The sequence below is a fragment of the Streptomyces sp. NPDC056600 genome, from assembly GCF_042792855.1.
In the GTDB taxonomy this organism is placed as follows: domain Bacteria; phylum Actinomycetota; class Actinomycetes; order Streptomycetales; family Streptomycetaceae; genus Streptomyces.
Genome location: NZ_JBHTVQ010000024.1, coordinates 22980 through 79815, shown reverse-complemented (window position 1 = coordinate 79815; position 56836 = coordinate 22980). Strand labels below are relative to the sequence as shown.

The following is a 56836-nucleotide window of genomic DNA, read 5'->3' as shown; positions in this document are numbered from 1 at the left end:
GCTGCGGGAGCTGGCCGAGCGGGTCTTCGCCCGCCCGTCGCTCGACCTGCCGGTCTCGCACCCCTCCGACTGGGGCGTGCGGCCCGCCGGGGACGACCTGGACGGACAGGTCATCTGGGTCTGGCCGGAGATGAGCCACGGCTTCCTGCACGGCATCGAACGACTCGGCGCCGGGACGGGGCAGCAGTGGTCGAAGGATGCGCCTTCCAAGGACTGGAAGATCGTCCACTTCTTCGGGTACGACAACAGCTTCTACCACGCGATCCTCTACCCGGTCCTGTACGGGCTCGCCCACCCCGGGTGGAACCCGGACATCGACTACCACGTCAACGAGTTCTATCTGCTGGAGGGCCAGAAGTTCTCCACCAGCCGGCGGCACGCGATCTGGGGCAAGGAGATCCTCACGCCCGACACCGTGGACGCGGTGCGCTACTACCTCTCCCGCACCCGGCCCGAGGGCGAGCGCACCGACTTCCGTCGCGCCGAGTTCGACCGGACCTGCGCGGACACCCTCGTCGGCGAGTGGCAGGAGTGGCTCACCGGTCTCGGCGAGCGCGTCGAGCGGCACGCCGACGGCGTGGCCCCCGACGCGGGCACCTGGACGACCGAGCACACCGCGTTCCTGGCCCGCCTGTCGATACGGCTCGACGAGGTCACGGCCGCCCTCAACCCGGAGGGGTTCTCGCTGACGGCCGCCGCGTCCGCCCTCGAGGGCATCGTCACCGACGTCCGCGCCTTCTCCCGTCAGCAGGCGGCCCTGGCGCACGACGGCCGGTGGAGCTCCGAGGCCCGTACCGCCCTCGCGCTCGAACTGGCCGCGGCCCGCCTGCTCGCCACCACGTCGGCGCCGCTGATGCCGCGCTTCTCGGCCAAGCTCACCGCCGCCCTCGGCCTCCCGGCCGTCGCCACCTGGTCCGAGACGGTCGTCCTGGTCGAGCCCGGCAGCCGCTGCACCCTCGCGGACACCCGCTTCTTCGGGACCGGCGAGCAGCGATGACCGAATCGATCATCAACCGCGTCATCACCGACCGGCCCGCGCACGACGGCTCCCTCACCGTCACCGGACTCGGCCACCGCACCACCCTGCCGCTGTCCGCGTTCCACGACCGGGCCAGGGCCGTCGCCGCGGCGCTGGGCCGTCGGGGCATCGGCGCCGGCGACCGTATCGGCATCCTGTCGGCCAACCGGCTCGAATGGGTGCTGCTCGACGTCGCCGCGCTCATGCTCGGAGCGCAGACCGCCGGGTTCGAGCCCGGCAAGTTCAGCCCCGACGCCGACCTGGTCGAGCGCTACGGCCTCGACGCCCTCTACACCGACGTCCCGCTGCCCGACGACGCTCCGTCCGGGGTCCTGCCGATCTCGGCCGTCGCCGGCTACGCCGAGGAGGACTGCGACGGATTCGTGCCGGAGCGGTGGGCCGCGACGCAGTGCACGACCGTCAAGTTCACCTCCGGATCGACCGGCGCGCCCAAGGGACTCGAGGCCACCGTCGGCAGCATCGACTCCTCGCTGCGCGCCGTGCAGAGCCTGTTCGCGCACCGGCCGGGCGACAACATCCTGACGTTCCTGCCGCTCTCGCTGCTCCAGCAGCGTTACTGGCTGTACTCGGCGCTGTACTGGGGCCACGACATCACGATCACGACGTACCAGTCCGTCTTCGCCGTGCTGCCGTCCGTCCGTCCCACCGTCGTCATGGGCGTCCCCGCCTTCTTCGACACGGCCAGGCGGCACATCGAAGGCGTCATCGACGGGGGCGTCGAACCGGACAAGGCCGCCGCCGAACTCTTCGGCGACCGCATCCGCTACCTGTGGACGGGTTCGGCGCCCGCCGACCCGGCGACGCTCGGGTTCTACGGTGAGGCCGGCCTCGCGATCTTCGAGGGCTACGGCCTCAACGAGACCTGCATCGCCACCAAGAACCACCCCGGGGCCCACCGCGAGGGCAGTGTCGGCCGGGCACTGCCCGGCAAGGAGATCGTCATCGACGACGAGGGCATCGTCTGCGTCCGCAGCGACCATCCGGTCAACACCGCGTACACGTACGCCGCGCCGGGCGACAGCGAGCGCATGTTCCGGCCGGGCGGCTTGGTGCGCACCGGGGATCTCGGCCGCCTCGACGAGGACGGCTTCCTCTACATCCTCGGTCGCAGCGACGACGTCATCGTCCTCGACAACGCCAAGAAGATCATCGTCAGGCCGATCGAGACCCGGTTCCGCGACACCGGCGCGGTGGCCGAATGCGTCGTGTACTGCCCCACCCAGGCCGGACTGGTCGCCGTCGTGTCGCCCCACCCGGGACCGGTCGACACGGCCGCGATCGGCGAGGCGCTGGCCGCGGTCAACGCCGCGTCGGAGCGCGACGAGCGGATCATCCGCGTGATCGTGGCCGACGAGCCGTTCACCGTCGAGGGCGGGCTCCTCACCTCACAGTTCAAACCGATCCGCAAGCGCATCGCGGACCGCTACAGAGACCGGATCGACAACCCGAAGGCAGGCATCCTTGTCCAGTGACCTCGACACCCTGGCCCGCGAGACGCTCTCCCGGGTGCTGCGCGACCACCCGGACCCCGCGAGCCTCGACCCCGGCGAGAACCTCGTGGAGACGTACGGGATCACCTCGCTCAACAAGGTCCTGTTCCTGACCTCCCTGTGCAGGGCGGCGGACGTCGGACTCGACAACTTCACCGAGGACGACCTCGCCGGGATGCGCACGCTCGGCAACGTCGTCGAGGCCCTCCGCCCCCACGCCCCCCTGAAGGGATGAGTTCCTTGACCCACCACGCCTGGAGCCGGCACGCCTCCGTCCTCCTCGGCAACGAGCACGTCGAACTTCACCCGATCTCGGAGGAAGACCGTGGACCACTGCGCAAGATCGCGTTCGACGACCGGATCTGGACCTATTTCGTATCCCGTGTCGAGAGCGACGCTGATTTTGACCAGTTTTTCGACGCCATGCTTGCTGACCAGGCCGCCGGCAAGCGCGCGGTCCACGTCATCGTGGACAGGAGCACCGGACAGGTCGCCGGCAGCTCCAGCTACGGCAACATGAGCGAAGCCGACGGGCGACTGGAGATCGGCTGGTCCTGGCTCGGAGTCGACTTCCAGGGCAGGGGCATCAACCGCTGGGCCAAGTACCTGCTGCTCCAGCACGCGTTCGACGTCCTGGGCGCCGAGCGCGTCGAGTTCAAGACCGACGTCCTCAACGTCCAGGCGCGTGCCGGACTGCGCAAGATCGGTGCGTACGAGGAAGGCGTCATGCGCAGCTTCAACCCGATGCCCGGGGGCCGCAGGCGTGACGCGATCTACTACTCGGTGCTCCGCGACGAATGGCCCTCGGTCGAGGAGCAGCTCCGCCGCGTCGGCAGGGCGGTCAACCCGTGCGCGTGACCGAAGCGCCGCTCCTGGAGCTGTCCGGCTCGCCGCATGCCCGTGGTGTCCTCCACGGGCGCGCGCTGGCCGGGCGGCTCCGCGGCTTCCTCGACGACTCGCTCGCCCGCCTCGGCCACCTCACCGACCGGCCGGCCGACCTCGACGCGCTGCGGCCCGACATCGCGGCGCACCGCGCGGTGGTCGGCGAGGCGCTGCCGGACCTCGCCGCCGAGATCGACGGCCTCGCCGCCGGCGCGGGGATCGACCGCGACGCGGCCTGGCTGCTGCAACTGCGCCGCGAGTTGATCGGCTACAGCCGAGTCACCGCCGGGGACTGCACGACCTACGCCTCGGCCGGCGGCGCGCCGGTGCTCGCCCAGACGGTCGACCTGAACGGCGACCTCGACGACCAGATCGCCGTGCTGTCGGTCTCCGGGCCGCGCCACCGCTCCCTGGTGCTCAGCTTCGCCGGTCTCCTCGGCTACCTCGGTGTCAACGACGCCGGGGTCGCCGTGGGCATCAACCTCGTCCTCGGCGGCGACTGGCGGCCGGGCGTGCCGCCGTACCTGGCGATCCGGCACGTCCTCGACACCGCGGGAACGGTCGAGCAGGCCGTCGGGATCCTCCAGGAGCTGCCGCTGGCCAGTTCGCGGGCGTTCATGATCTGCGGCGTGGACCGGACCGTGTGCGTCGAGGCCACGGTCGCGCGGCGCCGCGTCCTCGAAGGGGACGAACTGGCGCACACGAACCACTTCCTGGACGCCGAGCTCGCCGAGCAGGACGAGATCAACGTCTTCGCCAAGAACTCCTCCAAGCGGCGCCTGCGGACGGTTCTCGACGCGGGCATCCCGAAGGCCGACGACACGGAGGGCCATCACCGGCTGCTCTCCACGCCCCCGGTCCTGGTGCCGGACAACGGAGACATCCGGCGGGAGCGCACGGTCGCGGCGGTGCTCCTGCGCCCGGACCTGGGAGAGATGCGGCTGTGGCCCGGCGACCCGTCCGTCGTGCCGGAGCAGGTGCACGTCCTCCGGTAGGCGGTGGGACCCCACACACGCATCCGGCCCCGGGACCATGGGCATGGTCCCGGGGCCGCATGCTCGGTGCGTCTCAGCGCCCGATGAGATGCTGCTGGTCCTGCGGCCGCAGGCGCAGGCTGTGCTGGCCGCCGTCCACGGCGAGCATCATGCCGACGGAGGCGCTCGACAGCGGGCTCGCCAGATAGGCGATGGCGCCGGCCACCTCGTCAGCCGTCACCAGGCGGCCCGGTGCGAGGAACTTGAGCAGCGACTCCCGGGCGGCCTCCGGGTCCTGCGTCCCCTGCAGCTGGTTCTCCACCCACGGGGTGTCCGCCGTGCCGGGCGCGACACAGTTGACGCGGATTCCCTCGCGGGCGTGGTCGGCCGCCATGGCCAGGGTCAGCGAGTACACGGCGCCCTTGCTGGCCGAGTACAGCGTGCGCGTCTGGTGTCCGGCCCAGGCCACGATCGAGCACGTGTTGACGATCGACGCGGCGGGCGAGCGGCGCAGATGGGGCAGGGCGTACCGGGCGACCCGCACCATGCCGACCACGTTGACGTTCAGGACGTTCAGCCACTCCTCGGAGCTGTTCGTGGCGACGTCGCCGACCGCCGGTATGCCGGCGTTGTTCACGACGATGTCGAGGCGGCCGAACCGCTCGACCACGGCCTCCACCGCCGCCTCGACCTGCGCGTCGTCGCCCACGTCGGCCTGGACGCCGAAGACGTCGTCCGGCAGGCCCTCGGTCTTGAGATCGAGGACGGCGACCTTCGCGCCCCTGCTGGTCAGCAGCTTCGCCGTGGCCAGACCGATTCCCTGGGCGCCACCCGTAACGATCGCCACGAGTCCTTCGAAGTCACTCAATGGTTCTCTCCTGTCATATGCCGAGCTATCAGGAACGAACGGTGGCCGCCACGTCGTCCGGGAGGCGCGGCCGCGGACGGAAACCGTGCACAGGCGGCCCGAGGAGGCCGGCCGGGGTCCACGGCGCTCCGGGACCTCGGTGCCGGTCCTCGTGCGGGCGCGTCCCGCGGCAGCACCGGAGAAGGACGTTACGACCCCACCCGTCCGGCCGCGTCCGCGGCAAGTGCAGGGAGGGGACACGTCGCGCTGACCCTTCCCCAAGCGGCTCATCACCTCGGTTACCCGGTGCCGTCCGGGGCTGTGCCACTCTCGATTCCGGTTCGGATTTTCTTGATGCAGTCCTGGGAGCTGAGGGATTTTTCATGCCGCTTGATCCGCTCTACGCGGGAATCAGGGACTACCGGGTCACCACCGGATTCACGCCGCTTTACACCATGTCGGTGGACCGGGCCCGGGTAGCGGATCGGGAGACCGAAGCCGAGATCTGGGACTGGGTGAAAGAACCCGAAGAGGTATTCGACTTCGACATCGACGGTCCGGCGGGTCCGCTGACGCTGCGGGCGTACCGCCCTTCGCGGGAGAGTGACGATCCGCTTCCCGTGGTGGTGTATTTCTTCGGTGGCGGCTGGGTCGTCGGCTCCCTGGACACGTGCGAGGCGATCTGCCGCGCGGTGGCCAGCCTGACCCCCTGTCTGGTCGTCTCCGTCGGCTACCGGCTCGCCCCCGAGCACCCGTTCCCGGCCGCCATCGACGACTGCTACGCCGCCGTGCGGTGGGTGGGGGAGCACGCGTCCGAACTCGGCGCCGACCCCGCCCGCATAGCCGTCGCCGGAGACAGCTCGGGCGGCAACCTCGCCGCGGTCATGGCCCTGATGGCCCGGGACAAGGGAGGGCCGACGCTCTCCGCCCAGGTGCTCGTCTATCCGCCCACGCGCAACGACGCCACGACGCGGTCCATGAACGACCACGTCGATCCGATGTTCTTCAACGCGAAATCGTCGGCCTGGTTCTGGGAGCACTATCTCGCCGATCCCGCCGACGGTGAATCGCCCTATGCCTCCCCGGCCAAGGCGGCCGACCACAGCGGACTTCCGCCGGCTCTGCTGCTGACGGCCGAGTACTGCCCGCTGTACGACGAGGGCGAGGAATACGCGGAATTGCTCTCACGCGCGGACGTCCCGGTGGAGTTCCACCCGCACAAGGATCTTCCGCACGGCTTCCTCCAGCTTTCGGCCGTGCTGGAGACGTCCAGGAACGCGATGCGTCTGATGGCCGACTTCCTGCGCAGGCGGCTGGGCTGACATGGAAATGACCGAAGTCCGCCGCGTGGTGCTGCGCTCGCCCAGGTACGTGCTCGGCGAGATCGAGACAGATCATTCCGAGATCGAGGGATTCGCCGCATTCGCCGAGGAGCGGGGGATGGTTCCCGATCCCGCGATGTGGGGCTGGGGCACCGTGCGCCGTACGGAACTCGACACGGCCACGCTCGCCGTACGGGCCGGCCGGCAGACCCTCGACGCGGCGGGTGTCGCACCGGACGAGATCGACGCGCTCGTGCTGTGTTCCAACACGTTCCCCAGCGAGGTCGGGGAGCACGGCGACCTGATCGCGACGGTCCTGCGCGGCCTCGGACTCAGCGACGTCCCGGTCACCGGGATCACCCTGAACCGGTGCGCGTCCCTGCTCACCGGTCTGCAGACGGCCGCCACGATGGTCGCCGCGGGCAGGCACCGGACCGTGCTGGTGATCACCACCGACGCGGTGCCCGACGAGTCGGCGCGGCTGGCCGACTTCGCCCTGTTCAGCGACGGCGCCGCCGCCTGCCTGATCTCGCAACGGGTGGACGGCGCTCCCGAGTCCTACGAGTGGGTCGCCGACGCGCACGCCCAGGACCCGCCCTCCATGGTCCAGGGCACCCAGATCAGCGCCGACCTGGCCGAGGCGGCCAACCAGCGGCTGTTCGACGGGACCGGCGTCCGCGTCGAGGACATCGACGGCCTGCTGCACAACAACACCTTTCTGCCGGTCGTGATGATGAAGGAGGTCCAGGCCGGGTTCGGCCTGTCGCAGCTGGAGACCTCGAACATCACCAGGGTCGGGCACTGCTTCGCCGCGGATCCGCTGATCAACCTCGTCGACCGGCAGTCGGCCGGCGGCGTCCGCCCGGACGGGCTCTACCTGCTGGCGTCGAGTGTGTCGGGGCTGCGGATGTGCGTCCTGCTGAGGGCCCTGTGAACGGCCCCGGCCTCCAGTCACCCAACGAAGGAGTCACCCAAGTGCAGAAGAACGCCGGCGCCGAGGCCACCACCGCGTCATGGCTGCAGGCCACCGTCCGGGAGGTGCTGCAGCTGGCCGAGTCCGAGGAGGTCGCCTCGCGGACACTGCGCGAGCTCGCCGCGACCTCGCTGCAGACGGTCGGCGTGCAGTACCGCATCCTGCGGGAGCGCTCGATCCAGGTGGAGATGAACGAGCTGATCGGCGACGCCACCGTCGCGGAGCTCGCCGCGCTGATCGACGGACGACGGCAGCGCGTCGCGTAACCCACCGGGCCCGTGGTGTGCGCCGTACCGCTCGTCCACGAGACGCGCCGTCCACGCGCATGCCACTGATCCCATCCCGACCGAGGCGTAGGAACGGAATATGACGAGTTCACTGGCCGTGGCAATCATTGGTGCCGGTCCACGTGGCACCTCTCTTCTGGAACGTCTCGTCGCCAACGCCGCCGAGTGTGCGCCGGACCGGACGCTCGACGTCCACGTCATTGACCCTCACCCACCAGGGGGCGGCCGCATCTGGCGGTCCCGGCAGTCACCGCTTCTGTGGATGAACACCACCGCCGGCAGTTGCACCATGTTCACGGACGAGACCGTCGCATGCGAAGGCCCGGTCGTCCCCGGCCCCACGCTCAGCGAATGGGCCCGGGAACTGGCCGCAGGCCGCCTGTCGTCGCCCGCGGGATTCCGGCACGACCCCTCCACGGTGGCCGAGGCGGGGAGGATGCACGACGGCTGGTTCACCACGCGCCGGACGCAGAGCGACTACCTGTCGTGGGTGTTCCGGAAGCTGACGGAGAACGGCTCGCCCCAGGTGCGGGTCCGTTCACACGTGGGCCGGGCCGTCGACGTGCACGACCTCCCCCTCGGCCGGCAACGCGTCGTCATGGCGGACGGCCTTCCCCCGCTGGACGTCGACGTCGTGCTGTTCGCCCAGGGCAACGTCGATGTCCGGCCGGACGCGGAGGAGGTGCGCCTGGCGGAGTACGCGGCCGCCCACGACCTGTGCCATCTGCCCTCGGGATCGACCGCCGACCATGGGCTCGACCGGATACCCGCCGGCGAACCGGTGATCGTGCGAGGGCTCGGACTGTGTTTCATCGACACGGTTGTCCTGCTGACCTCGGAACGCGGCGGCACATTCCACCGTGACGACTCCGGGGAGCTGCGTTACCGGCCGTCCGGTGAGGAACCCGTCATCTTCGCCGGGTCGCGGCGCGGCGTCCCGTACTGGTCGAAGACGCACTACAGCCTGGCCGAATCACCCCCGGAGTCGTTCGGTCACCTCGACGCCGCGGCCGTGGCCGCCCTCGGCGACCGCCCGCTCGACTTCGCCGCGGACATCTGGCCGCTGATCGTCCGCGAAGTCACCCACGCCGGTTATCGCGAGCTTGCCGTATCGCACCAGGAGCTCCTCGGGACGGACGCCCGTGAGTTCCTTCACCGCCTCGACACCCTTGACTGGGACGGACCGGAACTCCAGGAGCTGGTCGATCAGGCAGTGCGGTTCGACGGGGACCGGATCGACCTGGAGGAAACAGCCCGTCCGCTGGCCGGACGCCGCTTCTCCGACCTGGACGCCCTGCAGAACTGGATGGCCGATTACCTCGACGCAGGGGTGCGACGCGGACGGGATCCCCGGCACAGTGCGGACCTGGCGATGGTGCACGGCCTGTTCTCCGTCTTCTCCAGGCTGGTCGAGCTCGTCGACGAGAAGAGGATCGCTCCCACCTCGTGGGAGCGGGACCTGCCGGCCTTCCTCGATCTGTGTCGATTCCTCACCAGCGGACCGCCCGGACCGCGGCTGGAGGAACTGCTCGCCCTGACCCGTGCGGGCGTCGTCCGATTCCTTGGTTCGGAGATGACGGTGACCACCCAGGACGGGCTCTTCCACGCGCGGTCGCGCAATGTCGACGGATCGGTCACCGCCCGGTCCCTCATCGAGGCCCGGCTCCCTGAGCGCACCATGCTCCGCGTGAGTGACCCCTTGCTGAGCAAGCTCATCCGGCGCGGGGAGATCGGAGAAGAGACCCCGTCCGGCCCCGACGGCGGTGACCGGTATCCCACGGGTGTCATCGATACCGTGGGTCTCATCGCCACCGATGCCCTCAATCGCCTGAAGCGTGCCGACGGGACCACCCACGAAGGCCGGTTCGGGGTCGGAGCGCTGTTTTCGGGAAGTGTGGCATCCGGCCGGTTCCCGTCCCCGAAGAGCAATGACGAATTCTTCCGGCAGAACGACATGATCGCTCGTGCCGCGCTCCATGAACTGTGCCGACGTGAAACCGGTCGGCGTAAGCGAAGCGTCCAGGCGCAGCGCGAAGAGGTAAGCGTCGCGCTTCCTCGCACATGAATCTGCCGCGGATACGCGGGGTGCCGGAGCGGACGTACCGTCTTGATGCTCGATACGTCCGTGCGAAGCGCTGTCGCGAGCCGACCAGGATATCCCGGATGCGAGAAAGCCGGATTCGGCTGCCGAACGCCACGGCTCTTGATCGTCGATTTCCCGAGGCCGATCGCTGTTGTGAAGGAGTCACACGTGGTGGTGCAGTCCGAGATTCATGTGCCCGGCGGCGATACCGCGATCATGTCGGCCTCGCCCTTCTCCCTCCTTGAGGACCGTTCCTCCTACGCCGCCGCTGTCGACGCGTTCCTCGCGGACACGGCCCGGTCGAAGGTTCCGGTCTGGACCGATGGGCGAGTCGATCTCGCGGCCTCCGCCGCGTGCGCGGCGAGCGTGTACGAAGAGGCCCGCCGACCGGCCGCCTGCTCGTACGGCGTCATGCTGGAGCCCGAAGCCCTGCCTGCCGGTCTGGTCACGCTCATCGGTCCGCTCGCCGGCCAGTGGCTCGACAAGCAGGAGGTCGGAGCCGGTCTGCTCGACTCGCTCTTCCCGCAGGAGCCACGGAATGAGGACGGGCGGCGGGAGGCAGGTGAGGACGCCGGCCGCCGCGAGCTGCACTCCCTGCTGATCGCCGGTCTGTACGAACACCTCACGGTGGACACCATCTGGCCCCTGCTGCGCGCCGCCGAACGCCGGCCCGATGTGCGTCTGCGGATCCTGACCGGCCGGGATGCGGCTTCCCTGGCCTGGTTCACGGCCAAGCAGTACGTCCGCAGGGCCCCGGACGTACAGGAACTCGGCATGTTCACCGCCGTCGACCGCGGGCTGTCGCGCAGCGGCATCCACCTGCTCGACGCACGGGGCATGGAGACGGCGGACGTCAGGTCCGAGATCCTCGGCACCCGCTGGAGCCGCCTCCTTCTCCAGGGGCACGGCAAGGACGACTCCCTCAATCTCGCCGACTACACCATCTGCGGCCTGAATGCGCTCGTTCCCCGCAAGGAGGACGTCATCGGCCCGATCTGCGCCTACTCGGACGAGCCCACCTGCTACCGCCCCCTGGACAAGCTGATCCAGCTGCGCGACATCCGCGCGGCCGAAGTCGTGCTGAGTTCCTGCAACAACGGCCCTTTCACCGACGCGGCCGTCTACGACCCCAAGTACCAGCTGATGCTCAATGCGATCGACGGTACCGCCAGGGACGTCGTGGCCGCGATCACGGCACACGACGCCGGGCGGGCGGAGAACCTTTCCTGGATGGAGACGGTGCTCGCGCACGGTTCGTCCGCCGCGGCCTTCAACTCGAGCATCGGCACCGCGGGCCCCTCTCCCGCGTACGTCCACTTCGGCATGGGGGACGACGAAGAGGCCGCCGTGCCGGAGCTGCCCTCACTGACGCCCGAACCACTGCTGCTGACCACCTCCGCCCGCGTCACCGCCTATCTGGCGGGCGGGCTCCTGCGGCTCAACAACCCCCTGCGACCCGGCCTCGAGAACCTGGCCACCAGGATCGACAGCCAGGTCGCCAGGGAGTCCCAGGCGATGCACGACCGGGCCGGCACGACCCGCGACCTCCTCGACGACCTGGAGTCGCTGGACCTCGCCGTCATCGAGCAGTTCGTGAGCAACCCGGAGAACGAACTCAGCAGCTCCTTCACCCACTTCGGGGAGCGCAGCCGCCTGGACCCTTCGTCGCTCGCGAGCGTGCGCTGTCAGTGCGGGCGCCCTGCCGAGCGCTTCGTCCGGCGCGCCCTGGTACCCACCGCGCTCGACACCGAAGGCGTCATCTGCACGCGGTGCAGCGACGTCGCCTTCCGGCTGCCCGGTGGACCCTCGCTGCTGATCCACGCCGAGGAGGATCTGGTCCAGGGCAGCGACCAGCAGGTGCGGGTGGAGGTGCGCGACGCCCGTCCGGGCACCGTCCACCTCGGCCTCTTCGTCGCCAAGTACGGGCGTGAGTACTGCACGGTCACGCCGGCCATGCAGAAGGTCGACATCGGGCCGCGGGGAACCGGGGAGGCCGAGTTCACCCTGACCGTGGTCCCCTACGCGGCCCCCATGGCCTATTACCTGACGGCATACGCCGTCCAGGACCTCGCCGTGACGATGGCTCGCCACCCCTACGGCGTCTTCCCCGCGCCCGAAGGAAGCGGGTGACCCCTGGTTCCTCCTGAGCACGACGGCCGCGTCGCATCTGCGGCACTCACCGTAGGCAATCCTCCTGAAGTGTGGGAAACCATGGCTCACTACCCTTCCTCCGACACCACGATCCCCGGCGAACCCGACACCACGGTCCAGGACGAACCCGACAACGCGCTCTCTGTCGAACCCGCGACCACGATCTCCGACTCCGGCGAACCCGGGACCTCCTCGGCAGCCCCATCCGTGGAGAACCGACTCCTCGCCGCCGCGCGGAGCAGAACCATGCGCGCCCCGCTGATCTGGAGCATCGTCGGGCGATTTCCCTTCTACCTGGTCGGCCTCGCCCTGGTGGTCTTCACCACCTCGAAGGATGCCGGTTACCTCTCGGCCGGTCTGTTCCTGGGCGCGTACAGCCTGGGCACCGCGCTGTTCGCGCCGCTCGTCGCCCGCCGTGTCGACAGGTACGGGCAGACCAGTGTGCTGCTCGTCACCGGTGTCGTGTACCCGCTGTCGCTGATCGGCTTCGTCGCCCTCGAGTCCGGTTCGCTGGTCCCGCAGTTGCTGTGCGTGGCCCTCGCGGGCGCCACGGTTCCGCCGATCACCGGCTGCATCCGCACCCTGTGGCGCTCCACGGGCCCGCTGGAGCCGGCGGGCATCTCCCTGGAGACGGTGCTGTTCAACGTCTTCCTGATCGGCGGGCCGCTGCTGCTCAGCGTCATGCTGCTCCTGGGCAGCCCGGGAGCGGCCGTCGTCGTGGGCGGCCTGCTCGCCGCCGCGGGTTCCATCGGGTTCGCGACGACCCGGGCTTCGCGAACCCAGCCCGCCACCCCGAGCGAGCGCGACCCTCTCGGCGCTCTCCGCTCGGGGGGCCTGCTCCTGGTGCTGGCCCTGATCGCCTGCACCGCCATCAGGACGGGGATCTACAACGTCGCGCTGCCCGCCTTCGCCGACGATCACGGCTCGGCCGGAAGCGTCGGCCTGTTCTACGCGGCGTGGGGCGTCGGCGGGATTCTCGGCGGACTCTGGTACGGGAGCCGCAACCGGCGCTGGTCCCTCAAGCTCGCCGTCAGGGTGGGCCTGCTGGTCGTCAGTGCGGGCGCCGCCCTGCCCGTGCTCGTCTGGGGCAACTGGTCGATGGGTCTGGCCCTGGTCGTCCTCGGCTCGTTCGAGGCGCCCATGACGGTGATCCTGTACGAGATCATTTCCCGGACCGCACGCGAGAGCCACATCACCGAGGCGTTCACCTGGTCCTCCACGATCAGTCTCGGCGGCTCCGCGCTCGGCGCGCAGATCGGCGGGCTGCTCATCACCTCAGCCGGCCCCCGGACGGCCTTCCTCTGCGCGTGCGCCGTCCTGATGGGCGCCGTCGTCATCGCCCATACGACCCGCCACCGGCTCGCGAAGGCCTTCTGACCCCGGGCCCGTCCAACGGCTCCTGCCGGGCCCGCCTCCTCACTTGGCGTCCGCGTAGCACTCCACCACCGCCGTGGTGAACGGGAAACGGACCGGGGTGTCGCCGAAGGTGAGGCGGGCGGCCTCGTCTGAGCTCTCGCGGACGGCCGCCGTGACCTGCTCCGCCTCCTCGGCGGGGCAGTGCACGATCACCTCGTCGTGCTGGAAGAACACCAGTTCGGCGGCCAGCCCCCGCAGGCGACGGCGCAGGGCGGCCAGCAGCAGGAACGTCCAGTCGGCGGCACTGCCCTGGACCACGAAGTTGCGGGCGAACCGGCCGCGGGCGCGGGTCGTCGCCGTGGAGCGGCCGGGCTCGTCGTCGTCCTCCGTCGCGAGCGGGATGCCGGCCTCCTCCGCGTCCTCCTGCCCGCCCACGGGCGGGCAGGTCCGGCCGAGCCAGGTGCGCACCAGACGCCCTTCCTCGCCGGCGCGGGCGGCCTCGTCGACGTGGGCGACCGCGCGGGGGAACCGGCGCCGCAGGTCGGCCAGGTTCTTCAGGCCGTCGCCGGACGTCTGGCCGTAGATGGCGCCCAGGACGGCGATCTTGGCGCGGTCCCGGTCGCCGGCGAAGGCCCGCTCGGAGACCGCCTGGTAGAGGTCGCTCTCGCGCCCCGCGACCTTCATGAAGGCCGGGTCGCGGGAGATCGCGGCCAGGACCCGCGGCTCCATCTGGTCGGCGTCGGCGACCACCAGCCGCCAGCCGGGATCGGCGATCACGGCCCGCCGGATGACCTTGGGGATCTGCAGCGCGCCACCGCCGTGGGTGACCCAGCGGCCGGTCACCGTGCCCGCGGGCAGGAACTCCGGGCGGAACCTGCCGTCGTGCACCCAGTCCTGGAGCCAGGACCAGCCGTGGGCCACCCAGATCCGGTACAGCCGCTTGTACTCCAGCAGCGGCGGTACGGCGGGGTGGTCGAGTTCGGCGAGCTCCCAGCGGCGGGTGGAGCGAACCCGGACGCCGGCCTGGGCGAACGCCTTCACCACGTCGGCCGGAAGGTCGGGCCGCACCCGGCGGCCGAACGCCGAGGAGACCTCGTCGGCCAGTTCGGCCAGTCGCCGTGGCTCGCCGGCGCCCGGATAGCGCTCGCCGAGCAGGTCCCGGAGCACCTCCCGGTGCACGTCCGCCCGCCAGGGCAGGCCGGTGCGGTTCATCTCGGCGGCCACCAGGGTGCCGGCGGACTCCGCGGCCAGCAGCAGGGCCATCCGGTCCGGGTGGGCGGTGGCGGTCAGCCGGCGCCGCTGCTCCGCGTAGACGGCGAGCAGGTCGGCGAGCGGCACGTCCACGGCCGCGGCGGTCTCGAACAACGGGTCCTGGGCCGAGGGGTCCGCGCTCCGCGCGGGCGGGTCGGGCGGCACGGGGCCGCCGCGCAGCCGGCCCAGCGCGGCCGCCGCGTTCCGCGGCTCGCCGCTCCTGCCCTCGTGCCCGAGGAGGAGGGTCTCGGCGTCCTCCACGTCGTGGCAGCGCTCCACCCTCACCCCGGCGGACAGCAGGCGCGGGTAGACCTCGGCGGTCGAGCGCCACACCCAGCGGGTGACCTCCGGCCGCGACCGCACGGCCTCGGCGAGATCGGGTTCGCGGCGCACCGGGCCGCAGGGCAGGTCGTCGGGGCCGAGGGGGACGACATCGGCGCCGCCGCCCTCGACGGGTGCGAGAGCCCACCTGCCGGTCATGCGGTCGAGTCTGCCAGGCGGGTGCGACAACGCCGCGCGTTGTCCACAGCCTGTGGACAACTTTCCCGCACCCCCGGTTCCCGTGTCAGGATCACCGGGTGAGCACCACCGAGCCCGGCACCGTCGAGCGTGCCTTCGCCGCCGCCCTCTACGCCGACACCGACACGGCCCTCGACGCGGGCGCGTCCCTGCTGGCCGCCGACCCGCAGGCGGACGCCGAGCTGTCCCGCCGGGGGCGGGAGCTGACGGCCGCCCTCTGGAGGCGGGGCTGGCAGCCCGCGGACGTGGTCCGGATGGTCCGGCGCGATCTGGAGGAGGCCCACGTCCAGCTGGTCTCCGACCTGATTCTCGCCGAGGCCGGCTCCCGGGCGGGGGCGCAGGCGAGGGGGCGTCGCTGGGCGGCCCAGCTCGCCGAGCTGACGCCCGCGCCGCCCCACCGGGAAGACCGCTTCACCCGGGCCACGGTTGTACTCGAGCTCTATCGACTTCTGCTGGGGCTGCCCGCCCTGGAGCCGGTCGTGGAGCCCAGGCCGCGACCGGCCGTGGGGGAGGCGGGGCCGGTCGAGCCGGCCTCCCGGATGCTGGGCCGAATCCGGGCGCTGCTGGCCAAGGCCGAGGCGACCGGCTACCCGGAGGAGGCCGAGGCGCTGACCGCCAAGGCGCAGGAGCTCATGGCCCGGCACAGCATCGACGAGGCGCTGCTCGCCCCGGACGGCCCGCCGGGCGCCGACGGGCCGGCCCCCGGCGGGCCCGGGGCGTGCCGGATCGGGGTGGAGCCTCCGTACGAACAGGCCAAGGCGGTGCTGCTGGACGCCGTGGCGCGGGCCAACAACTGTCAGGCGGTGTGGAACGAGGCGTTCTGCTTCAGCACGGTGGTCGGCCACGAGGCGGACCTGGAGGTGGTCGAGCTGCTGTACACCTCCCTCCTGGTGCAGGCGACCGGCGCGATGACCAAGGCGGAGGCCGCGCTGCGCAAGGGGGGCGGCAAGGGCGGCGGCCGACGGCGGACCAAGACCTTCCGGCAGTCCTTCCTGGCCGCGTACGCCCATCGGATGGGGGCCCGGCTGACCGAGGCCGCGGAGCACGAGATCGCGGAGGCGAAGGCGGAGGCCGGGCAGGCGCTGCTGCCGGTGCTCGCCTCCCGAGAGGCGGCTGTGCGGGACGAGACCGACCGGCTCTTCCCGCACACGAGGACCACCCGGTTGCGCGGGGTCAGCGACGAGGAGGGGTGGATACAGGGCCGGGACGCGGCCGACCGGGCCCGGATGGGCGGTCGTCCCGGCCTCCCCGCCCGCGGCGACCGTGGATGAGTCCCGTACCGTGCGCGCGGAACCACCGCACCGTCGGAGGAAGTCCTCTGAATGCGGGGAGGGTTACCGGGCAGACGAGCAGAAAACGGGGAGAGACGGCAGGGGTGCTCGGCTCCGTCGCCCGCCCGCTGTAACCGCGGGAACACCCCGCGTGCACGTGCATCTGCACCATGCATTCGCCAGTGCATCCGCACCTGCGTATGCACATGAACGTGGCTATGATCCAAAGCAGTTGACCACGCACCGCGGCCCCACGGCCGGTGCATCACCGGGGAGCTACCTGTGGATCACGACGTGTACGACGGGTACGACCTTGACGAGGCGTCAGGATGTCCGTCGCGTCCGGCCGTTCCGGGCCTGACGCGGGTGCACAACGGCATGGCGGCCACCCGTCTCGAGGGTGTCGCGTGGCAGAAGAGCCGGCACAGCAACTCGCAGGGCTCGTGCGTGGAATTCGCGCGCCTGCCCGGTGGTGAGGTGGCCGTCCGCAACTCCCGCTTCCCGGACGGGCCCGCGCTCGTCTACACGCGCGCCGAGATCGAGGCGATGCTCCTCGGGATCAAGGACGGCGAGTTCGACCACCTGATAGTCGGCTGAGTCCACCGACGCGGCTCTGTCGTCGTCGGCTTCTCCGTCGACGGCCTTCTCGGCCGACGACCCCTCTCGGTCGACGGCCTTCTCAGCCGGCCGAGGGCAGCCGGAAGAGCGCCCAGACGACCTTGCCGTCCAGGGCGCCGGTGACCGGGTGCCACCCCCACCCGTCGCTGAAGGACTCGACGAGGAAGAGTCCGCGCCCGGACTCCGCGTCGCAGTCGTCGTCGACGTCCGGGTCGCGGGGGTCGGGGGACTCGCGGCTGGGGTCGCGTACCGCGCACACCAGTCGCTCGGACCAGCGCATCAGGTGCAGCCGTACCGGAGGGTCCTGCTCGGGGTCGCGCGCGGTGTCGGCGGGCAGGGCGTGACGGAGGGCGTTGGTGACGAGTTCGGACACGACCAGACAGACGTCGTCGAAGCGATCCCCTATGTCCCACTGGCCGAGAGTGCCGCGGGTGAACCGGCGGGCTTCGCGTACCGCGTCGTAGCGGGCGGGCAGGGCGCAGGTCGCGGCGTTGGAGACGGTCGCGGGGTCCATCGGCGGCAGGCCCTGCCGTAGCGGCTCGAGCATGGTCGATCCATTCGTCCCCATGCGAGGCACTCCCGGGATTCGCGGTCGCGGCGATATGGCGGTGGTGCGACGCCCATGGTTTCGGATGAGACCAGCAGATGCAAGGGCAGATGCACGTGCACGCGTCTGAAATACGCTGCGCCGTACCGTTTCTTGGTCATTTTTTCCGCCATCCGCCCGTCGGTTTCCGGTCGCGAGGAGCGTGCCGGAGGGTTCAGTTTCAGCCGCCGGACGGGCAGGATCCCGCCTGGAGGGGTTCCACACCGGCCACCGAGTTCGTCTTTCCGTAACCGGATGAGTACAGCTCGGAGTGATTTGGTGGCAGACTTTGCCAGGGGCACGGCCGGGGAGGGTGGCTGACATGAGCGCGGGAGAGTCGGGATCGGTGGTGCGGAGGATGCTGCTCGGAGCGCATCTGAGGCGGCTTCGGGAGGCTCGCGGGATCACGCGGGAGGCGGCCGGCTACTCGATCCGGGCGTCCGAATCGAAGATCAGCCGTATGGAGTTGGGGCGGGTGAGCTTCAAGGCCCGTGACGTGGAAGACCTGTTGACGCTGTACGGGGTCGACGACGAGGCGGAACGGGGGGCGCTGCTCTCGCTGGTCAAGGAGGCCAACACCGCCGGGTGGTGGCACAGCTACACCGACGTCCTGCCGCACTGGTTCCCCACCTATGTGGGGCTGGAGGGCGCCGCTTCGGTGATCCGCGGCTACGAGGTGCAGTTCGTCCACGGTCTGCTGCAGACCGAGGACTACGCCCACGCCGTCGTCTCGCGGGGCCTGGCCCATTCGCCGGCCGAGGTGGACCGCCGGGTGGCCCTGCGGCTGGAGCGCCAGAAGTACCTGGTGTCCGAGCACGCCCCGCAGTTCCACATAGTCCTGGACGAGGCGGCGCTGCGGAGGCCCTACGGTGGCCGGGACGTGATGCGCGGCCAGTTGCAGCACCTCATCGAGGTGTCCGAGTGGCCCAACGTGCGGCTCCAGGTCATGCCCTTCGGGTTCGGCGGGCACGCCGGCGAGAGCGGCGCCTTCACCATCCTGAGCTTCCCCGAGTCCGACCTCTCCGACGTGGTCTACCTGGAGCAGCTGACCAGCGCCCTCTACCTGGACAAGCGCGAGGACGTCGTCCAGTACGAGCGGGCGATGCGGGAACTCCTCGGGGACAGTCCCGGTCCGGAGGAGAGCCGGGACATCCTGCGGGGGCTCCTCCAGCTGTCCTGAGGGCGCGCGAGGGGCGGTGGCGACCGGAACCGTCCGAGGGGGCAGGGTGAGGGTGCAGGGCCGGGCGGATGAGCCCGGCCCTTGTGGGCCTTGGTGGAACCCGGGGTACCGGTAGGGCGTTGGTAGCTTTGTGCGGTAGTCCGAAAACCGCGCCGTCTTCCCTCCCCTCACCCCTCAGGAGCCCGGAACCGTGACGACTCTTGCCCTGGGACCGAGCTGGCTGGATCCCGACTACCTGCTGAACACTTTCGGCATCGCGGGTCTGCTGCTCATCGTCTTCGCCGAGTCCGGGCTCTTCTTCGGATTCTTCCTGCCGGGCGACTCACTGCTCTTCACGACCGGCATGCTGATCACCTCCGGCACGCTCGACTTCCCCCTCTGGGGCGCCATCGCGCTGATCTGTCTCGCCGCGATCCTGGGCGACCAGGTGGGCTACATGTTCGGCAAGAAGGTCGGTCCTTCGCTCTTCAGCCGGCCGGACTCCCGCTTCTTCAAGCAGGAGAACGTCGTCAAGGCCCACGAGTTCTTCGAGAAGTACGGTCCGAAGTCGCTGGTCCTGGCCCGCTTCGTGCCCATCGTGCGCACCTTCACGCCGATCATCGCCGGCGTCAGCGGCATGCGGTACCGCTCCTTCCTGACGTTCAACGTCATCGGCGGCATCCTGTGGGGCGCGGGCGTGACGCTGCTCGGCTCCTGGCTGGGCCGGATCGACTTCGTGGAGAAGAACATCGAGGCGATCCTGATCCTGATCGTCCTGATCTCCGTACTGCCGATCGCCTTCGAGCTGCTCAAGGCGCGCGGGAAGAAGGGCAAGGACGGGCAGGACGGCGACGGTGAGGGCACCGGCACCGACGGGGCGTCGCAGGACGGCCGCTACCCGATGATGGACGACGCGACCCGCCCGCTCCTCCTCCGCCCCGAGCAGAGTGGGCAGCAGCCGCAGCACCACCCGCAGCAGTCCCACCAGCCCCAGCAGCAGTCCCACCAGCAGCCGCACGGTCGGCAGCAGCAGGGCTACGGGCAGCAGGGCTACGGCCAGCAGGGGTACGACCAGCAGGGTTACGGGCAGCAGCAGGGGTACGACCAGCAGGGTTACGGGCAGCAGCAGGGCTACGGGCAGGGCGGCCAGTACGGCGGCCACCAGCAGCACGGCGCCCCGCAGCAGCCGCAGCAGCCGCAGCAGGGGTACGACGGGTTCGGCGGGCAGCAGCCGTACGGATCCCAGCCGCAGCAGCCCTACGACGGTGCGCCCCAGCAGCAGTACGGTCAGGGCGGCCACGGGCAGCAGCCCCAGCAGTCCCACCCGCAGCAGAACCGGCACCCCCACCAGCAGCAGTACGGCGGCGAGCAGCCGCCCCAGCAGCCCTACCCCCCGCAGGGCGGCAACGGCCACCCTCAGCGCCCCCGGCGCTGACCCGCGGCGGCACGACGGCGCCGCGGCGAGGCGGTCCAGGGTCAGAAGCCCCTGGTCCGCTTCGCCGCCTTCCTGCGTTCCGCGGCCTCGCCCGGGAGGCGGAGGAACAGCCGGGAGACCTCCGACCCGAGGTTCACCCCGATGGCGATCGCGATGGCCAGCGCCGCGGCCTGGCTCAGCGAGGCCGCCCCGCGGTCGATGTTGTTCTGCGCGAACCCCAGCAGACCGAAGTAGGTCGACGAACCCGGCAGCAGCGGACCGATCGCCGCCGTGGTGTACGGCAGCGCCGAGGCGAAGCGGTAGCGGGAGAGCAGCTGGCCGAAGAGGCCCACCAGGCCGGCCGCCACGGCCGTGGAGGCGACGGGGGAGAGGTCGCCCGCGTAGTGCATCGCGCCGTACACCACCCAGGCGACGCCGCCGTTCAGCGTCACCAGCAGCACCGTCGACCGCTCCTGCTGCAGCAGCACCGCGAAGGTCAGCGACAGCAGCATGGAGGCGAGGATCTGCACCACCGGGCGCTCCACGATCGCCACCGACGCGTCCGGGTTCAGCTGCGCGCCGAGCTGTACCCCGAAGTACAGGATGATCAGCACTCCGGTGACGATGCCGACGAAGAAGTACATGACCTCCAGCAGACGCGCGGAAGCCGTGATGTAGAAGCCGGTCAGTCCGTCCTGGACACCCGCCACCAGGGCCCGCCCCGGCAGCAGCGCGAACAGCCCACCGGTGATCACCGCGGAGGCCCGCACGTCGGCGTGGGCGAGCGTGAGGGCCACGCCCATCGCGGCCGGGGGCATCGCCGCGACCACGAACTGGTAGAACTCCGGCAGCCCGCGGTCCGCGCAGAGCCAGGCCAGCCGGTCGCCGAGCATGGCGCCGACCGCCGCCGCCAGGAACACCAGCACCCCGCCGCCCACCAGCACGGAGGCCGCGCCGGCCAGCAGTCCCGCGGAGACGGTGAGCACCCAGGTCGGGTAGGGGTGCCGGTTGCGCCGGATCTCGCCGAGCCGGTGGTAGGCCTCCTCCAGGGTGACCGGGCTGTCCTCGTCCGCGTCGCTCAGGTCGTCCACCAGGGCGAAGACCGCGGCCAGCCGGGTGTAGTCGGTGCCGCGGCGGCGCACCGTCCTGGAGGCGGTGACCGGCGGCTCGACCAGCGAAGGCTGGTAGGAGATGGAGACCAGGGTGAAGGTGACGTTGGGCTCCACGCGGTCCAGGCCGTAGGCCCGGCAGACCGCGAACATGGCGCCCTCGACGTCCTCCGAGCCCTCGCCGCCCGCCAGCAGCAGCTCGCCGATACGCAGGGCGAGGTCCATGACGCGCGGTACCGCGGGGCGGGTCTCGTCCTCCCCCCGGTGCACCACGTCGGGCGCCGGGCGGTCCATGACGGGCATCCGGAGCATGGTGCGCATCCGGTCCTGCCAGGGCACGTCCCGGGTCAGCCGGAGGGCGGGGATGCCGGCCGCCGGAGTGAAGGCGGGCGGCAGCGGGTGCTGGCCGGTGGTGGAGGACGGCGGCCGGAACGCGGAACCCTCGGTGCGCTCGGACGGCGGGGGCTCCGGCGGCAGCAGCCCCTGCGGGACGGCGAACTCCGAGGTGGTCGACGACTCGTTGTCGACCGGGGGCGGAGCCGCGACGACTCCCGGCGGAGGGGCGAACGCGCTCCTCGCCTCGTCGCTCTGGGGCTTGCGGTCCTCCGCCTCGGTCACCCTTGCTCCCGGCAGTTCATGATCGGTGTGCCGCGTACCCAGGGTAGGCGGCCCTGAACACGGCAGGGCCGCGCCACCCGTGCGGGATGACGCGGCCCGTGGCGCCCGCCCGGAATCAGGCGGGACGGCGGTCAGTGACCGCCCTGCTCCTTCAGTCGCGCGAAGGAGCGCTCGATCTCGGCCTCGGCCTCGGCGCGGCCGACCCAGTCGGCGCCCTCGACGGACTTGCCGGGCTCGAGGTCCTTGTAGACCTCGAAGAAGTGCTGGATCTCCAGGCGGTCGAACTCCGACACGTTCTGGATGTCGCTCAGGTGCTCCACGCGCGGGTCCGAGGCGGGGACGCACAGCAGCTTGTCGTCGCCGCCGGCCTCGTCCGTCATGCGGAACATGCCGATCGCGCGGCAGCGGATGAGGCAGCCGGGGAAGGTCGGCTCCTCGAGGATGACGAGGGCGTCCAGCGGGTCGCCGTCCTCGCCGAGGGTGTTCTCGACGAACCCGTAGTCGGCCGGGTACATCGTCGAGGTGAAGAGTCGCCGGTCCAGGCGAATACGACCGGTCTCGTGGTCCACCTCGTACTTGTTGCGCGAACCCTTCGGAATCTCGATCGTGACGTCGAACTCCACCGGTGGCTCCTCCATGATCAGCACATAGTTCTGGTGGTTAAGTGTCCCCTACGCAGGTGGGTGCTGGCGAAAGGGGTGGTCGTTGTGCCGGAGCCGGGGGAACAGCGGCGCGTGCGACCGTTGTTCGCGCGGGCTGCCCGAACGGTGGCGCGCTGGTCCGACCCGGTCGGGCGGTACACGGTCTGCGCCGCCGTCTCCGGGGCCCTGCTGGCCGCCGGGGTGGTGACGGCCGCCGGTCCCTGGGACTCCAGCGGTCAGCGTACGGCCGAGCGGGTCCACGCGGTGGCACTGGGGGGTGAACACCCCGCATCCGTTTCCGTGGACGCCGGCCGTACCCGGGGCGCGGCCGCGGAGGACGAATCCGCGGCGCGGCTCGACGCGGTGGCCGTGCTCGCCGGTCTGGGTGAGGCGCCGGACGGTGAGAAGGCCGGTCACGCGGGCGCCGCGGCGGGCGCCCTGCCCACCAGGGTGGGCCTCGAGCGCGTTCTCGGCCCCCTGCTGGACGACCCCGCGCTGGGCTCCCGGGGGTCCGCGGCGGTGGTGGACGTGGCGACCGGGCGGACGCTGTTCGAGCGCGGCGGGGACACCGCGCTGCTCCCGGCCTCCACCACCAAGATCGCCACCGGTGTGGCCGCGCTCTCCGCCATGGGCCCCGACCACCGGTTCACCACCCGGACCGTGCTGCAGCCCCTGGCCGCCGGGAAGGCGAAGAAGGGTGAGGGCGTCCGGGAGCTGGTCCTGGTCGGCGGCGGGGACCCGACGCTGACGGCCCGTGAGAAGCCGGGCAAGTGGGCGGGCCTGCGGGAACTGGCCTCCGCGACCGCGACCGCGCTGCGGCAGCGAGGGGTCGAGGAGGTCGCCCTCCGGTACGACGGCTCCCTCTTCACGGGCCCTCAGGTTCACCCGATCGGGGTCAACCCGAACGTCTCTCCGGTCACTGCGCTCACGGTCGACGAGGGCCGCGCCGACGACTCGGACCACGGCCCGGCCCCGCGGGTCGCCGACCCGGCGGCGCACGCGGCGGAGGTCTTCGCCGGTCTGCTGGAGAAGAAGGGGATCCGTGCCGGAGCGCCCGCTCCGGCGAAGGCCGCGCGGAAGGCGGAGGCGGTGGCCCGGGTGCGGTCCGCCCCGCTGGCCGCGCAGGTCGAGCGGATGATGACCAACAGCGACAACGACATCGCCGAGACGCTGGCCCGGCAGACAGCGCTGGCCACCGGCGGCGAGGGCAGCTTCGCGGGCGGCGGCTCCGCGATCCGCGGACAGCTGGAGCGGCTGGGCGTGCCGCTGAAGGACGTCCGGTTCGCCGACGGCAGCGGACTGGGCCGCGGGGACCGGCTCAGCGCCCGCGCCCTCACCCGGCTGCTGACGCTGGCCGCGGACCCCCGCCGTCCGGAGCTGCGCCCGGTCCTGACCGGGATGCCGGTCGCCGGGTTCAGCGGAACCCTCAGCGGCCGGGCGGGGGACGGGCCGGCGGCCGGGCTCGTGCGGGCCAAGACCGGCACCCTCACCGGTGTGAACACCCTGGCCGGAACCGCCGTGGACGCCGAGGGCCGCCTGCTCGCCTTCGCCTTCCTCGCCGAGGGCACCCCGGCGAAGGAACCGGCCGAGTCGGCCCTCGACCGCCTGGCAGCCACCGTCGCGTCCTGCGGCTGCCGGACCTGACGGGCCGCGGGGGACCGCCGGGGACGGAGCCGGAGACCCACCCGGGCGGACGCGGAACCGGTCTCCGGGACCGTACGTGTTTCCGTGGGCTCCCGTACCGTTGACGACATGACGAGCTTCCGTGGTACGGAAATGGTCGACTGGGATCTCGCGGTGGCGACCGCCGCCCGGCTGGTGCGGCCGGGCCCGGAGGTCGGACGCGACGAGGCGCGGGCCGTGGTGGCCGAACTGCGCCGGCACGCGAAGGCGTCGGAACAGCACGTCCGGGCCTTCACCCGGATGGGCGGGGACGAGGTGCACGACACCCCCGTGCTGGTCGTCGACCGGCCCGGCTGGGCCAAGGCGAACGTCGCCGGCTTCCGGGAGATCCTGCGCCCCCTGCTCGGCAAGATGCAGGAACGCCGGGCGGGCAAGCCGGGCAGCGTGGTGATGGGCGCGCTCGGCGGCAAGGTCACCGGGGTCGAACTCGGCGTGCTGCTCTCGGTCCTGTCCTCCCGGGTGCTCGGCCAGTACGAGACCTTCGCCCCGGCCACCGGCGACCTGCCCGGCGGGGAGAACGGCGGCGGCCGGCTGCTGCTGGTCGCGCCGAACATCGTCCAGGTGGAGCGCGAACTGGAGGTGGACCCCTCGGACTTCCGGCTCTGGGTCTGCCTGCACGAGGAGACCCACCGCACCCAGTTCTCCGCCGTGCCCTGGCTGCGCGACCACCTGCGGGGCGAGATCCAGTCGTTCCTCGCCGAGGCCGACGTCGATCCGGCCCAGCTGCTCGAGCGGATCCGCGACGCCGCCCAGGCCCTGGTGGGCGGCCGCGGCGAGGAGCGGGAGGACGAGGAGCGGTCCCTGGTCGACCTGGTGCAGACGCCCGCCCAGCGCGAGGTGCTCGGCCGGATCACCGCCGTGATGTCGCTGCTGGAGGGGCACGCCGACTACGTGATGGACGGCGTGGGCCCCGAGGTGGTCGGCTCGGTCGCGGAGATCCGGGAGAAGTTCCAGCAGCGCCGTGCCAAGGGGGCCTCGCGCCTGGACCTGGTGCTGCGCAAGGTGCTGGGCCTGGACGCCAAGCTGCGCCAGTACCGGGACGGCGAGCGGTTCGTGAGGGCCGTCGTCGAGCAGGTCGGCATGGACGGCTTCAACCGCGTCTGGACGTCGCCCAACACGCTGCCCACGCCGTCGGAGATCCACGCCCCGGCCGACTGGGTGACCCGGGTGCACGGCGCCCCGCGCGACGGGGGCTGACGGAAGAACAGGCCGTGACCGAATATGGAACACGGGCGTCCGGTTGGCGGCAGGGCAACGCCCGATCAATCACCCTTCCGAGGGAGCGTGTTCCCAAGGCGGGCGTGCGATGCTCGGATACCGACCTGTTTCTGTCACCATCAACGCACTCTGTGTGACCGTCCTCCGGGTCGGCTCTCCCGAACAACTTCATGAAGGGAACCGGACAATGGGTCCCCATCCTGCGGTCGCGGCGATACGCCTGGCGGTCCGCCGCGTCCTCCACGACCTCCTCGCCGAGCACGGCTCGACGTTCGTCCCCGCCCGTGCCGCCACCCGCGTCGGCGCCCGCGACACCGCCCGCTCCCCGGTGGCGGTGCCCGCGCCGTCCGCCGCCCCCGTGGCGGGCCCCGGGCCCCTGGTGCTGGTCGCCTGCTCCGGCGGCGCCGACTCCATGGCGCTCGCCTCCGCCCTCGCCTTCGAGGCGCCCAAGCTGGGCGTGCGCGCGGGAGGCGTGACGGTCGACCACGGCCTGCAGTCCGGCTCCGACGAGCGCGCCGCCGAGGTGGCGCAGCGCCTGGGCGAGCTCGGACTCGACCCCTGCGAGTCGGTCGCCGTGACCGTCGGGCGGGAGGGCGGCCCCGAGGCCGCCGCCCGCGACGCCCGCTACGCCGCGCTGGACGAGGCGGCCGACCGGCTCGGCGCCACCGCCGTGCTCCTCGGCCACACCCGCGACGACCAGGCCGAGACGGTGCTGCTCGGGCTCGCCCGCGGCTCCGGCATCCGCTCGCTGTCCGGCATGGCCGCCGTCTCCGGCACGGGCGGCCGCTACCGGCGGCCCTTCCTCGAGCTGGACCGGCAGACGGCCCGCACGGCCTGCATGGCGCAGTCCCTCCCCGTCTGGGACGACCCGCACAACACCGACCCCTCGTACACCCGCTCCCGGCTGCGCCACGAAGGGCTGCCCGCGCTGGAGAAGGCGCTCGGCAAGGGCGTCGTCGAGGCGCTGGCCCGCACCGCGCAGCTCTCCCGGGACGACGCCGACGCCCTGGACGCCTGGGCCGGCCAGGCCGCGTCCGCCGTCCGGGACGACTCCGGCTTCCTCGAGTGCGCCAAGCTGCACACGCTGCCGCCCGCCGTGCGCCGCCGCGTGCTGCGCCGGGCGGCCATCGACGCGGGCGCCCCGGCGGGCTCCCTGTTCGCCCGGCACATCGAGGAGATCGACCGGCTGATCACCGGTTGGAGGGGCCAGGGGGCCATCAACCTGCCCGGTCGCGTCGTCGCCCGTCGGCAGGGTGGCAGACTGGTGATCCGGCAAGGCTGACCGCCGGACCTCTGTCCGCTTCCCCTCCCGGGAACCGGGCCGGGGCGGTGAGGCCTGTGCGCGAGCCGCGCGCGGTTCGCGCGGCCATTCCAGCGGGACGACCGAAAGTGATGCGGGTGGACGCGAAAGACATGGGCGCCGATCTTCAGCAGGTGCTCATCACCAAGGAAGAGATCGACGCGAAGCTGGCCGAGCTGGCCGCGAAGATCGACGAGGAGTACGCGGGCAAGGACCTGCTGATCGTCGGTGTCCTCAAGGGCGCGGTGATGGTCATGGCGGACCTGGCCAGGGCGCTGTCCACCCCCGTCACCATGGACTGGATGGCGGTGTCGTCCTACGGCGCCGGCACCAAGTCCTCGGGCGTCGTGCGGATCCTCAAGGACCTGGACACGGACATCAAGGGCCGTCACGTCCTGATCGTCGAGGACATCATCGACTCGGGCCTCACGCTCTCCTGGCTGATCTCCAACCTCGGCGGCCGCGAGCCTGCCTCCCTCAAGGTGTGCACGCTGCTGCGCAAGCCGGAGGCGGCCAAGGTCGCCATCGACGTCGAGTGGGTCGGCTTCGACATCCCCAACGAGTTCGTCGTCGGCTACGGCCTGGACTACGCGGAGAAGTACCGCAACCTGCCGTTCGTCGGGACGCTCGCCCCGCACGTCTACGGCGGCTGACCCGCCGGCCGGGGCGGCCCCGGCCGCGGCGGCCACCTGGAGCAACCACCGGGCACGGCCGCCCGCGGCCGGGAACCCTTGGCGCGCGCGGGCCGTTGGAGTACCCGTAGGCGGATCGTCGGCCGTCCCATGCGGCTTCGGTGGGCGAAGCTGGGGTACCGTCCGAAGAACAGCCTTTATCAAATCTCACGATGGCAGGAGGGACGGGGCGGCATCGCTCCGTATGGATGGACGTGAAGCGATACTTCCGTGGGCCGGTTATGTGGATCGGGCTGGCCGTCCTTGCCGTGATCGTGTTGATGACGGTCGTCGGCCGGTCCGGCGGCTACGAGACGGTGGACACCGGCAAGGTCGTTCAGGCGATCAACGACGACAGGGTGCAGTCGGCGCAGCTGACCACCGGTGACGAGCAGACCATCAAGGTCGAGCTCAAGAAGGGGCAGGAGGTCGAGAAGGCCTCCAAGATCCAGGCAAGCTACATCGGCAACCAGGGCGTCGACCTGGCCAAGACGCTGCAGCAGAAGTTCGAGGACAAGAAGATCCCCGAGGGCTACACGGTGTCGCCCTCGAAGACCAACCCGTTCGTGGGCTTCCTGCTGTCACTGCTGCCGTTCCTCCTGCTGGTGCTGCTCTTCCTGTTCCTGATGAACCAGATGCAGGGCGGCGGCTCCCGGGTCATGAACTTCGGGAAGTCCAAGGCCAAGCTGATCACCAAGGACACCCCGAAGACCACCTTCGCGGATGTGGCCGGCTCGGAAGAGGCGGTGGAGGAGCTCCACGAGATCAAGGAGTTCCTGCAGGAGCCCGCGAAGTTCCAGGCGGTCGGCGCGAAGATCCCCAAGGGCGTGCTGCTGTACGGCCCGCCCGGAACCGGCAAGACCCTGCTGGCCCGTGCCGTGGCCGGCGAGGCGGGCGTGCCGTTCTACTCGATCTCCGGTTCCGACTTCGTCGAGATGTTCGTCGGTGTCGGCGCCTCCCGGGTCCGTGACCTGTTCGAGCAGGCCAAGGCGAACGCCCCGGCCATCGTCTTCGTCGACGAGATCGACGCGGTCGGCCGTCACCGCGGCGCAGGCCTCGGCGGCGGTCACGACGAGCGCGAGCAGACGCTGAACCAGCTGCTCGTCGAGATGGACGGCTTCGACGTGAAGGGCGGCGTCATCCTGATCGCCGCCACCAACCGGCCGGACATCCTCGACCCGGCGCTGCTGCGCCCGGGCCGTTTCGACCGCCAGATCGCCGTGGACCGCCCGGACCTGCAGGGCCGCCTCGAGATCCTGAAGGTCCACCAGAAGGGCAAGCCGGTCGCGCCCGATGTCGACCTGACCGCCGTCGCCCGCCGCACCCCCGGCATGACCGGCGCCGATCTCGCCAACGTCCTGAACGAGGCCGCCCTGCTGACGGCCCGCAGCGACAAGAAGCTGATCGACAACCTCATGCTGGACGAGGCGATCGACCGCGTGGTCGCGGGCCCGCAGAAGCGGACCCGGATCATGTCGGACAAGGAGAAGAAGATCACCGCGTACCACGAGGGCGGACACGCCCTGGTCGCGGCGGCCTCGCCCAACTCCGACCCGGTCCACAAGATCACCATCCTGAGCCGCGGCCGGGCCCTGGGTTACACCATGGTCCTGCCCGACGAGGACAAGTACTCGACCACCCGCAACGAGATGCTCGACCAGCTCGCCTACATGCTGGGCGGCCGGGCGGCCGAGGAACTGGTCTTCCACGACCCGACCACGGGCGCGGCCAACGACATCGAGAAGGCCACCGGTCTGGCCCGCGCGATGGTCACCCAGTACGGCATGACCGAGCGTCTCGGCGCGATCAAGTTCGGCGGCGACAACACCGAGCCGTTCCTCGGCCGGGAGATGGCGCACCAGCGCGACTACTCCGAGGAGATCGCCGCGCTCGTCGACGAAGAGGTCAAGAAGCTCATCGAGAACGCGCACAACGAGGCCTGGGAGATCCTGGTCGAGAACCGTGACGTCCTCGACAACCTCGTGCTGGCGCTGCTGGAGAAGGAGACGCTGAACAAGGAGCAGATCGCCGAGGTCTTCGCTCCGATCGTCAAGCGTCCGCCGCGGCCGGCCTGGACGGGCTCGTCCCGTCGCACGCCGTCCACCCGGCCTCCGGTGCTCTCGCCGCGGGAGCTCGCCCTGACCAACGGCAGCAACGGGGCGAACGGCTCGACCGGCAAGACCCTCACGGGTGGCGCCGCGTCCGCCGAGCCGGCTCCCGAGCCGCGTCCCGAGAACGGTCAGGACCGGCCTGAGAGCTGAGTCACGCAGCCGGACGACCCGGAATGATGGGAGCGCCCCCCAGGTTCTAGCCTGGGGGGCGCTCCCATAGGCACAGTCAGGCTGAGGAACGAGGCACTACACATGACCGACCCCGTCACGCTGGACGGCGAGGGCACCGTCGTCGGACCCTTCGACGAGAAGCGGGCCGAGAACGCCGTCCGGGAACTGCTGCTGGCGGTCGGCGAGGACCCCGACCGCGAGGGTCTGCGGGAGACGCCGGCGCGGGTGGCGCGGGCGTACAAGGAGATCTTCGCCGGGCTCCGGCAGGAGCCCCAGGACGTGCTCACCACCACGTTCGACCTCGGCCACGACGAGATGGTGCTGGTCAAGGACATCGAGGTCTACTCGACCTGCGAGCACCACCTGGTGCCCTTCCGCGGCGTCGCGCACGTCGGGTACATCCCCTCGACCACTGGCAAGATCACCGGTCTGTCGAAGCTGGCCCGCCTGGTCGACGTCTACGCCCGCCGTCCGCAGGTGCAGGAGCGGATGACCACGCAGATCGCCGACTCCCTGATGGAGATCCTGGAGCCGCGCGGCGTGATCGTGGTCGTCGAGTGCGAGCACATGTGCATGTCGATGCGGGGGATCCGCAAGCCGGGCGCGAAGACCATAACGTCCGCGGTCCGCGGTCAGCTGCGGGACTCCGCGACGCGCGCGGAGGCCATGAGCCTCATCATGGCGCGCTGACGCGAACGCCGACGGGCGCGGGTCAGGAGCCCGCGCCGCCCGGCCTGACGCCCTCGTCGTCGTCCTCGGGGAGCCGGCAGACGTGCTGGAGGAAGAGGGCGGCGGCCACCACCGCGACACCGGCCAGCGCGGCGAAGCCCGCGGTCAGCGCCTGGTCGCGGCGGGCGGGGATCTCCAGGTACTCCAGGAGGAACACGCCCACGCCCGCGTAGAGACCGGCGACCGGCGCCGCGACCAGGGCCGAGGCGTGGGCGAGCACCACCGCACGGGTGGCCATCAGCGGGTCGACGCCCTTGGCCCCCGGCTGCCGCTCCCGCTGGGCCTTGAGCCGTGCCCGCAGGGACAGCGCGCCCGCCAGCAGCGCCACGGCGATCAGCGCGAGCACGTAGGGGGCCGCGGCCGGCACGGCCGGCAACGAACCGAACGCCTGCCACAGCCGGGCGCCGGCCCAGGCGAGCAGGCCGACGACGACGAACGCCAGGGCGAGGGTCCTGATCCGCAGCTCTCTCACGGTGCCTCTCAACGTCATTCCGGCAGCCGGAGTTCCACGTCCTCGCGGCGCTCCACACCCTCGAGGGTGGTCGCGGCGAGGAGGTCGGCGACCGGCCCACGGCCGGGGATCTCCGCGGCCTCGTCGATGTCCAGCCACGGCGCGAGCACGAAGGCCCGCTCGTGGGCGCGCGGGTGCGGCAGCGTGAGCACCGGGTCGTCGGAGACCCGGCCCTCGTAGGTGACGATGTCGACGTCCAGCGTCCGGGCGGCCCAGCGTTCGCTGCGGGTGCGGTGGAACGCCTCCTCGACGGCCTGCGCCCGCTCCAGCAGGGCGGACGGCGGCAGGGTGGTCTTCAGCACCACGACCGCGTTCAGGTAGGCGGGCTGGCTGCCGGGCTCCACGCCCCACGGCTCGGTGCGGTACACCGATGAGACGGCCTTCACGCGGATGCCGGGGGTGTCCTCCATCGCGTCGACGGCGCCCTGCAGGTTCTCCACACGGTTGCCCAGGTTGGAGCCGATGGACAGGACGGCCTTGCGCGGGTTGGACAGCGTGGAGTCCGCGGCGTCCACCGCTTCGACCACGGAGACCGGTACCGGCTGGACCGTGGGGTCGGGGGCCCCGGCGAAACGCGAGGGGCTCATACACGGCTCCGGTGGATGGTGACGGTGACGTCGTCGAACGGGACGGTGATCGGCGCGCCCGGCTTGTGGACGCAGACCTCGGCCTCCGCGACGACCTCGTGCTTGAGGCAGGTCTGGGCGATCCGCTCGGCGAGGGTCTCGATCAGGTCGACCGGCTCGCCCTCCACGACGGCGACGACCTCCTCGGCGAGGATGCCGTAGTGGACCGTCTTCTTCAGGTCGTCGCCGGCCGCGGCGGGCCGGGTGTCCAGCCCGAGGACGACGTCCACGACGAAGGTCTGGCCCGCCTCGCGCTCCTCGGGGAACACGCCGTGGTGGCCGTAGCCCTTGAGGCCGCGCAGCGCGACACGATCCACTACGAATCACTCCTGCAGTCTTCGGTGGGAGGGCCGGTTCCGCGCCGGGTGCGCGAAGGCTCCCACTCCCCAGAATCTACCCGTGAGCGCCGACGTTCCTCCTCGTCGGGGGAGCGCGAGCGGCCGGGACCGGCCTCTACCCCGGCTCCCGCGACCTCAATCGCGCGTGGGGGAGTCACGCCGGAATGTCGGGTTCCTCAGGCGCCGTGCCCTCGTCGTCCTCCGACTCGGTGAGGACCGGCGAGGCGTGGTGGGACCACAGCTTCCAGCCCGCGGGGGTGCGCCGGAACACGTTGGTCGCCACCACCAGCTGCCCGAGCAGCGGTCCGGGATCGTCCCCCTCCTCGGGTGGCGGGCCGCCGCTGAGGATGTTCTCCGTGCAGGTGACCACGGCGGTGTCGCCGGTCACCGAGACGTGCACGTCGGTGAGGAAGAACTGGATGTAGTCCGTGTTGGCCATGATCAGCGCGTACGACCGCAGTACCTCGCCGCGGCCGGTGAGGGCGGGCCAGCCCGGGTGCACGCAGGAGATCACCCCGGTGTCCGCAGGGTCGTGGTACGTCTCGTCGACGCCCAGGTCGGCGGGGGAGAGCCAGAGGCCGGACAGCTCCTCGAAGTCGCCCCGCTCGATCGTCTCGTAGAAGGCGGTGTTGGCGAGCTCGACCTGCTCGACGTCCGAGTGCGCGGTGCTCACGCGATCACCTCGCCCCTGCGACGGCGGCGGCGATCCGCACCGCGTCGGCCGAGGCCCGGACCTCGTGGACGCGCACGGCCCAGGCGCCCTGCTGGGCGGCGAGCATCGTGACGGCGGCGGTGGCGGCGTCCCGCTCCCGGGCGGGCGGCGGGGTGCCCTCGGGTCCGGCCAGCACCTTCCCCAGGAAACGCTTGCGCGACGCGGCGACCAGCACCGGGCGGCCCAGCGCGAAGAGGCGGTCCAGACGGGCCAGGAGGGCCAGGTCGTCCTCGGCGCTCTTGGAGAAGCCCAGGCCGGGGTCGACCACGATCCGCTCGGGGGCGATGCCGCCGGCCACCGCGGCGTCCACCCGGGCGGTGATCTCGTCGACCACCTCGCGGACCACGTCGGTGTACCTGCCCGGGATGTTCGCGCCCTCCAGCAGGCCGCGCCAGTGCATCACCACGAACGGCGCCCCTGCCGCGGCGACCACGGGGATCATCGCGGGGTCGGCGAGCCCGGCGCTGACGTCGTTGACCAGGAGCGCGCCGGCGGCGAGCGCCTTCTCGGCGACCGAGGCGCGCATGGTGTCGACCGAGACGACGACGCCCTCGGCGGTGAGGCCGCGCACCACCGGGATCACCCGGCGCAGCTCCTCGTCCTCGTCGACCCGGGTGGCGCCGGGGCGGGTGGACTCCCCGCCGACGTCGACCAGGTCGGCGCCCTCGGCGGCGAGGTCGAGGCCGCGCTTGACCGCGGCGGTGGTGTCGAACCACCGGCCGCCGTCGGAGAAGGAGTCCGGGGTCACGTTCACCACGCCCATGACCGCGCAGCGGTCCCACGCCGGAAGGCCCGCGACGTGGCCGCGTACGCACTGCTTGCTCATGCGACCAGCCTAGGCGTCGGGAGGGGCGCCCGCCGACCCCGGGGAGTCGCGGCACGGGGAGGTATATGGGGACGAGGAGCGGGGTCTCCGGCGATCTGATCAAGAAACGGGTATGTCCGGACGGAAAGCGAGCGCCGAATTTGCCTTCCCGCGCTTCTTCGGCCGCGTACGCGCGGTAAGTTTCTGGCCATGCCACGAGGACGTCATCGCCATTCACCCCCTCTGCACAGGCTCCTGCCTCCGTCGGCGTTCGCTGCTGTCTCCGTGGCCTGTGCGGTGGTTCCGTGGTTCGTCGGCGAACCGCTGCTGCTGCGGCTGACGACCGCGCTCGCCGCGGCCGTCGGCGTCGCCGCCGCCGTGACGCTGCGCCGCTGGGACGCGTCGGCCGGACTGAACGTCGCGGAGCTGAAGCGCGCACGGGCGAGCGCCGAGTGGCAGCACGAGGAGCGGGTCGCCGAGCTGGAGGCCGACCTGGAGGAGGGCCGCGAGCTCCGCATCAAGCTGGAGCAGCGGCTGCGGTCCAAGCGGGCCGAGCTGGCGGCGCTGCGCAACGAGCACGCCTCGCTGCTGCGGCGCTACGCCACGGCGGAGACCGAGCGGGCCAGTGCCCTGGAGGGGCGGCGGCTGCTCGAACTCGAGGCCGCCGACCCCGTTCCTCAGCTGCCTCCGGCCCGCGAGACCCGGGCGCTCGGCCCCGCCCCCGCGCCGGAGCCGGCGCGTCCGTTCTCCCCGGCGGGCAGCGGACTGTTCCGTCAGGCCGTCGAGGCGCTGGACTCGCTGGAGGCCCTGCAGGCCGCGGCGGGCGCCGAGGAGACCGGCCTCGAGCCGGGCGCCGAGGCGGGGGTCGAAGGGCGCGTCGAGGCGGAGTCGGACGAGGGCGCGGGCGTCGACCCGGACGCGCGTGCGGGATCGGCCGTGGACGGCGTCACCGCCGTCGAGGAGGACGTGGAGGGAACGGAGCGCGCCGGAAAGGTGCCGCGCGGGTACGACGCCGGTGCCGACGTCGACGGTTCGGACGCCCCCGTGGCCGGGCGAGGGACCTCGGGCGTCGCCGGAACCGACCCGACGGCCGAGGCTTCGCCGGCCGAGGGCGACGAGGCCGACGTGGACGGCTCCGAGGACGTGGTGACGGCGCGGGGCGCGGTCGGGGCGCGGGACGCCCACGCGCCGGAGGGTTCGGTGGATCCGCAGGGCGCCGCGTCGGCGGCGCAGCCGGAGGTCACGCCCGAACAGGCCGACCCGCAGGGCAGCGCCGACCAGGACGGCAGCGTCGACCCGCAGGGCAGCGCCGACCAGGACGGCAGCGTCGACCCGCAGGGCAGCGCCGACCAGGACGGAGAGGCCGCTCCGGACGCCGGGGCGTCCGCGGTTGCCGGGGCGTCCGCGACCACCGGGGCCGGCGTCGCCGAGGAACCCGAGGCGCGCGGCGCGGAGGGCGTCGTGTCCGGCGAACCCGTCGGCACCGGCGGCACGACCGCCAGGCCGGTCCGCCCCTCCGGCGGCCACTTCACGGTGCCGACCGCCGTCGCCGTTCCCCCGGAGGCTCCCGCACCGCGCCGTCCGGCGGCGGAGGGCAGCTTCGACTTCTTCGGCACCCAGCGGACGGACCACGGCGCGGACGGCGACGGCGACCGCACGGCCGGCGACGACCGGCAGTGGCCCGCGCCTGCCCCGCAGGCCCCGCAGCCTGCGTCGCCCCCGCAGCACCCGCGGTCGGCACCGTCGCCGCGGTCGCCGCAGGCGGCACAGCCCCCGCAGGCGTCCCCCGCCGCGTCGGGCCCCGAGCCGAAGCCCCAGCCGCTGATCCGGTCGCAGCAGAACGCGCACCGCGCCGATGTCGGCCGGGTGATCGACGTCGACGGCCAGGACGACGACCTGCACGCGGCGTCCTGACGCCAGGGTGGCCCCGCGCGAGGGGCCACCCGTTCCGCCCTGCCCCACCGTCCCGCCACCGCCGTAGGCCAGACTGAAGCCATGACGTCCACGACGCAGACCACCGTCGGTATCGGCGCCGCCGCCGAGACCACCGACATGGTGCTCAACATCGGCCCCCAGCACCCCTCCACGCACGGCGTGCTGCGGCTGCGCCTGGTGCTGGACGGCGAGCGGATCACCAGCGCCGAGCCGGTGATCGGCTACATGCACCGCGGCGCGGAGAAGCTCTTCGAGGCCCGGGACTACCGGCAGATCATCATGCTGGCGAACCGTCACGACTGGCTCTCGGCCTTCTCCAACGAGCTGGGCGTGGTCATGGCCGTCGAGCGGATGCTGGGCATGGAGGTCCCGGAGCGGGCGGTCTGGATCCGCACGCTGCTCGCCGAGCTCAACCGGGTGCTGAACCACCTGATGTTCCTGGGTTCCTATCCGCTGGAGCTCGGCGGCATCACGCCGATGTTCTACGCCTTCCGTGAGCGCGAGGACCTGCAGCACGTCATGGAGGAGGTCTCCGGCGGGCGCATCCACTACATGTTCAACCGGGTCGGCGGCCTCAAGGAGGACCTCCCGCTCGGCTGGACCGACCGGGTCCGCGCGGTGGTGGCCGCCGCGCGGTCGCGGATGGACGTCTTCGACGACCTGGTGCTCGGCAACGAGATCTTCCGCGGCCGCACCCGCGGCGTGGGCGTGCTCAGCCCGCGGGCGGTGCACGCCTACGGGGTGAGCGGGCCGATCGCCCGCGCCTCCGGGGTCGACCTCGACCTGCGCCGCGACGAGCCGTACCTGGCGTACGGCGAGCTCGGCGACGTGCTGAAGGTGGTCACCCGTCAGGAGGGCGACTGTCTGGCCCGCTTCGAGTGCCTGCTGGAGCAGACCCACAACTCGCTGGCGCTCGCCGACGCCTGCCTGGACCGGCTCGCCGAACTGCCCCCGGGGCCGGTCAACCAGCGGCTGCCGAAGGTGCTGAAGGCCCCGGAGGGCCACACCTACGCGTGGACCGAGAACCCGCTCGGCCTCAACGGCTACTACCTGGTCTCGCGCGGGGAGAAGACGCCGTACCGGCTGAAGCTGCGGTCGGCGTCGTTCAACAACATCCAGGCGCTCACCGAGCTGCTGCCGGGCACGCTGGTGGCCGACATGGTCGCCATTCTCGGTTCGCTCTTCTTCGTGGTCGGCGACATCGACAAGTAGTTCACCGCGCCAGCGGGTCGGGGACGCCGACCGGCTGGAGCAGCCAGCCGAAGCCGCCGAGTCCGCCGGGGGCGGTGAGCTCGGAGGCCTCCGAGGCCGCGGCCAGCGCGCGCACGTAGCCTGCGGGGTCGGACGAGGCCAGCGTGAGCGGCGGCCTGGCCCCCGTGACGCCGAGGGTGTGCAGCGCCTCCCGCTGGGGGAGCATCCGGCCGCCCGGCAGCACGCAGGCGTCCAGTGCGACGTGGGCGGTCAGGTCCCGGGTGCCGTCCGGTACCGGCGGAACCTCGCGTCCCTCGCGGAACCCGGTGAGGGTGCCGAACGGCGGGCGGGCGTCGGCGGTGTGCGCGTAGTCCACGGCGACCGCGAGCCCCTGCTCCAGGCAGCCCACGGCACCGGCCCAGGCGCGGTCCCGGGGGAGACCGATCTCGGCGCGCAGCCCTTCCTCGGCGGGCAGCGGCCACCACCGCTCCAGCCAGTCGGCGTCCTCGCCGTCGACCGGCCCGCCCGCCAGCTCGGACCCGTCCGGGCGGACCAGGACCCGCCGCGGGACGCCGGCGCCGTCGACCTCCACCACGTCCACCGGCACGTTGTCGAGCCACTCGTTGGCGAACAGCAGTCCGCCCACTCCGCGCGGAGGTGTCTCCAGCCACTCGACCGGCTCCGGCAGCCCGGCGGGGCGGTCCGCCACCTCCACCGCGCACCACCGGGTGCGGGCGGCCACGTCCGGCGGCAGCGCGGCCCGCACCCCCGTGACCAGCTCGCCCCGTCCGGCCGCCATGTCCACGAACGTCAGGTCCGCGGGCCGGCCCAGCGCCTCGTCCACCCGGCACAGCAACCGGGCGACGGCGGCCGCGAACAGCGGGGAGGCGTGCACCGAGGTCCGGAAGTGGCCGGCCGGTCCCTCGGGCCGCCGGTAGAAGCCGCCGGGACCGTACAGCGCCTCGTGAGCCGCCTCCCGCCAGCCGCGTGCCCCGTCCCGCGGGCCGCCCTGCGGGCTCGTCGCCGGCCTCATCGCCGCTCCGCCTTCGCCATGCGGTCAGGCTAGGCGGCCCCGTGCCCCGGACGGGGGCGGGTCCCCCTGCGGGTGTACGCCCGGCCTGCGGGGATCGGCCGCCCGGCTGACTCCGGGAGGCCGCGGACATCCCTACCCTGTACTGGTGCAGCGCCTCTACGACTTCTTCCGCTCCCACCAGCCATGGGTGGACGGCTTCTGGGCGGTCCTGCTCGTCCTCATGTCGCTGACCTCGGCGCTCTCGGCCCCGGACTCCGCGGGCGTCGACCGGGTGGCGGTCGTGCCGCTGACCCTGGCGTTCGGCGTCGCGATGGCCCTGCGGCGCCGCATGCCGGAGCGGATGATGGCGCTGGCCGCGGGCACCGGCGCCCTCCAGCTGGTCTTCGGCGTACCGGTCTTCCCGGCCGACTTCGCGCTGCTGCTGACCATCTACGCGGTCGCGGTGGCCGGGAGCGTGCGGGCCTCGCGGCTCACCCTGGTGGTGGCCCTGCTGGCCGCGCCCCTGGTCCAGCTCCGCTGGCCCGAGGAGCGCTCCTCGCTGCTCGGCAACGTGGTGATCGTGGTCTTCCAGACCGTGCCGCTCCTCTTCGTGTGGCTCCTCGGGGACGCCCGCCGCACCCGTAGCGCCTACTTCGCGCAGCTGGAGGAGCGAGCCGCCCGGCTGGAGCGCGAACGGGAGAGCCAGGCCAAGATCGCGGTGGCCGCCGAGCGCGCCCGGATAGCCCGCGAACTGCACGACGTGGTGGCGCACAACGTGTCGGTGATGGTGGTCCAGGCCGACGGCGCCGCCTACGTGATGGACACCGCACCGGACCAGGCGAAGAAGGCCCTGGAGACCATCTCGGTCACCGGCCGCCAGGCGCTGGCGGAGATGCGGCGCCTGCTGGGCGTGCTGCGCACCGGCGAGCAGCCGGAGAGCGGCGAGTACGTGCCGCAGCCGGACGTGGCGCAGATAGAGGACCTGGTAGAGCAGTGCCGGGGCGCGGGCCTGACCGTCAGTTTCAAGGTCGAGGGCAGCCCCCGTCCGCTGCCCAGCGGCGTCGAGCTCACCGCCTACCGCATCGTGCAGGAGGCGCTGACCAACGTCCGCAAGCACGCGGGGCCCGAGGCCGGCGCGGGCGTGCGGCTGGTCTACTTCGACGACGGGCTGGGCCTGCTGGTCGAGGACGACGGCCGGGGCGCGCCGCTCGAACTGTGCGTCGCCGGCGGCGCGGACGGCCAGGGGCAGGGACTGATCGGCATGCGCGAGCGCGTCGGCATGGTCGGCGGCACCCTGGACGCCGGACCGCTGCCCGGCGGAGGTTTCCGCATCAGCGCCCTGCTGCCGCTGCGGCCCGCACTCTGACCCCCCGCTACAGCCAGACCCCTCACGGAACCCGAGGACCCGATGCCGATCCGCGTGATGCTCGTCGACGACCAGGCGCTGCTGCGCACCGGTTTCCGCATGGTGCTGGACGCCCAGCCCGACATGGAGGTGGTCGCCGAGGCCGGTGACGGCGAGGAGGCGCTGCGGGTGCTGGCCGGGGCGCGGCCCGACGTGGTCCTGATGGACGTGCGGATGCCGCGCATGGACGGCGTCGAGGCCACCCGGCGGATCTGCGCGGAGCCCGGCGCCCCCAAGGTGCTGATCCTGACCACCTTCGACCTGGACGAGTACGCGTTCTCCGCGCTGCGGGCGGGCGCCGGCGGCTTCATGCTCAAGGACGTCCCGCCGGGCGACCTGCTGGCCGCCATCCGGGCCGTGCACAGCGGGGACGCCGTCGTCGCGCCGTCCACCACGCGCCGGCTCCTCGACCGGTTCGCGCCCATGCTGCCGGGCGCCCCGGACGAACGGTCGCAGGCCCGGGAGCTGGAGCTCGCCCGGCTCACCGCGCGCGAGCGCGAGGTGATGGTGCTGGTCGCGCAGGGGCTGTCCAACGGGGAGATCGCCGCCCGCCTCGTCCTGTCCGAGGCCACCGTGAAGACGCATGTGGGGCGCATCCTCACCAAACTCGGCCTGCGGGACCGCGTGCAGGTCGTGGTTCTCGCCTACGAGACCGGCCTGGTCCGGGCCGGCGGAGCCGACTGAGGCGACGCCACGGGCCGGGCGGCTGGCCGCGGATTGTCGCGACCGGGCCCACGCCGGGCGCGCGGCCACTAGATTGCGCCCATGCTCCTGTGGATCAACGGCCCTTTCGGGGGCGGCAAGACACAGACCGCACACGAGATCCACCGACGGCTGCCGGGCAGCGTGGTCTGCGACCCCGAGCACCTCGGATTCGGCCTGCGCCGGATGACGCCTCCCGGCCTGCGCGGCGACTTCCAGGACCTGGTCTCCTGGCGGCAGGGCGTGGTGGAGGTGCTCGACCTCGCCCTCACCCGGCATGAGGGCGTGGTGATCGCCCCGATGACCGTGACCGACCCGGAGTACTTCGCGCAGACCGTCGGACGGCTCGCCGAACTCGGGCACGACGTCAAGCACTTCACCCTCCTCGCCCAACGGGAGACCGTGCTGCGGCGGTTGCGTGAGCGGGGTCTCGGACGACTGCTGGGGCGCCTGGCGGGGGAGCGCAAACTCCGGCGCACCGAGAGCTGGGCGGTGCGGCGGCTCGACGACACGCTGGAGCGCCTGCGGGAGCCGGAGTTCGCCGAGCACCTGTGGACGGACGACTTCACCGTCCCGAAGACGGCGGACCGCATCGCTGTGCTGGCCGGCCTGACGCTCCGCCCCAACCGGGGCGGAGCACTGGTCAACAGCTGGCGCCGGGCCCGGGTCGGACTGCGGCACATCCGCTTCGACTGACCGCCGCCGCCCCGTCCGGCCGCGGTGAGCCACCCCCGCGCCCCCGCGGAACGCCCGCGGGGCGTCAGCCCTGGGCGGGCAGCCGCCGCGCGAAGTTCCGGGCCGCCTCGCGCACCTCCTCCGCGTCCCAGTCCAGCCCGGGGGAGCTCACCGTCATCTCGTGGTACGCGATACCGGGTCCCTGGGTCGTCCAGGTACCCATGAAGAGCATCCGTCCGGTCTCCTCGGCCTGCGCTATGGACGCGCTCTCCAGCACCTCGGGCGGGTAGGGCAGCCAGACCTGGAACTGATGGGTGTGCGGCGGCTCCGGATGCACCCGCGACCAGGGCAGGCCGCCCTCGGCCAGCCCTTCCGTCAGAGCCCGGGCCACCACCTTGGCGTGCGCCACGTACTCAGGGAGCCGGGGCAGCTCCCGCTCCAGCCCGATCAGCGCCGACAGCGCGGCCGGGAACTGCTGGAAAGCCAGCCCGCCGTACCGGTGCCGCCACACCTTGGCCTCCGCCACCAGCGAGGCGGGACCGGCCAGGACCGCGCCCGAGAGGCCGTTCAGCGACTTGTAGAACGAGACGTACACCGAGTCCGCGAGGCCGGCGATCTCCGCCAGGGAGCGGCCGAGGTGCACCGTCGACTCCCACAGCCGGGCGCCGTCGAGGTGGACGACCGCGTCCAGCTCACGGGCGGCCGCCACGGTGGCCGTCAGCTCCTCCCAGGTGGGCAGCACGAAGCCGGCGTCGCGCAGCGGGAGCTCCAGCATCAGCGTGCCGAACGGCTCGCCTAGGTCGTGGATCTCCTCCGGCGTGGGCAGCCGGGGCTCGTTCGTCACCCGCAGCGTCCGCAGGCCGCTGACCTCGCCGAAGGCGTTCCGCTCGTGCATCTCGGGGTGGGCCAGCGGATGCAGTGCCACCGCGCGGTTGCCCGTCCGCCCGGCCCAGCAGCGCATCGCGACCTGTTGCGCCATGGTGCCGGTCGGGAAGAACGCGGCGGCCTCCATGCCGAGCAGGCCCGCCACCCGGCCCTCCAGGGCCTCCACCACGCCGTTGCCGTAGATGTCCGCGGGCTCGTCCAGGTCGTGGACCGTGCCCGCCTCCCTCACCAGTTCCTCCAGCCGCTCGCGCATCGTGGCCGCGTGGCCCGGGCTGGCGAGCGTGCGGACGGAGGACCGGTACAACTCCAGGCGCCGGGATTTCCGTGCCGCCTGATCCTTCGCACTGTCGTTCATGTCGTTCATGGAAGCGATCATCCTCCTCGGCGCAAGCGCCTGCCGGGCCTGTGGACAACCCTCTGTGGACACCCCTGTGGACGACGGAGCGAAGCCGGAGGCAGCCTGTGGACAACCGGACCCGGGGCGAGGGATCGCGTTAACATGACGAGAAATCGTCCGGTACCCCGAGCGGACTGGAACGGGAAGGCTCTCCTCGCGTGACCACACACCTCCACCCCCCTGACCCCAGGGACCGCCCCGCGCGGCTCGCCGTCGGCGTCGTGGGCGCCGGCCGCGTCGGCCCGGCGCTGGCGGCCTCCCTCCAGCTCGCCGGACACCGCCCGGTGGCCGTCTCGGGCGTCTCCGACGCCTCCCGCCGCCGCGCCGCCGAGCTGCTGCCGGACGTCCCGCTGGTCACGCCCGCCGAGGTGCTGGCCCGCTCCGAGCTGGTCCTGCTCACGGTCCCCGACGACGTCCTGCCCGGCCTGGTCCAGGGCCTCGCCGAGACCGGCGCGGTCCGCCCCGGCCAGCTCCTCGTGCACACCTCGGGCCGGTACGGCGTCGGCGTCCTGGAGCCCGCGCTGCGCGCGGGAGGCCTGCCGCTCGCCCTGCACCCCGCGATGACCTTCACCGGCACCGCGGTCGACGTGCAGCGCCTGGCCGGCTGCTCCTTCGGCGTCACCGCCCCCGAACAGCTCCGGCTGGCGGCCGAGGCGCTGGTGGTCGAGATGGGCGGGGAGCCCGAATGGATCGAGGAGCAGAACCGTCCGCTCTACCACGCGGCCCTGGCCCTCGGCTCCAACCACCTGATCACCCTGGTCGCCCAGTCCATGGAACTGCTCGCCGCCGCCGGGGTGGGCGCCCCGGACCGGATGCTCGGCCCGCTGCTGGGCGCCGCCCTGGACAACGCCCTGCGCTCCGGCGACGCCGCCCTCACCGGCCCCGTCTCCCGCGGTGACGCGGGCACGGTCGCCGCGCACATCGGACAGCTCCGCCGCAACGCCCCGCAGACCCTGCCGGGCTACCTGGCCCTGGCCCGCGCCACCGCCGACCGGGCGCTGGCCGCCGGGCTGCTCAAGCCCGAACTCGCCGAGGAGCTCCTCGGGGTACTCGGCGAGGACGGCACGGACCGCACCGACGGCCCCCGGGGGACCGGCGGGACCACCGGCGACGACGGGGAGGACGACCGATGACCCAGGCCGGCAAGCCCGAGCTGCTGCACACCGCCGCCCAGCTGGCGGCCCGCCCGCGCACCGGACGCCGGGCCGTCGTGATGACCATGGGCGCCCTGCACGAGGGCCACGCCGGCCTGGTCCGCACCGCCCGCCGGGCCGCCGGACCGCAGGGCGAGGTCGTGGTCACCGTCTTCGTCAACCCGTTGCAGTTCGGGGCGGGCGAGGACCTCGACCGCTACCCGCGCACCCTGGAGTCCGACGTGCGGATCGCGGCCGCCGCCGGCGCCGACGTGGTGTTCGCGCCGTCGGTCGACGAGGTCTACCCCGGCGGCGAACCCCAGGTCCGGATCACCGCCGGCCCCATGGGCACCCGCCTGGAGGGCGCCTCCCGGCCCGGTCACTTCGACGGGATGCTCACCGTCGTCGGCAAGCTGCTCCACCTCACCCGCCCGGACGTCGCCTTCTACGGACAGAAGGACGCCCAGCAGCTGGCGCTCATCCGGCGCATGGTCCGCGACCTGAACTTCGGCGTGGAGATCGTCGCCGTGCCCACCGTCCGCGAGGACGACGGGCTGGCCCTCTCCAGCCGCAACCGCTACCTCTCCGCCGACGAGCGGCGTACCGCCCTGGCCCTGTCCCGTGCCCTCTTCGCCGGCCGGGACCGGCTGGCCGCCCTGGAGGCGCTGCGCGCCCGCGCGCAGGAGGTCCCGTCCACCGAGGCCCGCGCCGCCGCGCTGGAGCGGCTCGGCGAGTCCCGGGAGGCCGCCGACGCGCACGCACTGGCCGCGGCCGGCGGCAGGACCTCCGGGCCCGCCGTGGTCCGGGACGCCGCCCGCTTGGTGCTCGACGAGGCCGCCAAGGCCGAGCCACCGATCGAGCTGGACTACCTGGCCCTGGTCGACCCCGCGGACTTCACCGAGATCGCCGACGACCACACCGGCGAGGCCGTGCTCGCCGTCGCCGCCAAGGTCGGCTCGACCCGGCTGATCGACAACCTGCCGCTCACCTTCGCCCCCGACGGCGGCCGCGAGCCCGGCCCGGAAGACGGAGACGCCCCGTGACCCGCACCGCGATACGCCTGCCCGCCCCCGCCCCGGGCTGGTCCATCGACGCCGACGTGGTGGTGGTGGGCTCCGGCGTGGCCGGCCTGACCGCCGCGCTGCGCTGCGAGGCCGCCGGGCTGCGCACCGTCGTCGTCACCAAGGCCCGGCTCGACGCCGGTTCCACCCGCTGGGCCCAGGGCGGCATAGCCGCCGCCCTCGGCGACGGCGACACCCCCGAGCAGCACCTCGACGACACCCTGGTCGCCGGGGCCGGGCTGTGTGACGAGGAGGCCGTGCGCCTGCTGGTCACCGAGGGCCCGGCCGCGGTGCGCCGCCTCATCTCCACCGGGGCCCGCTTCGACACCGACGCGGCCGGCGAGATCGCGCTGACCCGCGAGGGCGGCCACCACCGCAACCGCATCGCGCACGCCGGCGGCGACGCCACCGGCGCGGAGGTGTCCCGCGCCCTGGTCGAGGCGGTCCAGGCCCGCGGCCTGCGCACCATCGAGCACGCGCTGGTGCTCGACCTGCTCACCGACGCCGAGGGGCGCACCGCCGGCGTCACCCTGCACGTGATGGGCGAGGGCGCCCACGACGGCGTCGGCGCCGTCCACGCCCCCGCCGTGGTCCTCGCCACCGGCGGCATGGGCCAGGTGTTCGCGGCGACCACCAACCCGTCGGTGTCCACCGGCGACGGCGTGGCGCTGGCGCTGCGCGCCGGCGCCGAGGTCAGCGACCTCGAGTTCGTCCAGTTCCACCCGACCGTCCTCTTCCTCGGTGCGGACGCCGAGGGCCAGCAGCCGCTGGTCTCCGAGGCGGTCCGCGGCGAGGGCGCCCACCTGGTCGACGCCGACGGCGTGCGCTTCATGCTCGGTCAGCACGAGCTCGCCGAGCTGGCGCCGAGGGACATCGTGGCCAAGGGCATCACGCGCCGGATGCAGGAGACGGGCGCCGCGCACATGTACCTCGACGCCCGCCACTTCGGCGCCGAGATGTGGGAGCACCGCTTCCCGACCATCCTGGCCGCCTGCCGGACGCACGGCATCGACCCGGTCACCGAGCCGATCCCGGTCGCCCCGGCCGCCCACTACGCCTCCGGCGGCGTCCGCACCGACGCCGACGGCCGCACCACCGTGCCCGGCCTCTACGCCTGCGGCGAGGTCGCCTGCACCGGTGTCCACGGCGCCAACCGGCTCGCCTCCAACTCGCTGCTCGAGGGGCTGGTCTACGCCGAGCGCATCGCCGCGGACATCACGTCCCGGGCCCGTACGACCCCCGGCGCGCCGGGCCCGGTCGTGCCGGAGGCGGCTCACCGCCAGCCGCTGCCCGCCGCCGAGGACCGGTCCGCCGTCCAGCGGATCATGACCGACGGCGCCGGCGTGCTCCGCTCCGCGGACTCCCTGCGACGGGCCGCCGACGACCTGGCCGCGCTGCACACCGCGGCCGCCGAAGGCACCGGCAAGCGGCCGGTGCCCGGCACCGAGACCTGGGAGACGGCCAACCTCCTGCTGGTCGCCCGGGTTCTCGTCGAGGCGGCCCGCCGCCGGGAGGAGACCCGCGGCTGCCACTGGCGCGAGGACCGACCCGACCGGGACGACGAAGGGTGGCGCCGCCACATCGTCGTCCGACTCGGCGAGGGCCGTACGCTCGCCGTGCACACCACCGAAGGACCGGGCTTCGCACCGGTCACCTCTCCCACAGGAGCAGTGAAGAAGTGAGCGCCTCCGCACCCTCCGACCCGACCGCCGCGTCCGATCCGACCGGCGCCGGCCTCCCCCTCGCCGACGGTGGCGGCTGCGGCGACGGCTGCGCCTGCGGCTCCGGTGACGACCACGAGTTCGACGACTACGAGTGCGGCCTCGACCCCGCCCTCGCGGAGCTGCTGACCGAGGCCGGTCTCGACCCGGCCGAGGTCGAGGACATCGCGACCATGGCGGTGGCCGAGGACCTCGACGGCGGCGTGGACGTCACCACCTGGGCCACCATCCCCGAGGAGGCCGTCGCCACCGCCGACTTCACCGCCCGTGAGGCGGGGGTGGCGGCCGGGCTGCGGATCGCCGAGGCGGTGATCTCGGTGGTCGCCTCCGACGAGTTCGAGGTGGAGCGGCACGCCGAGGACGGCGACCGTGTGGAGGCCGGGCAGAAGCTGCTGTCGGTGACCACCCGTACGCGTGACCTGCTGACGGCCGAGCGCAGCGCGCTCAACATCCTGTGCCGCCTCTCCGGCATCGCCACCGCCACCCGCGCCTGGGCCGACGTCCTCGAGGGCACCGGCGCGACGGTCCGGGACACCCGCAAGACCACGCCCGGCCTGCGCTCCCTGGAGAAGTACGCGGTGCGCTGCGGCGGCGGCGTCAACCACCGGATGTCGCTGTCCGACGCCGCCCTCGTGAAGGACAACCACGTGGTCGCCGCCGGCGGCGTGGCCGAGGCGTTCCGGGCGGTGCGCGAGCGCTTCCCCGAGCTGCCGATCGAGGTCGAGGTGGACACCCTGCACCAGCTCCGCGAGGTGCTGGACGCGGGCGCCGACCTGGTCCTGCTGGACAACTTCACGCCCGCCGAGTGCGCGGAGGCGGTCGCCGTCACCGCCGGCCGGGCCAAGCTGGAGGCGTCAGGCCGTCTCACCCTGGAGAACGCCAAGGCCTACGCCGACACCGGTGTCGACCACCTGGCGGTGGGGGCGCTCACGCACTCCTCGCCGATCCTGGACATCGGTCTGGACCTCCGTGAGGCCCAGGGCGCCGAGCAGAACGACTCGGAGTAGGGGCAGCGGCCATGCTTCTGACGATCGACGTGGGCAACACGCACACCGTGCTGGGGCTGTTCGACGGCGCCGAGATCATCGAGCACTGGCGCATCTCCACCGACCCGCGCCGCACCGCCGACGAGCTGGCCGTGCTGATGCAGGGCCTGATGGGGGCGCACCCGCTGCTCGGCGGCGAGCTCGGCGAGGGCATCGACGGCATCGCCATCTGCGCCACCGTGCCGTCCGTGCTGCACGAGCTGCGCGAGGTGACGCGGCGCTACTACGGAGACGTGCCCGCGGTGATCGTCGAGCCGGGCGTCAAGACGGGCGTGCCCATCCTCACCGACAACCCCAAGGAGGTCGGGGCGGACCGCATCATCAACGCGGTCGCCGCCGCCGAGCTCTTCGGCGGTCCGGCCATCGTGGTCGACTTCGGCACCGCCACGACCTTCGACGCGGTCAGCGCCAAGGGGCAGTACATCGGCGGCGTCATCGCGCCGGGCATCGAGATCTCCGTGGAGGCGCTGGGCGTCAAGGGCGCGCAGCTGCGGAAGATCGAGGTCGCGCGTCCGCGGAGCGTGATCGGGCGCAACACGGTCGAGGCCATGCAGTCGGGCATCGTGTACGGCTTCGCCGGGCAGGTCGACGGGGTCGTCGAGCGGATGGCCCGGGAGCTGGCGGACGATCCCGACGACGTGACGGTGATCGCCACGGGCGGCCTGGCGCCGATGGTGCTGGGCGAGTCCACGGTGATCGACGAGCACGAGCCGTGGCTCACCCTGATAGGGCTCCGGCTCGTCTACGAGCGCAACGTCAACCGCCCCTGACCTCCGGCCCGGCCGCCTGAGCGTTTGGCCCCGCCCCGCCCGGCGGCCTCGGCCCGTGCGGCCGCCGGCCCCGCCCCGCGCCCCGCTCCCTTCCCGGGACCGGGGCGCGGCCCTTTCGCGGGGGCGGACGACAGCGTGCGATTCCTGCCGTGAAGGGCCGCCGCGAAAGGGCTGGGCGAGGCCCGTGTGCGGCATGCCTCCGGTCGGACGCGGTCGGGCGGCGCGCCGATGGAAATATGTCCATGATTGTCTGATTGGCGCGTATGGTCACGCCATGCCCACGCCCTACGGATCCCGCGGCATGGCGTTCGGCCCGCAAGAGCTGCGCGTGCTCCGCCGTGCCCTCGCCCTCGCCCTCGCCCTGCACCCCCGACCCGCCTCCCCCCAGGAGGTCCAGGACTGCCTGCGCCTCGCCGACGCGGTCGACGAGGTGACGCGGGAGGCGGCCCGGCAGCGCGCCTTCCTCCTGGCCGACCTGGTCCGCTACCGCGCCGCCCTCCCGGGCACCGTCACCGGCTACCTTCGCCTCCTGCGCGAGGCACTGGACGCGGGCCACCACCCGGAACGGGAGGACCTGGCCGCGCTCGGCGCCCTGAGCGGCAACCCCCTCGCCGCCGCGCTGCTGCGGCGCTGCGACACGCCCGCCCTCCCGGCCCCGTTCCCCGCCCCCGCGCCCACCCCCCTGTCCGTGCCGGTGCTGCCCGCCCAGGGCACCGAGCCGGCCACCGCCGTCCGTCCGGAACTGGTCCCGGTCCCGGCCACCGCCACGGTCCCCACCGGCCGGCGCCCCGCGGCCGAGCCCGCCCCGTTCCCCGGTCCGGCCGTGCACCACGCCCTCCCCGCGGCGCGCACCCGGCTGCTGGCCCTGCCGGGCGGACTGAGCGCCGAGGGCGACGGCGAGGGCGACGGGGACGGAGCGGACGACCGCCCCGAACCGTCCCCCTCTCCCGACCCGCAGCGCCCCGGGCAGCCCGCGCCGGGGCGGCCGATCCCCACGCCGGGTGAGGTCTTCCCGCGCCGCAAGCCGTCCTCGCCCCCCTCCTCCCCGCCCCAGGACCCCTCCCAGGGGCGGCTGGCGGCGGGCTGACCGGCGGGGGTGGCTACCCTGGAGCCATGGACTACGTCTCCGCGCTTCTGCCCCCCGCCGTGATGGCCGTCTTCTTCCTCGGCGTCATCCGGGTGATCATCAAGACCCAGGGCGGGGCCAACAAGGCCAAGGAGGACGCGGCGGTGGACGCGGCCCTGGCCCAGGCTCAGGCCACCCCCCGCCGCGAGGAGTCCTGACGCCCTTCACGGGGTGATTCGGGACTAACGTTCTTCCATGCCGAAACCCCTGGGAGAACTCGAAGACGCGGTCATGAGCCGGATCTGGAAGTGGAACCGGCCCGTGACCGTTCGGGAAGTCCTGGAAGACCTCCAGAAGGAGCGGTCCCTCGCCTACACCACGGTGATGACCGTTCTCGACAATCTCCAGCGCAAGGGCTGGGTCCGCCGCCACGCGGAAGGCCGGGCCTATCGGTATGAGGCGGTCTCCAGCCGCGCCGCCTACGCCGCCGCGCTGATGAACGACGCCTGGTCCCGCAGCGACAATCCCACCGCCGCTCTGGTGGCCTTCTTCGGGATGATGAACGAGGACCAGCGCGGCATGGTCCGTGACGCACTCCGCGTCGCGCACGGCCCCGAGGCCGCCCTGGGCGAGGAGAACACCCCCGGGTCGGCCAAGGACGGTTCCGGGAGATAACGTCCGGACATGTCAGTGGAGCGTTCCGAAGTCAGCAGCGAAGTCAGCAGCAAGGCTTTCACCGTGCGCCGGGCCAGGACCGGTGATGTTCCGGCTCTCCGGCGACTCCTCGACGCATACACCCGTGACGGCACCTTGCTCGACAAAGCGACCGTCACGCTTTACGAGGACATCCAGGAGTTCTGGGTGGCGGAACGCGACGACAACGCCGAGGTGGTCGGCTGCGGCGCGCTGCACGTGATGTGGGAAGACCTCGCCGAAGTGCGCACTCTCGCCGTGAACCCGGCGCTGAAGGGCGCCGGCGTGGGTCACCAGTTGCTGAAGAAGCTGTTGCAGACCGCCCGTTGGCTCGGTGTGCGCCGCGTTTTCTGTCTCACCTTCGAAGTCGAGTTCTTCGGCCGCCACGGGTTCGTCGAGATCGGTGAGACTCCGGTCGACACCGATGTGTACGCCGAGCTGCTGCGTTCCTATGACGAGGGCGTCGCGGAGTTCCTCGGACTCGAACGAGTGAAACCGAACACCCTGGGCAACAGCCGGATGCTTCTGCATCTGTGATCTTCTTCCGGCTCCGGCCGCCCGGTCTTCCCGCCGTCTTCACGGTGCGAGGTATTCCGGGCGGCCCTCTTCCCGGCTCTTCCCGACTCTTCCCCGCTCTTCGCCGGTTCCCTATGTCCGGAAGGGGTGGGTTTTCGGGAGCGGTCGCGGGCGCTGGTCTCTCCCGGGGGTTTGTGTTTTTCAGGCAAAAGCGGTTTGCTTTCCGGCGTACTGCAGTACTGCATATAACAAGGGACGGCGAAACGGCTCCGCCCGGAGCCGCCCCAGGGTTATCGATGAAAGGAAATGCGGTGGCACAGAAGGTTCAGGTCCTTCTTGTCGACGACCTCGACGGCGGCGAGGCGGACGAGACGGTGACGTTCGCGCTGGACGGCAAGACCTACGAGATCGACCTCACGACCGCCAACGCCGACAAGCTGCGCGGCCTGCTCGAGCCCTACGTGAAGAGCGGACGCCGCACCGGCGGCCGTGCCTCCGGCGGCCGCACCAAGACGCGCGCGGCGGCCGGCAGCAGCCAGGAGACGGCCCAGATCCGTGCCTGGGCCAAGGAGCAGGGTCTCGAGGTCAACGACCGCGGCCGTGTGCCGGCGAAGATCCGTGAGGCCTACGAGAAGGCCAACGGCTGACGGCCCACCCATGGCTGCAGGTCCCGTCGCATGCCGGAGAGCCGCCCTCGCGCGGCTCTCTGCCGTTCCGGGCCCCGCGGGTCGCCTCTCCGGCGTCGCCCGCCCTCCGGCGCCCTCACGGACCGTTCGCACGGAACGCGTTTCGAACGCGCTGTGTAACCGGAACGGGGGTGCTCAGGTCGGCGGAGCGGCGCAAGGTTGTTCGCCCGTAGCGGAGGGGACCGGGGTGCGCCGCATGGACTGTCGGTCGAAGCGGGTAAGACATCCCTAGTGGGAGGGGGCGACACGCAGGACAGGCCGTCTTCCGTTCGCCATCGGCGTACTGGTGGAGGACGTAAGTGCCTGGCCTGCGGGAACATCGTCTCGCACCATCGGGTTGGAGCAGATGTCGGCGTTCCGGGTCAGGAGGCCAAGGACGGTGTCGGCAGTTGGAATGAGCGGTCCCCGCTTGCGGGACTAAGCTGCGGAAGGACAGGAAGGGGACAGCCCCCTTACTGCCTGACCGCTCTGAGGAGCGATTAACGATGTTCGAGAGGTTCACCGACCGCGCGCGGCGGGTTGTCGTCCTGGCTCAGGAAGAAGCCCGGATGCTCAACCACAACTACATCGGCACCGAGCACATCCTCCTGGGCCTGATCCACGAGGGTGAGGGTGTCGCCGCTAAGGCCCTGGAGAGCCTCGGGATTTCGCTCGAGGCGGTCCGCCAGCAGGTGGAGGAGATCATCGGCCAGGGCCAGCAGGCTCCGTCCGGCCACATCCCCTTCACCCCCCGTGCCAAGAAGGTCCTGGAGCTGTCGCTCCGCGAGGCCCTTCAGCTGGGCCACAACTACATCGGCACGGAGCACATCCTGCTCGGCCTGATCCGCGAGGGCGAGGGCGTCGCCGCCCAGGTCCTCGTCAAGCTGGGCGCAGACCTCAACCGTGTCCGCCAGCAGGTCATCCAGCTGCTGTCGGGCTACTCGGGGAGCAAGGAGGCCGCCACCGCCGGCGGTCCCGCCGAGGGCACCCCCTCGACCTCCCTGGTCCTCGACCAGTTCGGCCGGAACCTCACCCAGGCCGCTCGTGAGTCCAAGCTCGACCCGGTCATCGGGCGCGAGAAGGAGATCGAGCGGGTCATGCAGGTGCTGTCCCGCCGTACCAAGAACAACCCGGTGCTGATCGGTGAGCCCGGCGTCGGCAAGACCGCCGTCGTCGAGGGCCTCGCCCAGGCCATCGTCAAGGGCGAGGTGCCCGAGACCCTCAAGGACAAGCACCTCTACACCCTGGACCTCGGCGCCCTGGTCGCCGGCTCCCGCTACCGCGGTGACTTCGAGGAGCGCCTGAAGAAGGTGCTCAAGGAGATCCGCACCCGCGGCGACATCATCCTGTTCATCGACGAGCTGCACACGCTCGTGGGTGCGGGCGCCGCCGAGGGCGCGATCGACGCCGCCAGCATCCTCAAGCCGATGCTGGCCCGCGGTGAGCTCCAGACCATCGGCGCCACCACGCTCGACGAGTACCGCAAGCACCTGGAGAAGGACGCCGCCCTCGAGCGCCGCTTCCAGCCCATCCAGGTCGCGGAGCCGTCGCTGCCGCACACCATCGAGATCCTCAAGGGCCTGCGCGACCGGTACGAGGCGCACCACCGTGTGTCCATCACCGACGAGGCGCTGGTCCAGGCCGCCACCCTGGCCGACCGGTACATCTCGGACCGCTTCCTGCCGGACAAGGCGATCGACCTGATCGACGAGGCCGGATCCCGGATGCGCATCCGCCGGATGACCGCGCCGCCGGACCTCCGCGAGTTCGACGAGAAGATCGCCGGCGTCCGCCGTGACAAGGAGTCCGCGATCGACTCGCAGGACTTCGAGAAGGCCGCCTCCCTGCGCGACAAGGAGAAGCAGCTCCTCGCCGCGAAGGCCAAGCGGGAGAAGGAGTGGAAGGCCGGCGACATGGACGTCGTGGCCGAGGTCGACGGCGACCTGATCGCCGAGGTCCTCGCCACCGCCACGGGCATCCCGGTCTTCAAGCTGACCGAGGAGGAGTCCAGCCGCCTGCTCCGCATGGAGGACGAGCTCCACAAGCGGGTCATCGGCCAGAACGACGCCGTCAAGGCGCTCTCCAAGGCGATCCGCCGGACCCGTGCCGGCCTGAAGGACCCGAAGCGTCCCGGTGGCTCGTTCATCTTCGCCGGCCCGTCCGGTGTCGGTAAGACCGAGCTGTCCAAGGCGCTCGCCGAGTTCCTCTTCGGTGACGAGGACGCGCTGATCTCCCTCGACATGTCGGAGTTCAGCGAGAAGCACACGGTCTCGCGTCTCTTCGGTTCCCCGCCCGGATACGTGGGCTACGAAGAGGGCGGCCAGCTGACCGAGAAGGTCCGCCGCAAGCCGTTCTCCGTGGTCCTCTTCGACGAGGTCGAGAAGGCGCACCCGGACATCTTCAACTCGCTGCTGCAGATCCTGGAGGACGGTCGCCTGACCGACTCCCAGGGCCGGGTCGTGGACTTCAAGAACACGGTCATCATCATGACGACCAACCTCGGCACCCGGGACATCTCCAAGGGCTTCAACCTGGGCTTCGCCGCCCAGGGCGACACGAAGACCAACTACGAGCGCATGAAGAACAAGGTCTCGGACGAGCTCAAGCAGCACTTCCGTCCCGAGTTCCTCAACCGCGTCGACGACGTGGTGGTCTTCCCGCAGCTCACGCAGGCGGACATCCTGCGGATCGTCGACCTGATGATCGGCAAGGTGGACGAGCGCCTCAAGGACCGGGACATGGGCCTCGAGCTCTCCCAGTCCGCCAAGGAGCTGCTGTCGAAGAAGGGCTACGACCCGGTGCTGGGCGCCCGGCCGCTGCGCCGGACCATCCAGCGCGAGGTCGAGGACACCCTCTCGGAGAAGATCCTCTTCGGCGAGCTGCGTCCCGGCCACATCGTGGTCGTCGACACGGAGGGCGAGGGCGACGAGCAGACCTTCACCTTCCGCGGCGAGGAGAAGGCCGCGCTGCCGGACGTCCCGCCGGTCGAGCAGGCCGCGGGCGGCAGCACGAACCTGAGCAAGGACGCGTAACGCCAGTAGCGTCACCCGAGTGACCCGAAGGGCCGGTGCGGAGCTTCCGCACCGGCCCTTCGGCGTTCCCCGGGGCTGTGCACGGGGCCACAGTCACGGCCCCCCGGCGGGGCCGGCCGGTGAGGTGGGGCACGCGACCCAGGTCACGTACGAAGGGACTTAGTAGACACACCGGCTGCCTCGCGGGCGCGGGTGGCTCTCGCGTCGCACCGCCTCACCTGCGAAGAGTCCGAAAAGTGCATAGATGCACCCTTTGGTCCTGTATGGGGTAATCCAAGACGGATACGATGCATCGTCGTAGATCACACGATTGTCAGGACTGACCCGATCGGGTTACCAAGGTATGGCCGACGGCGAGACCGGACCTCCTCCGGTTCTCACCTCCGCGGCGATCCCGTCCCCGAACAAAGGGTTCTTCATGTTCAAGCACGTCACGCTCCGCTCCTCCGGTTCGACCGCTGTCCGCACCCGCGCCGCGGTCCTCGCCGCCGGCCTCGGAGCCTCGGTCGTCCTCGGTGCCGGTGTCGCGACTGCTGCCGGCAACCCCACCGCCGGCACCCCTGCGGCCGCCACGCAGGTGAGCACCAAGGCGGCCAAGGGCAACTCCTGGGTCGACCCGGTGCAGAAGTACAAGCTGTCCGCCAGCTTCGCCCAGAACGGCGGCATGTGGGCGCACAAGCACTCCGGGCAGGACTTCGCCGTCCCGACCGGCACCAAGGTCTTCGCCGCCCACGAGGGCACCGTCGTCAAGGCCGGCGGCTGGGGCGCGGGCGACGGCCCCGCCTACGGCAACGCCATCGTCGTCAAGCACGACAACGGCACCTACTCGCAGTACGCCCACCTCTCCAAGATCCAGGTGAGCGTCGGCGAGAAGGTGAACACCGGCGAGCAGATCGCCCTGTCCGGCAACACCGGCAACTCCAGCGGTCCTCACCTGCACTTCGAGATCCGCACGACCGCCAACTACGGTTCGGCCGTCGACCCGGCCAAGTTCCTCGCCAACCACGGCCTGAAGATCTGACCCACCCACGGGTGACGCGCGCGGCGCGACGGACAGAACATGCGGAAGGCCCCCGGCAGCATCGCTGCCGGGGGCCCTTCGCGTCTCCGGCCCCGGAGCGCCGCTACGACCGGCCGGGCAGGCGGTACAGGGCGTCCGCGAGCGGCTCCACCAGGCCGTCCGCCACCAGACCGTCCAGAGCCCTGGCCCGCTGCACCGGCTCGTCCCACACCGCGTCCAGCGCCGCCTGCGGAACCGGGCCCTCGGCCGCGCGCAGCACCGCGAGGAGCTTGCCGCGCACCTGGCGGTCCGTGCCCGCGTAGGTCTGGCCGCGGCGCGGCGGTCCGTCGTGCTCGGGTTTCCCGGCCCCCAGCCAGGCGCAGCGGGCGGAGATCGGGCAGCGGTGGCAACTCTCGTTGCGCGCGGTGCAGATCAGCGCGCCCAGTTCCATCGAGGCCGCCGCCCACCGTGCCGCCGTGCCGTCCTCGGCCGGCAGCAGGGAGACCGCCAGCCGGCGCTCGGCCGCCGTGGTGGCGTTGGGCGGGTACTGGACGCCGGTCACGGCGCGGGCCAGGACACGGCGGACGTTGGTGTCGAGCACCGCGTGACGCCGGCCGAAGGCGAAGGAGGCGACGGCGGCGGCGGTGTACTCGCCGACTCCGGGCAGCGCGAGCAGTTCGGCGTGGTCGGAGGGGACCTCCCCGCCGTGCCGCCCGGTGATGGCGACGGCCGCGCCGTGCAGGCGTAGCGCGCGGCGCGGATAGCCGAGCCGGCCCCAGGCCCGCACCGCCTCGCCCGGCGCCTCGGCGGCCAGGTCGGCGGGACGGGGCCAGCGGGCCAGCCACTGCTCGTACACCGGCAGCACCCGGGTGACCGGGGTCTGCTGGAGCATGAATTCGCTGACCATCACCCCCCAGGCGCCGGCCTCGGGGCGGCGCCACGGCAGGTCGCGGGCGTTCGCCTCGAACCAGGCGATCACGGGGGTGTGGAGGGGGAGGGCGTCGGTGCTGGAGGCGGCCCGCGTCGCGGTGTCCCGCGGGGCGGACGGCTCGTGCTGTGTGGGTGCGGTCATGACGTCATCGATCCTGCCACGACCCCGGGGTCACCCGATGTGCGCAATCCATCACCCGTTGGAAGTGCCTCAGGGTGCGGGAACCGCATACCAGGATGATGATCCGGAAAAGTTGTCGTCCGCACGGCGGGTGCCGCCTTGAGTGACGTCGATCTCTCGTACAGTTTGCGCCGTGGGATCACTGCGCAATCCGGTCGGGCCGCTTCCCTCCTCCATCTACTGGCGACGGAGGGGTGCCTTCCTTGTCGTGCTGCTCGCGCTGGCGGGACTGGCCGCCTGGCTGTTCGCCGGTGGCGGGGGCAGATCGGACGGCTCGTCGGGCGGCCCCGACGGCAAGAACCCGGCTCCCTCGATCACCCCTGGTCCCTCCGGGTCCGGTCCGGCGATCGACGACCCCCCGGGTGAGGGCGGGTCCGGCACGGGCGGTTCCTCCGACGGCGCGTCCTCCGGCGGGACGTCGGGCGCCGACGCGGGCGGCACGTCCGGTGCGGGCGGCGAGGGCGACGGCGCGGACGGCGGCTCGGGCGACGGCGGCGGGGCGGCGGACGGCGGCCCGGGTTCCTCCGGCAGCGGGTCGGGCAGCTCCGGCAAGGGCTGGACCAGCTCGGTGAACCGGCTGCCCGGCGACACCTCCCTCGCGGCGTGCGGGCGGAGCGACGTCCGGATGTCGCTGCGGAGTGTGCGGAAGTCCTACGAGGACGACGAGAAGCCGGTGCTGCGGCTGACGGTCACCAACACCTCGGGCAGTGACTGCCGGATCGACCTCGGACCGCGTGCCGCGGTCCTGAAGATCACCAAGGCCAACGCGGACGACGACGAGACCTACTGGTCCTCGGCGGACTGCCCGGACAGCGGGGCGCTGCTGTTCCGCGTGCCGAAGGACGGGGAGATCACGTACGAGGTGGAGTGGGACCGCAAGCCGAGCGACGCCGACAAGTGCGAGGTGGCGCCCAAGGGGAGCGCGGGGGCGGGCACGTACCTGGTCGTCGCGAAGAGCGGCGCCACCTCCAGCCCCCTCCAGGCCACCTTCACCCTCACGTCCGACTGACCCGACCGACCTGACGGGCCCGACCGACCTGACGGGCCCGCCCGACCTGACGGGCCCGAACCGACCCGGCGGGCCCGGTGCCTTCCCCCGGCGGGGGCGGCGGCGTGCCGGCGCGGGAGCCGCGTCATCCGCCGACCAGCCGCCGGACGGCCTCGACGGTCCGGCCCGCCCCGTCCTCCGCCGCCAGACGGGCCGCCGCGCCCGCGGCGGCCCGGCCCGACGTCGGCCCCCCCACCACCCGCGCGGGGGGGGGGGGGGGGCCACCCCCGCCGGGGGGTTTTTTTTGTGGGGGTGGGGGGGGGGGGGGGGGGGGCCCCCGGTGTGGGCGCGGGGGGGGTTGTGGGGG

The 56836-nt window shown here is 72.2% G+C and carries 52 protein-coding genes (1 of these 52 running past the window's edge); 39 read left to right on the top strand and 13 right to left on the bottom strand.

Annotated features, from left to right (window positions below; genetic code table 11):
* The 5 genes in view from ACFRAV_RS14905 to ACFRAV_RS14885 are tightly spaced (each overlapping or abutting the next) and all read left to right on the top strand, a layout consistent with a single transcriptional unit that may run on beyond the window.
* Positions 1-997 carry the 3' portion of a class I tRNA ligase family protein gene (locus ACFRAV_RS14905; protein WP_382555282.1) on the top strand. It extends 989 nt beyond the left edge of the window, so only the last 997 of its 1986 coding nucleotides appear in the window; its start codon lies beyond the left edge, outside the window; the stop codon is at positions 995-997.
* The gene (locus tag ACFRAV_RS14900; protein ID WP_382555278.1) at positions 994-2511 is read left to right on the top strand and encodes an AMP-binding protein; all 1518 of its coding nucleotides are present in this window, start codon (positions 994-996) and stop codon (positions 2509-2511) included. Before ACFRAV_RS14905 ends, ACFRAV_RS14900 begins: the two co-directional genes overlap by 4 nt.
* Positions 2501-2764: an acyl carrier protein gene (locus ACFRAV_RS14895; RefSeq protein ID WP_382555275.1), complete on the top strand. Its 264-nt coding sequence runs from the start codon at positions 2501-2503 to the stop codon at positions 2762-2764. The genes ACFRAV_RS14900 and ACFRAV_RS14895 overlap by 11 nt, the downstream gene beginning before the upstream one ends.
* Positions 2761-3387 carry a GNAT family N-acetyltransferase gene (locus ACFRAV_RS14890; RefSeq protein ID WP_382555272.1) on the top strand — a complete coding sequence of 209 codons (627 nt, stop codon included), beginning with the start codon at positions 2761-2763 and terminating at the stop codon, positions 3385-3387. The genes ACFRAV_RS14895 and ACFRAV_RS14890 overlap by 4 nt, the downstream gene beginning before the upstream one ends.
* A complete protein-coding gene (locus ACFRAV_RS14885) occupies positions 3384-4406 on the top strand; it encodes a C45 family autoproteolytic acyltransferase/hydolase (RefSeq protein WP_382555269.1) in 1023 nt (340 codons plus the stop codon). The genes ACFRAV_RS14890 and ACFRAV_RS14885 overlap by 4 nt, the downstream gene beginning before the upstream one ends.
* Positions 4407-4479: 73 nt before the next feature.
* Here ACFRAV_RS14885 and ACFRAV_RS14880 read toward each other — a convergent pair whose 3' ends face one another.
* The gene (locus ACFRAV_RS14880) at positions 4480-5253 is read right to left on the bottom strand and encodes an SDR family NAD(P)-dependent oxidoreductase (protein WP_382555267.1); all 774 of its coding nucleotides are present in this window, start codon (positions 5251-5253) and stop codon (positions 4480-4482) included.
* Positions 5254-5615: 362 nt separating this feature from the next.
* Here ACFRAV_RS14880 and ACFRAV_RS14875 point away from each other — a divergent pair, with 362 nt between their 5' ends.
* The 6 genes from ACFRAV_RS14875 (at position 5616) to ACFRAV_RS14850 (ending at position 13425) form a co-directional block, all read left to right on the top strand.
* On the top strand, positions 5616-6554 hold the full coding sequence (locus tag ACFRAV_RS14875) for an alpha/beta hydrolase (RefSeq protein ID WP_382555264.1): 939 nt from the start codon (positions 5616-5618) through the stop codon (positions 6552-6554).
* Position 6555: 1 nt separating this feature from the next.
* On the top strand, positions 6556-7488 hold the full coding sequence (locus ACFRAV_RS14870; protein WP_382555261.1) for a ketoacyl-ACP synthase III family protein: 933 nt from the start codon (positions 6556-6558) through the stop codon (positions 7486-7488).
* A 41-nt stretch (positions 7489-7529) separates the two neighbouring features.
* Complete coding sequence (locus tag ACFRAV_RS14865) at positions 7530-7793, top strand: acyl carrier protein (protein ID WP_382555259.1); 264 nt, start codon at positions 7530-7532, stop codon at positions 7791-7793.
* A 100-nt stretch (positions 7794-7893) separates the two neighbouring features.
* On the top strand, positions 7894-9879 hold the full coding sequence (locus tag ACFRAV_RS14860; protein WP_382555257.1) for an FAD/NAD(P)-binding protein: 1986 nt from the start codon (positions 7894-7896) through the stop codon (positions 9877-9879).
* A 186-nt stretch (positions 9880-10065) separates the two neighbouring features.
* On the top strand, positions 10066-12027 hold the full coding sequence (locus tag ACFRAV_RS14855) for a hypothetical protein (protein ID WP_382555255.1): 1962 nt from the start codon (positions 10066-10068) through the stop codon (positions 12025-12027).
* 81 nt (positions 12028-12108) lie between these two features.
* Entirely contained in the window at positions 12109-13425 is a 1317-nt protein-coding gene (locus tag ACFRAV_RS14850) for an MFS transporter (protein ID WP_382555253.1), read from the top strand.
* A 39-nt stretch (positions 13426-13464) separates the two neighbouring features.
* On the opposite strand, the gene ACFRAV_RS14845 is transcribed toward ACFRAV_RS14850, so the two are convergent.
* On the bottom strand, positions 13465-15135 hold the full coding sequence (locus tag ACFRAV_RS14845; RefSeq protein WP_382555251.1) for a bifunctional 3'-5' exonuclease/DNA polymerase: 1671 nt from the start codon (positions 15133-15135) through the stop codon (positions 13465-13467).
* Between the two features lie 98 nt (positions 15136-15233).
* On the opposite strand from ACFRAV_RS14845, the gene ACFRAV_RS14840 reads away from it, so the two are divergent.
* A complete protein-coding gene (locus ACFRAV_RS14840) occupies positions 15234-16445 on the top strand; it encodes a DUF2786 domain-containing protein (RefSeq protein ID WP_382555250.1) in 1212 nt (403 codons plus the stop codon).
* 282 nt (positions 16446-16727) lie between these two features.
* The gene (locus tag ACFRAV_RS14835) at positions 16728-17042 is read left to right on the top strand and encodes a DUF397 domain-containing protein (RefSeq protein WP_382555247.1); all 315 of its coding nucleotides are present in this window, start codon (positions 16728-16730) and stop codon (positions 17040-17042) included.
* A gap of 82 nt (positions 17043-17124) precedes the next feature.
* On the opposite strand, the gene ACFRAV_RS14830 is transcribed toward ACFRAV_RS14835, so the two are convergent.
* Positions 17125-17631 (bottom strand): ATP-binding protein, encoded by a 507-nt coding sequence (locus ACFRAV_RS14830; RefSeq protein ID WP_382555245.1) that lies wholly within the window; start codon positions 17629-17631, stop codon positions 17125-17127.
* Between the two features lie 340 nt (positions 17632-17971).
* Between ACFRAV_RS14830 and ACFRAV_RS14825 the strand changes: the two genes are divergently transcribed.
* Positions 17972-18829, top strand: coding sequence for a helix-turn-helix transcriptional regulator (locus ACFRAV_RS14825; RefSeq protein WP_351113587.1), 858 nt, complete (start codon positions 17972-17974; stop codon positions 18827-18829).
* A gap of 190 nt (positions 18830-19019) precedes the next feature.
* Entirely contained in the window at positions 19020-20243 is a 1224-nt protein-coding gene (locus ACFRAV_RS14820) for a DedA family protein (protein ID WP_382555243.1), read from the top strand.
* Positions 20244-20284: 41 nt separating this feature from the next.
* Here the strand turns inward: ACFRAV_RS14820 and ACFRAV_RS14815 are convergent, their stop codons facing one another.
* Positions 20285-21949: a threonine/serine exporter ThrE family protein gene (locus tag ACFRAV_RS14815; protein ID WP_382555241.1), complete on the bottom strand. Its 1665-nt coding sequence runs from the start codon at positions 21947-21949 to the stop codon at positions 20285-20287.
* A 131-nt stretch (positions 21950-22080) separates the two neighbouring features.
* Entirely contained in the window at positions 22081-22572 is a 492-nt protein-coding gene (locus ACFRAV_RS14810; RefSeq protein ID WP_382555303.1) for an inorganic diphosphatase, read from the bottom strand.
* Between the two features lie 111 nt (positions 22573-22683).
* On the opposite strand from ACFRAV_RS14810, the gene dacB reads away from it, so the two are divergent.
* The 6 genes from dacB to folE all read left to right on the top strand — a co-directional run bounded on the left by dacB (position 22684) and on the right by folE (position 30434).
* Positions 22684-24234, top strand: a complete 1551-nt coding sequence (gene dacB / locus ACFRAV_RS14805; RefSeq protein ID WP_382555239.1) for a D-alanyl-D-alanine carboxypeptidase/D-alanyl-D-alanine-endopeptidase — start codon at positions 22684-22686, stop codon at positions 24232-24234.
* A 108-nt stretch (positions 24235-24342) separates the two neighbouring features.
* Positions 24343-25470 carry a zinc-dependent metalloprotease gene (locus ACFRAV_RS14800; RefSeq protein WP_382555236.1) on the top strand — a complete coding sequence of 376 codons (1128 nt, stop codon included), beginning with the start codon at positions 24343-24345 and terminating at the stop codon, positions 25468-25470.
* A gap of 208 nt (positions 25471-25678) precedes the next feature.
* Entirely contained in the window at positions 25679-26773 is a 1095-nt protein-coding gene (gene tilS, locus ACFRAV_RS14795) for a tRNA lysidine(34) synthetase TilS (RefSeq protein WP_382555233.1), read from the top strand.
* Between the two features lie 110 nt (positions 26774-26883).
* A complete protein-coding gene (hpt, locus tag ACFRAV_RS14790) occupies positions 26884-27444 on the top strand; it encodes a hypoxanthine phosphoribosyltransferase (protein ID WP_166022099.1) in 561 nt (186 codons plus the stop codon).
* Between the two features lie 227 nt (positions 27445-27671).
* Positions 27672-29723, top strand: a complete 2052-nt coding sequence (ftsH, locus tag ACFRAV_RS14785) for an ATP-dependent zinc metalloprotease FtsH (protein ID WP_351113581.1) — start codon at positions 27672-27674, stop codon at positions 29721-29723.
* 102 nt (positions 29724-29825) lie between these two features.
* Positions 29826-30434: a GTP cyclohydrolase I FolE gene (gene folE, locus ACFRAV_RS14780; protein ID WP_351113580.1), complete on the top strand. Its 609-nt coding sequence runs from the start codon at positions 29826-29828 to the stop codon at positions 30432-30434.
* Between the two features lie 22 nt (positions 30435-30456).
* On the opposite strand, the gene ACFRAV_RS14775 is transcribed toward folE, so the two are convergent.
* The 5 genes from ACFRAV_RS14775 to folP form a co-directional block, all read right to left on the bottom strand.
* Positions 30457-30945, bottom strand: coding sequence for a DUF3180 domain-containing protein (locus ACFRAV_RS14775; protein WP_382555228.1), 489 nt, complete (start codon positions 30943-30945; stop codon positions 30457-30459).
* A 14-nt stretch (positions 30946-30959) separates the two neighbouring features.
* A complete protein-coding gene (gene folK / locus ACFRAV_RS14770) occupies positions 30960-31571 on the bottom strand; it encodes a 2-amino-4-hydroxy-6-hydroxymethyldihydropteridine diphosphokinase (protein WP_382555227.1) in 612 nt (203 codons plus the stop codon).
* Positions 31568-31927, bottom strand: coding sequence for a dihydroneopterin aldolase (gene folB / locus ACFRAV_RS14765; protein ID WP_382555224.1), 360 nt, complete (start codon positions 31925-31927; stop codon positions 31568-31570). The genes folK and folB overlap by 4 nt, the downstream gene beginning before the upstream one ends.
* Before the next feature lie 175 nt (positions 31928-32102).
* Positions 32103-32621, bottom strand: a complete 519-nt coding sequence (locus tag ACFRAV_RS14760) for a nuclear transport factor 2 family protein (RefSeq protein WP_382555221.1) — start codon at positions 32619-32621, stop codon at positions 32103-32105.
* 4 nt (positions 32622-32625) lie between these two features.
* A complete protein-coding gene (gene folP, locus ACFRAV_RS14755) occupies positions 32626-33486 on the bottom strand; it encodes a dihydropteroate synthase (protein ID WP_382555219.1) in 861 nt (286 codons plus the stop codon).
* Positions 33487-33750: 264 nt separating this feature from the next.
* Here folP and ACFRAV_RS14750 point away from each other — a divergent pair, with 264 nt between their 5' ends.
* A complete protein-coding gene (locus tag ACFRAV_RS14750) occupies positions 33751-35379 on the top strand; it encodes a hypothetical protein (RefSeq protein WP_382555217.1) in 1629 nt (542 codons plus the stop codon).
* 81 nt (positions 35380-35460) lie between these two features.
* Positions 35461-36612, top strand: a complete 1152-nt coding sequence (locus ACFRAV_RS14745) for an NADH-quinone oxidoreductase subunit D (protein ID WP_351113572.1) — start codon at positions 35461-35463, stop codon at positions 36610-36612.
* Position 36613: 1 nt separating this feature from the next.
* Here ACFRAV_RS14745 and ACFRAV_RS14740 read toward each other — a convergent pair whose 3' ends face one another.
* Entirely contained in the window at positions 36614-37624 is a 1011-nt protein-coding gene (locus ACFRAV_RS14740) for an SAM-dependent methyltransferase (protein ID WP_382555214.1), read from the bottom strand.
* Positions 37625-37769: 145 nt separating this feature from the next.
* On the opposite strand from ACFRAV_RS14740, the gene ACFRAV_RS14735 reads away from it, so the two are divergent.
* The 3 genes from ACFRAV_RS14735 to ACFRAV_RS14725 all read left to right on the top strand — a co-directional run bounded on the left by ACFRAV_RS14735 (position 37770) and on the right by ACFRAV_RS14725 (position 40406).
* Complete coding sequence (locus ACFRAV_RS14735) at positions 37770-38969, top strand: sensor histidine kinase (protein ID WP_382555211.1); 1200 nt, start codon at positions 37770-37772, stop codon at positions 38967-38969.
* 42 nt (positions 38970-39011) lie between these two features.
* Entirely contained in the window at positions 39012-39692 is a 681-nt protein-coding gene (locus ACFRAV_RS14730) for a response regulator (RefSeq protein WP_382555208.1), read from the top strand.
* A gap of 81 nt (positions 39693-39773) precedes the next feature.
* The gene (locus ACFRAV_RS14725) at positions 39774-40406 is read left to right on the top strand and encodes an AAA family ATPase (RefSeq protein WP_382555205.1); all 633 of its coding nucleotides are present in this window, start codon (positions 39774-39776) and stop codon (positions 40404-40406) included.
* Positions 40407-40470: 64 nt separating this feature from the next.
* Here ACFRAV_RS14725 and ACFRAV_RS14720 read toward each other — a convergent pair whose 3' ends face one another.
* Positions 40471-41634 (bottom strand): threonine aldolase family protein, encoded by a 1164-nt coding sequence (locus ACFRAV_RS14720; protein ID WP_382555202.1) that lies wholly within the window; start codon positions 41632-41634, stop codon positions 40471-40473.
* 191 nt (positions 41635-41825) lie between these two features.
* Between ACFRAV_RS14720 and ACFRAV_RS14715 the strand changes: the two genes are divergently transcribed.
* From ACFRAV_RS14715 to ACFRAV_RS14660, 12 genes are all read left to right on the top strand, one after another.
* Positions 41826-42800, top strand: coding sequence for a Rossmann-like and DUF2520 domain-containing protein (locus ACFRAV_RS14715; protein WP_382555200.1), 975 nt, complete (start codon positions 41826-41828; stop codon positions 42798-42800).
* The gene (gene panC / locus ACFRAV_RS14710; RefSeq protein WP_382555198.1) at positions 42797-43843 is read left to right on the top strand and encodes a pantoate--beta-alanine ligase; all 1047 of its coding nucleotides are present in this window, start codon (positions 42797-42799) and stop codon (positions 43841-43843) included. Before ACFRAV_RS14715 ends, panC begins: the two co-directional genes overlap by 4 nt.
* Positions 43840-45543 carry an L-aspartate oxidase gene (locus tag ACFRAV_RS14705; RefSeq protein WP_382555196.1) on the top strand — a complete coding sequence of 568 codons (1704 nt, stop codon included), beginning with the start codon at positions 43840-43842 and terminating at the stop codon, positions 45541-45543. Before panC ends, ACFRAV_RS14705 begins: the two co-directional genes overlap by 4 nt.
* Positions 45540-46589 carry a carboxylating nicotinate-nucleotide diphosphorylase gene (nadC, locus tag ACFRAV_RS14700; RefSeq protein ID WP_382555193.1) on the top strand — a complete coding sequence of 350 codons (1050 nt, stop codon included), beginning with the start codon at positions 45540-45542 and terminating at the stop codon, positions 46587-46589. The genes ACFRAV_RS14705 and nadC overlap by 4 nt, the downstream gene beginning before the upstream one ends.
* 11 nt (positions 46590-46600) lie before the next feature.
* Complete coding sequence (locus tag ACFRAV_RS14695) at positions 46601-47398, top strand: type III pantothenate kinase (RefSeq protein WP_351113561.1); 798 nt, start codon at positions 46601-46603, stop codon at positions 47396-47398.
* 274 nt (positions 47399-47672) lie between these two features.
* Positions 47673-48485: a hypothetical protein gene (locus tag ACFRAV_RS14690; protein ID WP_382555190.1), complete on the top strand. Its 813-nt coding sequence runs from the start codon at positions 47673-47675 to the stop codon at positions 48483-48485.
* A gap of 26 nt (positions 48486-48511) precedes the next feature.
* A complete protein-coding gene (locus ACFRAV_RS14685) occupies positions 48512-48682 on the top strand; it encodes a hypothetical protein (protein WP_351113559.1) in 171 nt (56 codons plus the stop codon).
* Between the two features lie 37 nt (positions 48683-48719).
* Entirely contained in the window at positions 48720-49139 is a 420-nt protein-coding gene (locus tag ACFRAV_RS14680) for a BlaI/MecI/CopY family transcriptional regulator (protein WP_382555187.1), read from the top strand.
* A gap of 9 nt (positions 49140-49148) precedes the next feature.
* On the top strand, positions 49149-49694 hold the full coding sequence (locus ACFRAV_RS14675) for an amino-acid N-acetyltransferase (protein ID WP_351113557.1): 546 nt from the start codon (positions 49149-49151) through the stop codon (positions 49692-49694).
* A 290-nt stretch (positions 49695-49984) separates the two neighbouring features.
* On the top strand, positions 49985-50320 hold the full coding sequence (locus ACFRAV_RS14670; RefSeq protein WP_351113556.1) for an Lsr2 family protein: 336 nt from the start codon (positions 49985-49987) through the stop codon (positions 50318-50320).
* A 524-nt stretch (positions 50321-50844) separates the two neighbouring features.
* Positions 50845-53370, top strand: coding sequence for an ATP-dependent Clp protease ATP-binding subunit (locus ACFRAV_RS14665; RefSeq protein WP_351113555.1), 2526 nt, complete (start codon positions 50845-50847; stop codon positions 53368-53370).
* Between the two features lie 418 nt (positions 53371-53788).
* A complete protein-coding gene (locus tag ACFRAV_RS14660) occupies positions 53789-54391 on the top strand; it encodes a M23 family metallopeptidase (RefSeq protein WP_382555183.1) in 603 nt (200 codons plus the stop codon).
* Positions 54392-54494: 103 nt separating this feature from the next.
* Here ACFRAV_RS14660 and ACFRAV_RS14655 read toward each other — a convergent pair whose 3' ends face one another.
* Positions 54495-55442, bottom strand: a complete 948-nt coding sequence (locus ACFRAV_RS14655) for an A/G-specific adenine glycosylase (protein ID WP_382555182.1) — start codon at positions 55440-55442, stop codon at positions 54495-54497.
* Between the two features lie 172 nt (positions 55443-55614).
* Here ACFRAV_RS14655 and ACFRAV_RS14650 point away from each other — a divergent pair, with 172 nt between their 5' ends.
* Positions 55615-56490: a hypothetical protein gene (locus tag ACFRAV_RS14650; RefSeq protein ID WP_382555179.1), complete on the top strand. Its 876-nt coding sequence runs from the start codon at positions 55615-55617 to the stop codon at positions 56488-56490.
* Positions 56491-56836 lie beyond the last annotated feature (346 nt).

Coding starts and splice junctions, on each gene's coding strand:
- ACFRAV_RS14900 (WP_382555278.1), top strand. CDS start 994: ATGACCGAATCGATCATCAACCGCGTCATCACCGACCGGCCCGCGCAC.
- ACFRAV_RS14890 (WP_382555272.1), top strand. CDS start 2,761: ATGAGTTCCTTGACCCACCACGCCTGGAGCCGGCACGCCTCCGTCCTC.
- ACFRAV_RS14875 (WP_382555264.1), top strand. CDS start 5,616: ATGCCGCTTGATCCGCTCTACGCGGGAATCAGGGACTACCGGGTCACC.
- ACFRAV_RS14870 (WP_382555261.1), top strand. CDS start 6,556: ATGGAAATGACCGAAGTCCGCCGCGTGGTGCTGCGCTCGCCCAGGTAC.
- ACFRAV_RS14860 (WP_382555257.1), top strand. CDS start 7,894: ATGACGAGTTCACTGGCCGTGGCAATCATTGGTGCCGGTCCACGTGGC.
- ACFRAV_RS14850 (WP_382555253.1), top strand. CDS start 12,109: ATGGCTCACTACCCTTCCTCCGACACCACGATCCCCGGCGAACCCGAC.
- ACFRAV_RS14845 (WP_382555251.1), bottom strand. CDS start 15,135: ATGACCGGCAGGTGGGCTCTCGCACCCGTCGAGGGCGGCGGCGCCGAT.
- ACFRAV_RS14830 (WP_382555245.1), bottom strand. CDS start 17,631: ATGGGGACGAATGGATCGACCATGCTCGAGCCGCTACGGCAGGGCCTG.
- ACFRAV_RS14825 (WP_351113587.1), top strand. CDS start 17,972: ATGAGCGCGGGAGAGTCGGGATCGGTGGTGCGGAGGATGCTGCTCGGA.
- ACFRAV_RS14800 (WP_382555236.1), top strand. CDS start 24,343: ATGACGAGCTTCCGTGGTACGGAAATGGTCGACTGGGATCTCGCGGTG.
- tilS (WP_382555233.1), top strand. CDS start 25,679: ATGGGTCCCCATCCTGCGGTCGCGGCGATACGCCTGGCGGTCCGCCGC.
- hpt (WP_166022099.1), top strand. CDS start 26,884: ATGCGGGTGGACGCGAAAGACATGGGCGCCGATCTTCAGCAGGTGCTC.
- ftsH (WP_351113581.1), top strand. CDS start 27,672: ATGGACGTGAAGCGATACTTCCGTGGGCCGGTTATGTGGATCGGGCTG.
- folE (WP_351113580.1), top strand. CDS start 29,826: ATGACCGACCCCGTCACGCTGGACGGCGAGGGCACCGTCGTCGGACCC.
- folK (WP_382555227.1), bottom strand. CDS start 31,571: ATGAGCCCCTCGCGTTTCGCCGGGGCCCCCGACCCCACGGTCCAGCCG.
- folP (WP_382555219.1), bottom strand. CDS start 33,486: ATGAGCAAGCAGTGCGTACGCGGCCACGTCGCGGGCCTTCCGGCGTGG.
- ACFRAV_RS14745 (WP_351113572.1), top strand. CDS start 35,461: ATGACGTCCACGACGCAGACCACCGTCGGTATCGGCGCCGCCGCCGAG.
- ACFRAV_RS14740 (WP_382555214.1), bottom strand. CDS start 37,624: ATGAGGCCGGCGACGAGCCCGCAGGGCGGCCCGCGGGACGGGGCACGC.
- ACFRAV_RS14730 (WP_382555208.1), top strand. CDS start 39,012: ATGCCGATCCGCGTGATGCTCGTCGACGACCAGGCGCTGCTGCGCACC.
- ACFRAV_RS14725 (WP_382555205.1), top strand. CDS start 39,774: ATGCTCCTGTGGATCAACGGCCCTTTCGGGGGCGGCAAGACACAGACC.
- ACFRAV_RS14720 (WP_382555202.1), bottom strand. CDS start 41,634: ATGAACGACATGAACGACAGTGCGAAGGATCAGGCGGCACGGAAATCC.
- panC (WP_382555198.1), top strand. CDS start 42,797: ATGACCCAGGCCGGCAAGCCCGAGCTGCTGCACACCGCCGCCCAGCTG.
- ACFRAV_RS14695 (WP_351113561.1), top strand. CDS start 46,601: ATGCTTCTGACGATCGACGTGGGCAACACGCACACCGTGCTGGGGCTG.
- ACFRAV_RS14690 (WP_382555190.1), top strand. CDS start 47,673: ATGCCCACGCCCTACGGATCCCGCGGCATGGCGTTCGGCCCGCAAGAG.
- ACFRAV_RS14685 (WP_351113559.1), top strand. CDS start 48,512: ATGGACTACGTCTCCGCGCTTCTGCCCCCCGCCGTGATGGCCGTCTTC.
- ACFRAV_RS14680 (WP_382555187.1), top strand. CDS start 48,720: ATGCCGAAACCCCTGGGAGAACTCGAAGACGCGGTCATGAGCCGGATC.
- ACFRAV_RS14675 (WP_351113557.1), top strand. CDS start 49,149: ATGTCAGTGGAGCGTTCCGAAGTCAGCAGCGAAGTCAGCAGCAAGGCT.
- ACFRAV_RS14665 (WP_351113555.1), top strand. CDS start 50,845: ATGTTCGAGAGGTTCACCGACCGCGCGCGGCGGGTTGTCGTCCTGGCT.
- ACFRAV_RS14660 (WP_382555183.1), top strand. CDS start 53,789: ATGTTCAAGCACGTCACGCTCCGCTCCTCCGGTTCGACCGCTGTCCGC.
- ACFRAV_RS14655 (WP_382555182.1), bottom strand. CDS start 55,442: ATGACCGCACCCACACAGCACGAGCCGTCCGCCCCGCGGGACACCGCG.